The organism is Cellulomonas gilvus ATCC 13127 (assembly GCF_000218545.1).
Classification (GTDB): domain Bacteria; phylum Actinomycetota; class Actinomycetes; order Actinomycetales; family Cellulomonadaceae; genus Cellulomonas; species Cellulomonas gilvus.
Genome location: NC_015671.1, coordinates 1,822,609 through 1,877,646 on the forward strand (window position 1 = coordinate 1,822,609; position 55,038 = coordinate 1,877,646).

Here is a 55,038-nt window from a genome sequence, read left to right on the forward strand (position 1 = left end):
GGCGCGGTGCACGACCGCGTCGCGGCGCTCGCGGCGGGCCTCGACCTGCAGATGCCCGCGGCCGGCACGCGTCCCGACGACGAGGTGGTCGCGGCGGTCCGTGCGGGCACGCTCGACGAGGCCGTGCTCGACCAGGCGGTGCGGCGCGTGCTGCACCTCGTGGCGCGCGCGCTGCCCGCGCTCGGCTCGGGCGAGACGTTCGACGCCGAGGCGCATCACGCGCTCGCGCGCGAGGCGGCCGCCGCGGGCAGCGTCCTGCTGCGCAACGAGCCCGTCGAGGGCAGCCCGCTGCTGCCGCTGGACGGCACCGACGGCCTGCTGGTGGTCGGCGAGTTCGCGCGCACGCCGCGCTACCAGGGCGCCGGCTCGTCCCAGGTGCACCCGACACGCCTGGACGACGCGCTCACGGCGCTGCGCGCCGCGGCCGGAGCCGACGTCCCGTTCGAGGCGGGGTTCACGATCGAGGGCGGCCCCGAGGGCGACGACGACGCGCTGCTCGCGGCCGCGGTCGACGCCGCGCGGACCGCCCGGACCGTCGTGCTGTTCCTGGGCCTGCCGGCACCGGACGAGTCCGAGGGGTACGACCGTCCTCGGCTGGGGCTGCCCGACAACCAGGTCACCGCGCTGGCCGCGCTCGCCGCGGTCAACCCGCGGATCGTCGTGGTGCTGGCCAACGGCTCCGCGGTGGACCTGCCGTGGCGCGCGCACGCACCGGCGATCCTCGAGACGTGGCTCGGCGGCCAGGCGGGCGGCTCGGCGGTCGCGGACCTGCTCACCGGGGCCGTCTCGCCCTCGGGCCGCCTCACCGAGACGATCCCGCTGCGCCTGCAGGACACGCCCGCGTTCGGGAACTTCCCGGGCGAGGCCGGGCACGTCCGCTACGGCGAGGGCGTCCTGGTGGGCTACCGCTGGTACGACACGCGCGACCTCGACGTGGCCTACCCGTTCGGCCACGGCCTGACCTACACGTCGTTCGCGTACGACGACGTCGTCGCGCACGTGAACGGCGCGGGTCAGGACGTGACCGTCGACGTGCGCGTCACGGTCACCAACACCGGCACCCGCGCGGGGGCGGAGGTCGTGCAGGTCTACGTGCGCGACCCGCAGGCCTCGGTGCTGCGGCCTGTCCGGGAGCTCGCGGCGTTCACCAAGGTCGCGCTCGCGGCGGGAGAGCGGCGCGAGGTGGCGTTCACGCTCACGGCGCGTGACCTGGCGTACTGGCACCCCGGCCTGCGCCGCTGGGTGGTCGAGGGTGGCGAGTTCGTCGTCGAGGTCGGGGCGTCGTCGCGCGACGTCCGCGGCGAGGTGCACGTGGACGTCGTGGGCGAGCCCCTGTGGGGTGAGCTGACCGAGATGTCGACGATCGCGGAGTGGCTCGCGCACCCCGTGGGCGCGGCGCTCGCAGGCCCCTACCTGGCGTTGCCCGAGGGCGCGCCCGAGCCGGACGACAGCATGCAGGCGATGATCCAGCAGATGCCGATCAAGGTGCTGCTCGACTTCGGGTTCGCGCCGCTCACGCGCGAGGACCTGGACGCGCTCGTGGCCGCGGCCAACGCCTGACCCACCACCGACCGCGGTCGGGTGCCCGCCCCGTGGCACCCGGCCCCGGTCCGGGGCCACGGCCGAGCGACCCGCTCAGCCGACCATGAGTGAGGCGGAGAACGCCCGGACCGCGGCGGGCATGTCCACGCGCTCCGCCGGCGGCAGGCCCTCCTCGAGCAGCCACTGCACCTGCAACCCGTCCAGCACCGCGACCAGCTGGCGCGCCGCGGTGGCCGGGTCCACGTCGGGGCGCAGCACGCCGCGGTCCCGCAGCTGCTCGAAGTCACGGCGGACCGTGGCCAGCACCTCGGCGTACCGCCGCCGGAAGTAGGCGTGCGCGGGGTGGCCCGCGGACGTCGCCTCGGCCGAGAGCGACACGAACAGCTCGACGATGCCGGGCCGCGCGACGTTGCGCTCCACGACCCGCGCGAACGCCTCCCCGAGCGAGTGACCCGCGTCGAGGTCGGCCTGGAGCGCGATCGAGTCCACCTCGTCCCGACGCGCGAGCACGGCTTCCAGCAGCGCGGCCTTGCTGGGGAAGTGGTGCAGCAGACCCGGGTGCGAGATGCCGACGCGGGACGCGATCTCCCGCAACGACGCGGTCCGGTAGCCGACCTCGCCGAACAGCTGCACCGCCGCCTCGAGGATCTCCTCACGCGTGGCTCGCCCGCGCGCGTAGCCGGTGCTGGCGGGGGGCGCGGCGCTGGACATGGGCCCAGGATGGCACGCGGGAGACCCGTCCCGGGGGGACCTCGGCGTCGGCGTGGCCGGGACCTGGGAACTCGCGTCGAACGTGTGTTCGACGTACGATCGCCGGGTGGCAGCAGCACGACGTGAGGTGGCGAACCGGGAGGCCCCCGCGCAGATCCCCGTGCGCCCGCAGGGCGACTTCCCGGTGATCGTGCGCGTCGTGTGGGACGACGGCACCGAGGAGTGGCGGCCTGCGCGTGCGGTGCGCTGGACGGCCGAGCACGTCATGGTGGCGTGGCGCGACGTGCAGCAGGACCCGCGTTCGGAGCGGTACGAGTGGCTGCGCGCGGGTGACGTGGCGCGGTCCGTGAGCTGGTTCGTCGGACCGCCGCCGCGCACGGTGCCGGCCGTCAGTGCACGATCTTGAGGCCCACCACGCACGCCACGATGCCGAGCAGCAGCAGGATCCGCACGAGGCTCACCGGCTCGGCACCGGTGGCCATCGCCCACGCCACGGTGACGGTCGCGCCGATGCCGACCCACACCGCGTAGGCGGTCCCGAGCGGCAGCGTGCGCATCGCGTAGCCGAGCCCGGCCATGCTCGCGGCGAGCGCGACGACGAACACGACCGACGGACCGATGCGATGCAGCCCCTGCGAGCGTCCGAGCGCCGTGGCCCACACGGCCTCGAGGACACCGGACACGATGAGCACGACCCACGCCATGACGACTCCCGACGTGCCGTCTTGTCGCAGTCCGGGTACGGCACCCTCGTCCGGGAGCCCGGCCCCGGGCTCTGGTCCCAGGCTCTCACCGGAGCCGTGACGCGTCACGCGCGCGGCGGGTGAGGTGCCTCACCCGCGCTCAGCCCTGCCGGTCCAGCGTGGCGCGCCCGTGCACCGCGATGGTCACGGCCGCGGACTCGCCGAGCAGCGCACGCGCGGCCGGGGGCAACGGCACGCGTGAGCGCCACGCGCCGGGTGCGGGGTCGTCGTCGGCGAGCGCCTCGTCGCGCTCGGGGTCGGGCGCCCAGTCCCGGATCGCGCCGCCCAGCTCCGAGCCCCACCGCGCCCACGTGCGCCGCGTGCCGCCGTCCTCCTGGATGTCGACCACCAGCACGTCGGCCCAGTCCTCGGCCTGCTCCAGGTGGTCCAGGAACGACAGCAGACCGCCGCGGCTGCGCAGCGACATGAGCCGCAGCCGCAGCACGTGACGCATGGTCGGCGCACGCGTGCCCGTGCGCGGGTCCGGCGGGCGCGTCGCCGAGGACGACAAATACGTGCGGATCAGCGGCACCGGCGTCGCGGACGCGTCACGCCGGACGGGCCGCTCGACCTGGATCGGGCACAGGTGCGCCGTGCTCTGCTCGTGCAGCACCACGGGCAGGCCGCGGATCGACATCGCCACCTCGAGCTGCCACGCGGTGTCGTCGTCGGGCGTCCCGGGCAGCTCGACGTCCGTCAGGTCGGCGCGCACCTCCAGGTCGCCGAACAGGAAACGGCGGAGGTTCTGGTAGCCCTCCTCGGAGTTGACGATGCCGAACCGCCCCGAGTGGCTGCGGTGCACGTACGCCCGGGGTGCGCCACGCACGTACGCGTTGTCGATCTGCACCAGGCCGTCGCTGCGCGGTCCCACGGCACGCGCCGGCAGGCCCAGGCCCGAGGTGTAGTCGCCCGCGTTCGTGCCGACCAGGCAGAAGAACCGGTCGAGCGGGAAGCCGCCGGCGGGCAGCCGCTGCGCGTCGAACTCCTCGCGCACCGGCACGCGCGTGGGGGACAGGTACTCGCGCATGCGGCGCGGCCCGAAGATGTCGGCGCCCTGCACGCCCAGCAGGTCGCGTGCCTTCTCGAGCAGCCCGAACCCCACCGCGAACTCGATGCCGCCGTGCGGGGTGGCGTACGTGAAGACCCGGTCGACGAAGGCCGCAGCGGCGTCCAGCGTGCCACCGACCGCCTCGTCGTCGGGGATCACCCGCTGCAGCATCCCGCGCACCACCAGGCCGCCCATCGAGTGCGCCACCAGGAACACGCGCGGCGCCCCGGTCTGCCGGCGCACCGCCTGCACCAGGTCGAACAGGCTGGCCGACGCTCGTTCGATCGAGAACGCGTTCGGGTCGCGCGTGAGGTGCGGCGCGAACTCGTCGTAGAACCGGTGCACCCAGATGGTCGCCGCCGGCACGGTGCCCGGCTCCTGGCTGCGCAGGTACGCCTCCTGGTCGCCCCGCACCAGCAGCTGGTACCCGTGGTCGATCATCAGGCGCAGGAGCGGGCTCTCGAACTGGTGGAACGCGGGCCGGTCGGCACCGTCCACCCGGACCTGCACCGATCCCTCGTTGAAGCCGTAGAACGGGTCGTCGACCGCCTTGTCGATGCCCGACGGGCCTCCCGCGTACCCCCGGACGTAGACGACGGGCAGACGCCCGTCACCGTCGTAGGCCATCGCCGCCTCCTCGTCGGCCGCCGGGTGACGGCCCTACGCCGAAGGATGGCGGGACGAACCGGCAGATACCAGACCTGAGCAGGTGCGGGACCCGCGCCTACAGCACCTCGTCCCGCACGACGAGCACGGGGCAGGCCGCACGCGGCGCGACCCGTCGGCCGACCAGCCGGCCGCGCGTGCGCCGCCACCGGTGCGCGCCGACCACCAGCAGGCCCGCGGTCCGCGAGGCCGCCACGAGGCAGGGCACCGGGTCGCCGTCGGCCAGCAGCGTGCGGACCTCGAGGTCCGGATAGGTCTGCGCGAGGGCCGCGGCGACGTCGAGCGCGATGCTCCGGCCCTCGTCGTCCTCTCCCGGGCGGCACGCGTGCAGGACGTGCAGCGCACGCCCGAGCCGCCGCGCCTCGCGGGCGGCCAGCCCCGCGGCGAGCCACGAGCCGGGCGTGCCGTCGACGCCGACCACCACGGGGCCCTCGGGCGCGCGCACCCCGCCGCGGACGAGCGCCACGGGACACCGCGCACGCCAGGACAGGGCCGTGCCGATGGTCAGCACGGCCGCACCGTCGTGCCGTGTGCCCGCGACCAGGAGCTGGGCGTCCGCACTGAACCGCGTGAGCGTCGGCACGGTGGGCCCGTGCAGCAGCACACCCTCCACCCGCAGCCCGGGATGCGCCTCGGCGACCGCGGTGCACGCGGCGCGCAGCTCGCGCAGCAGCGACTCCTCGTCCACCGGGACCGCGGGGACGCCCGCCCACATCCACGGCCCCACCGGGGGCGAGACCACGTGCGCGACGACGAGCCGCGTCTCGCGGCGCACCGCGGCGCCGGCCGCCCACCGCAGCGTCGCAGTGCTGCGGTCGGTGCCGTCCACCGCGACGACCACGGGTCCGTCGATGCGCATCGTCCACCTCACCGGTTGGGCCTGCCACCATCATGCGCGGTGCGGACGCGCGGCAGGGCGCACCAAGGTCCCGGTCGGCAGCGTGTCAGGCGGTGACCGCGTGCACCGCACCGCCGGTCACCCGGACCAGCTCGTCGAAGGTCGTCGGGAAGACCGTGTGCGGCGTGCCACCCGCGGCCCACACGACCGTGAACTCCGCGAGCGTCTCGTCCACCACGGTCTCCACCGGGCTCGGGTGGCCGAGCGGGGCCACACCCCCGATCGCCATGCCCGTGCTCTCCCGGACCTGCTCGGGCGTCGCGCGCTCGATCGAGGAGCGCCCCAGCCGCCGGGCCAGCGCGGCGGTGTCGACCCGGTGCCGCCCGCTGGTCAGCACCAGCAGGGCCTGCCCGTCGCACCAGAACAGCAGGCTGTTGGCGATCTGCCCGACGTGGCAGCCGAGTGCGGTCGCCGCCTCCGCGGCCGTCCGGGCCGAGTCGGGCAGCAGCACCACCTCGCCGCGCACCCCCGCCTCCGCAAGGGCCTGGGCGACGACGCGCGAGCGCGGGGGCAGGTCGGAACCGGTCACGGCGCCATCCTGCCCCAGCCCCACCCGCTCACCCCACCCCCCGACGCCGAACTGGCAGTTATCCGCCAGCTCGGCCGGGGTGCGGCGCCGAGCTGGTAGATAACCGCCAGCTCGGCACGGTGGGGTGTCAGGGGCGGCGGCGGGGGCGTAGGTGGACGTTCGGCAGGTCCGGTGCGGGGATGCGCTCGTCACCGTGCCCGGGCACCACGCCGAACCGATCGGCGCTCGCGGGCGACTCCCAGTCGGCCCGCGCCCGCACGACCTCGGCGTGGTCGCGGCCCACGAAGTTCCACCACATGACCAGGTCGTGCTCGAACGGCTCGCCGCCGATCAGCAGGACGCGCGCGTCGTCGGCTGCCACGAGGTCCACCCCGTCGCGGCCGTCACCCAGGTGCACCAGCGGTCCGGGCCCGGCGAGCAGGCCGTCCACGCGCACCCGACCACCGAGCACCAGGACCGCGTGCTCGAACGACGGCTCGAGCGGCAGCCGCACCCGCGCACCGGCATCGAGCGCCACGTCGGCACCCACCAGGGGAGAGTGCACCACGGCGGGGGAGACGGCGCCGTCCACCTCACCCACCATCACGGTCGCCGCCACGCCCGGCGCTCGCCACACCGGCAGGTCGGTGACCTGCTGGAAGGCCGGCGGACCCGACGCCGCGCCGTCGGGCAGCGCGACCCACAGCTGCACCGCGTGCAGCGGCCCGGGACCGTCGACGGACAGCTCCGAGTGCGCGACGCCGCGCCCCGCGGTCATCAGGTTGAGCTGGCCGGGCTGCACGACCGTGTCGGACCCGAGGCTGTCCCGGTGCCGGATCCGCCCGACGACGGGCCACGTCACGGTCTGCAGGCCGATGTGCGGATGCGGCAGCACCCGCATGTCGACGACCTGCGGGCCGATCTCGTCGAGGAAGCACCACGCACCCACGGTCGGCAGCGCGCGCTGGGGGAGCGTGCGGCGCACCTGCATCCCGCGGATGCCGCCGAGCGGCACCTCGCGGGCCTCGTGGACCGTCATCACCGGGCCGGTCCGCCCGTGGACGGCGCACGGCTGCGGCGCGGGACGCTGCTCGAGGTTCGTCATGGACGCCACTGTCGCACCCGGCGCCGCGGACTCACATCCGTGGCGCACCGGACGTCTGCACACTGTGAGCGTGAAGGAGCCCTTCGAGCGCGTCGTGCAGCGGCACGGCGCCACGGTGCTGCGCGTGTGCCGCGCGGTGGTCGGCCCGCACGACGCGGACGACGCGTGGTCGGAGACGTTCCTGGCGGCCCTGCGCGCGTGGCCGGACCTGCCCGACGACGCCAACGTCGAGGCGTGGCTCGTGACGATCGCGCACCGCAAGGCGATCGACCAGGTGCGTGCGGCGTCACGCCGCGCGGTGCCGCTCGCGGAGCTGCCGGCCGCACCCGTGCCCGACGCGACCGAGGCGCGCGTGCGCGACCTGGACCTGTGGGCCGCGGTGGCCGTGCTCCCCGAGCGGCAGCGGCACGCGGTGGCGCTGCACCACCTCGGCGGGCTGGCCCACGCCGAGGTCGCGGCTCTGCTGGGCGGGACCGCGGCCGCCGCGCGGCGTGCGAGCGCCGACGGCATCGCCACGCTGCGCCGCACGTCGCCCCGCTGGGCGGCGGCCAGCGCGAGCCTGTCCGACGCACCGCCCGCACCACGGTCCGAAGGAGGACGAGCATGACCCCGAGCGACCGCACCGCGCACGTTCCCGACCCGCTCGCGGTGCCGACCGACGACCTGGCCCGCCTGCACGCACGCCTGGCCGCACGCGCGGCCGACGACGGCGTCCTCGACGTCGCGTACCGCACGGTGGACTCACCCGTCGGGCCCCTGCTGCTGGCCGTCACACCCGTGGGGCTGGTACGCGTCGCGTTCGCGGTGCAGGACCACGACGCGGTGCTCACGGACCTCGCGGCGCGCATCAGCCCGCGCGTGCTCGAGGCACCCGCGCGCCTCGACCAGGCCGCGCGCGAGCTCGACGAGTACTTCGCCGGGCACCGCCGCGCGTTCGACGTCCCGGTGGACCTGCGGCTGCTGCACGGCTTCCGCCGCACGGTCGTCGAGCACCTGGCGGCGCTCGGCTACGGCAGCACCGCGAGCTACGCGCAGGTGGCCGCTGCCGCCGGCAGCCCTCGCGCGGTGCGCGCGGTCGGCACCGCGTGCGCGCTCAACCCCGTGCCGGTGGTGCTCCCGTGCCACCGGGTGGTGCGCTCCGACGGCTCGCCGGGCCGGTACGCGGGCGGGGCCGCGGCCAAGGAGCTGCTGCTCGCCCAGGAACGTGCGCACCGCCGCGCGTAGCGTGGCCCCCATGTGCCGGAACATCACCACGCTGCGCGGACTCGAGCCCGCCGCGACCGACCAGGAGATCGAGGCGGCCGCGATCCAGTACGTCCGCAAGGTCACGGGTGTCACGCGCGTGAGCGACGCGACGCGCGAGGCGTTCGACGAGGCCGTGCGGGCCGTCGCCGCCGCGACCGTCCGCGTGCTGGCGGACCTGCCCGAGCGCCGCCAGCCGCCCAGCACCGTCCCGCCGTTGCGTCGCGAGGACGTGCAGGCGCGCATCGCCGCACGCGTGGCGGCACGCGAGGCGCACGAGCGCGCGCACGACGAGGGCCGCGCGCACACGCACGACGAGCACGGCGCCATGGTGACGGCGGACTGACGCCCGCGCGGCGCCGACCGCGGGTCCGGCAGGCGTCCGTCAGGCGCCGATCAGCTCGCCGCCGGCGGCCACGGCACGAGCCGCGGGATGCCGTCGGGCGCGACGGCCGACAGTGCCAGGAACCGTGCCTCCGCGCGGTGCAGCCGGATGTGCTCGTCGAGCGACCACGTCGGGCCGTTGGTGAGCACCATGCCGCACGCGCACTCGATCGTCACACGACCGTCCGCGTCCTGCTCCACCTGGCCCACCGTGGTGTGGTCCGTGAACGCCTGGACCTTGGCGCGTCGCATCTGCGCGCTCACCGCCTCGTCGGCGGTGCTGGGCTCGGGGGCGGGGTCGTGCGGTGCGGAGGTCACGCTGAATGATCGGCCGTGACTGCCTCGTCGACCAAGCGGTCCAGCTCGAAGGACTCGTCCCACGTGCCGCCGCCGAGGCTCGGCATCATCTCCCGCAGCGCGGGGCGCCAGGCCTCCACGCGGTCCGCGAAGCACCGCTCGAGCAGGTCGACCATCGTCGCCACGGCCGTCGAGGCGCCGGGGGAGGCGCCCAGCAGGCCCGCGATCGTCCCGTCGGCCGACGTGACCAGCTCGGTGCCGAACTCGAGCACCCCGCCGCCGCGCACCTTCTTGATGACCTGCACGCGCTGACCCGCGGTGATGAGCTCCCAGTCGCCCGGGCGCGCGGTGGGCATGAACTGGCGCAGCGTGCGGAACCGGTCCTGCGACGACGCCGTGACCTCACCGATGAGGTAGCGCAGCAGGTCCAGGTTGCGCAGGCCCACGGACAGCATCGGCACCAGGTTCCCGGGCCGGATCGAGCGCACGAGGTCCAACCACGAGCCGTGCTTGAGGAACTTCATGCTCCAACCCGCGTACGGGCCGAACATGAGCGCCGTCTGCCCCTCGACCACGCGCGTGTCGAGGTGCGGCACCGACATCGGGGGCGCCCCGATCTCCGCGCGGCCGTAGACCTTGGCGTGGTGCTCGCGCACCACCGCGGGGTTCGTCGTGCGCAGGAACTGCCCGCTGATCGGGAACCCGCCGTACCCCTTGGCCTCGGGGATGCCGGACTTCTGCAGCAGACCCAGTGCGCCGCCGCCCGCGCCGATGAACACGAACCGCGCATCCACGGTGCGGGCGCGGCGACGCCCGTTCCAGCGCCGGTCCCGCACCGTCAGGCGCCACGTGCCGTCGCGTCGCTGCCGCAGCCGCGTCACCTCCGACTCGAGGTGGAGCGTGGCGCCGTGGTCGACCGCGTCCTGCACCATCGCGCGCGTCAGCGCGCCGAAGTCGACGTCGGTGCCACCCGCGGCACGCGTGGCCGCGACCGGCTCCGCGGGGTCGCGGTCCGCCATGAGCAGCGGGGCCCACTGCGCGATCTGGTCCGGGTCGGTCGAGAACTCCAGGTCGGAGAACAGCGGGTGGGCGCGCAGCGCCTCGAACCGGCGGCGCAGGTAGTCCACGCCCTCCTCGCCCCGCACGAACGTCATGTGCGGGGTGGTGGAGACGAACTCGGTCCCGACGGGGAGCCGGCCCTGGCCGGCCAGATGGTGCCACAGCTCACGCGACAGCTCGAACTGCTCGTTGATCGTCACGGCCTTGGTGATGTCGATCGAGCCGTCGGGCCGCTGCGGCGTGTAGTTGAGCTCGCACAGGGCCGCGTGGCCCGTGCCCGCGTTGTTCCAGGGGTTGGAGCTCTCCTGCGCCACGCCGTCGCGGCGCTCGTGGATCTCGATGCGCCACGTGGGCTCGAGCGAGCGCAGCAGGCTCGCGAGCGTCGCGCTCATCACCCCGCCGCCGATCAGGACGACGTCGAGCGGCGCGTCGCGGCCGTCGTCGGTCGCGATGTCCCTGGGGTTCGGGTCCTGGGAAGGCACCGGTCGATCGTAGGTTGATGTCGAGATTGTCGACCGCAAGGGAAATGTGACCTTGGCGACATGTGATGTTCGTCTCGTGCCGGGCCTCGGTCGGCGGTTCGCGGCGGGGACGTGGTGCAGGCGTCACGTCCAGGGGGTAGAACGACACCATGACCCGCGACCGCGACCTCGTGTCCGACCCCTCCGCCGAACGCCTGGCCGACCGCACCCCCGACGCCGCGCTGCTCGCGGCGGCCGACGCCCGCTCGGGCGGCGACCCGGCCCGGGCTCCCCGGTCGCTCACGGCGGCCGAGCTGGTGCCCGACGACGAGCCGGTGGCCAGCAACGACGAGTGGGACGACCCCGCGCGCCTCTGACCGGTCCCGCCGCGCACGGAGCCGACCCCGGCCGTCCACGGCCGGGGTCGCCGTGCGTCAGGTCACGTCAGGCCAGATCAGGTCACGTCAGGTCGACGCCCGCGGCGTGCACGGCCCGCAGCAGCTCGTACCCGTCCTCGCCCTGCAGCACCGCGATCCCGTCGCGCAGCCCGTCGCGCGCCGCGCGGTTCTCCGCGCGCACGGCCTCGTGGGCGGGGGCGGGCAGGCCGTGCGCGAGCACGTGCTCCGCGAACGTGAGCTGGCGGATCAGCACCGCGCGCACGTGGTCGGGGTGCTCGGCGGCGATCGCCGCGTAGATCTGCGGGTCGTGCTGACCGTCGTCGCCCACCAGCACCCACCGGATGTGCGGGAAGTCCTCGATCAGGCGCCGCAGCTGACCGAGCTTGTGCTCACGCCCGCTGCGGAACCACCCCGTGTTCGTCGGGCCCCAGTCGGTCAGGAGCATGGGCCCGGCGGGGTAGCCGAACCGGCGCAGGAACCGCCCGATCGCGGGTGCGGCGTTCCACGCACCCGTGGACAGGTAGACCACGGGGACGCGCTCGTCGCCCGCCGCGAGACGCGCGTACAGCCCCGCCATGCCCGCGACGGGCTCGCGTGCGTTCTCGTGCCGGACGAGCGTGTTCCAGGCCGCGACGAACATGCGCGGCAGGCGCGTGACCAGCACGGTGTCGTCGATGTCGCTGACGATGCCGCCCCGCACCTCGGGATCGACGACGTGCACGGGAGCTACCGCGACCGCGCCCGAGGGAGCGCGCAGCTCGACGTCGTGCCAACCCGGAGCCAGGTCGCTGTCCAGGCGGACGTCGGCGTACCCGCCGCGGTCGGTGCGGATGCGGTGCACCCGCTCACCGACACGCACCTCGAGCTCGGCGCCCGCGACCTGCGCCGTGGCGAACGAGCGCCACCCGCGCAGCGCAGGCGCGGGACGTGCACCGGCCTGTGCGGCCGCACCGGCACCCGGCAGGTCGTCGTCGTGCACCTGCGGGGCCGCCAGCAGCGTCCGGGCGAACACCCGCACCCACCCGGGCCCGCCGTAGCCGGCGTACGGCTCGATGCGCAGCGTCCAGCCCCGCCGGCGCAGCACGGCGGCCACCCGCCGGTCGAACGCGTCCTCGAGCCGCGCCGCGGGGTGCATGCGCGCCGCGCGCTCGCTGGCCCCCGGACGTCCCGCACCCGGGCGGACCGTGCGCAGCACCTCGGCCGCGCGCCCCCGCACCGGGCCGTCGCCCGAGGGCGGAGGCCCGGACGTGGTGTCCGGGCCTCCGCCGCGTTCCGGGGCTGCGTTCACTCGGCCGCCGACGCCTTCTTCGCGGCGCTCTTCTCGGTGTGCGTCGACTGCGTGCTCAGCGAGCCGCCCGACGACTCGAGGTGCGCGCGCACGAACCAGTGGAACAGCTCGAGCTCGTGCAGATGGCCCACCAGCAGGTCGTTGGTGACCGTGTCGAGCTCCTCGACGTCCTCGGCCGCCTTCCGGTGGTCGGTGATCACGCCGACGTAGACGACGTCGAGCGCGCCCAGGTGCTCGGTGGTCAGCGCGCGGCCGATGCTGTAGTCGTCCCACGTGCGGTTCCGGACCAGCGCGCCCGGCGTCCCGACGGGGGCGACGCCGAGAGTCGCGATGCGCTCCGCGATCGCGTCGACCATGGCGCGGACGGCCTCCACCTGGGGGTCGATCATCTCGTGCACCGCGATGAAGTGCGGCCCGACGACGTTCCAGTGGATGTGCTTGAGGGTCAGCGCCAGGTCGTTGAGTGCGTCCAGCCGGGTCTGCAGGATCGCCGCGACCTTCGCACCGTCCTCGGGCGTGAGGGAGGGGACCGTGTACTTCGGGAGGTCCTTGCGCGCCATGCTGCTCAGCTCCTTGTGTCTCGTCGACTGCATCGCCGGTGCACCTCGTGCGCCGACGACGTCAACGCTGCCCCACACCACGCCCGGCCGCCAACGCAGCCGCACGTCCGGGGCTCATCCTGCCTGGTCGTCGAAGGGGTCACCGCGCGTGTCCAACCGCTGCACCACCTCGTCGGGCGTCAGCTGGCGCAGCCCGGGCTCGATCTCCTCCCACCACCGGGGCGCCGCGACGCGCGGTTCGGCGCGGCCCCGCAGCGAGTACGGCGTGATCGTCGTCTTGGCCGGGTGGTTCTGCGACCAGTCCAGCAGGACCTTGCCCGCACGCACGTCCTTGCGGATGACCGCGACGACGAGACCGGGGTGCGCGGCGGCGAGCTGCTGCGCGAGGTCGCGCGCGTACAGCCGGACCTGCGCCGCCGGGCGCCGCCGGGGCAGCGGCGCGTACAGCTGCATCCCCTTGCTCCCGGACGTGACCGGGACCGTCCGCGTCAGCCCGTCCTGGGCGAGCCGGTCGCGCACCAGGTGCGCGACGGCCACGCACTCGTCGAGGCCTGCGCCCACGCCGGGGTCCAGGTCGACCACCAGGCGGTCAGCACCGCGCACCGCACCGCGCCGCGAGACCGTCCACTGCGGCGTGTGGAGCTCGAGCGCGCCCGCGTTCGTCGCCCACACCAGGCCCGGGAGGTCGTCGAGGAACGGCAGGTCCAGCGTGGTGCCCTCGTCACCCTCGTCGTTGCCCGGCGCGGCAGGCAGCTCGCGGTGCCGCAGCCAGTCCGGCGCACCCTTGGGGACGTTCTTCTCGAAGAAGGGCGTGCCGTCCACCCCGCTCGGGAACCGGATGCGGGTCACGGGACGCTCGTGCAGCTGCGCGAGCAGCACGGGGCTGACGCGCACCACGTAGTCGATCAGCTCGGCCTTGGTGGTGCCCGTGGCCGGGTACAGCACCTTGTCCAGGTGCGACACGCGCACGGGCACGCCGCCGACGTCGAGCACCTGACGGTCGGGGCTCATCGTGCGTTCACTCCTGCTCCCACGGGTCGACGGTCGCATCGTCGCGCAGCCCGCGCACGACGGGCTGGCGCAGCCGCCCCTCGCGGCCACGGCCCAGGTAGCGCACGTCGACCACCAGCTCCGGGACGCACCAGTGCGAGCCGCGTGCGTCGACCGCGGGCACCGTGTCCGCGAACGGGCTCGTGTCCCGGGCCAGGCCGAGCGCGCTGGTGCGCAGGCGCGTCGCGAGAGGGCCGGACACGCCGCTGCCCGCGCGCCCCAGGAACCGCAGCGCACCGTCGCGGTCCGGCGCGCCCAGCAGCAGCGCGCCCAGCCGCCCGGACCCGCCCTGCTCGGGCCGCCAGCCCGCGACGTAGGCGGTCCGGGTCCGGCGGTGCGCCGCCTTGACCCAGTCGCCCGAGCGCGCCCCGGGCCGGTAGGGCGAGGCACGGCGCTTGGCGACGACACCCTCGAGGCCGTGCGCGCGCGTCACGTCCCACAGGCCGTCGCCGTCGTCGTGCACCGGGGACAGCAGCACGTGCTCGGGCAGGTCGAGCGCCTCGAGCAGCCGGCGACGCTCGTCGTAGGGGCGCTCGACGACGTCGGCACCCGCGACGCGCAGCACGTCGAACACCATGAACGTGACCGGCCGCACGCGCGCGAGCTCGGCGGCACGGCGCGGGTCGCGCACGTGCATGCGGTCGGCGATCGCCGCGAACGACGGCACGCCGCCCTCGAGCGCGACCACCTCGCCGTCCAGCAGCACGTCCGGCAGGTGCGCGAGGCCCGCGAGCTCGGGGTACGCGGGCGTCACAGGGCGTCCCGTGCGGCTGAGCAGACGCACCAGCCCGCCCTCGACCTCCGCGAGCACCCGGACCCCGTCCCACTTCACCTCGAACGCCCACGCGGCACCGCGTGGCAGCACGCCCGAGGGCGCAGGGGTGGCGAGCATGGGCTGCACGGGTCCATCCTGCCCACAAGCAGGTCGCACGGCAGGTCACGGGCCGTGCACGCAGCGCGCCCCCGGTGGGCCGCGGCGCACCGACGCACCACCGAGGAGAGGCACATGCGGGCGATCTGGAAGGGCGCGGTCGCGTTCGGCCTCGTCAACGTGCCCGTACGGCTGTACGCCGCGACGGGTGAGCACGAGGTCACGCTGCACCAGGTGCACGCGGCGGACGGCGGGCGCATCCGCTACCGCAAGGTCTGCAGCGTGGACGGCGAGCCCGTGACCATGGACGAGATCGCCAAGGGCTACGAGACCGCGGACGGCGAGCTGGTGGTCCTCACCGACGACGACTTCAAGCGCCTGCCGCTGGCCACCGAGCGCGAGATCGAGGTGCTCGAGTTCGTGCCGGCCGAGCAGGTCGACCCGATCCTGCTGGGCAAGACGTACTACCTCGAGCCGGACAAGACCGCCGCCAAGCCGTACGCGCTGCTGCGCGGTGCGCTCGAGGACGCCGACCGGATGGCGGTGGTCAAGGTCGCGCTGCGCCAGCGCGAGTCCATGGCCGTGCTGCGCGTCCGCGGCAAGGTGATCTGCCTGCAGACGCTCCTGTGGCCCGACGAGGTGCGCGCGGCCGACTTCCCGATCCTCGACGCCGACGTCACCGTCAAGCCCGCCGAGCTCGCCATGGCCAGCTCCCTGGTCGACTCGCTCGCGGCCGACTTCGACCCCTCGCAGTTCGAGGACAGGTACGACGCCGCGCTGACCGAGCTCATCGAGGCCAAGGTCTCCTCGGGTGACACGCAGTCGCTCCCGCAGCCGCCCACGCAGGACGGCGGGGGCGGGGGAGGCGAGGTCGTCGACCTGCTCGCCGCGCTGCAGCGCAGCGTCGAGAAGGCGCGCACCTCACGCGGCGCGAGCGCGCCCGAGCCCGCACCCGCCGCCAAGAAGCCCGCGTCCCGCAAGAAGGCGGCAGCGGCCTCCGACGACGACGCGCCCAAGCCGACCCGCGCCAAGAAGGCCAAGGCCAAGGCGTCGTGACCGCCGCGGAGCGGCGCGACGACGCCGTCGCGGCCCTGCGGCGCATCGCGTTCCTGCTCGAACGGGCCCAGGCCACGTCCTACCGCAGCGAGGCGTTCCGCACCGCCGCGAACGTCGTCGAGCAGCAGGAGCCCGCGCGGGTCGCCGCACTCGTGGCGGCGGGCGGTCTCACCGAGCTCACGGGTGTCGGCGCCCGCACCGCCGGGGTCGTCGAGCTCGTGTGGCGCGGGCGCGACGTGCCGTACCTCGTCGAGCTCGAGACGACCCTCGCGCAGCAGACGGCCGCCGACGCCGCACAGACCACCGCCGCGGCCCGGGCGCTGCGGGACGCGCTGCGCGGCGACCTGCACGCGCACACCGACGCGAGCGACGGCGGCACACCCGTGCAGGAGATGCTGCTCGCAGCGATCGAGATCGGGCACGAGTACCTGGCGGTCACCGACCACTCGCCGCGGCTCACCGTCGCGCACGGCCTGTCGCCGGCCCGGCTGCGGGCGCAGGTCGAGCAGCTGACCGCGCTCGGCCAGGCGGTCGCACCGTTCCGCGTGCTCACCGGGATCGAGGTCGACATCCTGGCCGACGGCACGCTCGACCAGGAGCCCGCGCTGCTGGACCGGCTCGACGTCGTGGTCGCGTCGGTCCACTCCCAGCTGCGCATGGACCGCGCCGCGATGACCCGCCGGATGCTCACCGCGATCCGTGACCCGCGCACGGACGTCCTGGGGCACTGCACCGGCCGGCGCGTCCTGGGCAAGCAGCGCCCGCAGAGCGAGTTCGACGCCGAGGCTGTGTTCGCGGCGTGCGCCGAGCACGGCGTGGCGGTCGAGATCAACTGCCGTCCGGACCGGCTGGACCCGCCCGACGACCTGCTCGCGCTCGCGGCGGACGCAGGGTGCGACTTCGCGATCGACACCGACGCGCACGCACCAGGACAGCTCGACTGGCAGGCCGAGGGATGCCGCCGAGCCGCCCGGCACGGCATCGACGCGGACCGCGTGATCAACGCGTGGCCCGTCGAACGGCTCCTGGGACGCACGCGTGGGTGATGTTCGCGCGTGACGAACACCGCACGTCACCGCCCCCGAGGTGCACACGCGGCGGGCTCCGCGGGGTTAGGGTCGCGCGTGCGGCTCGCTGGTCCGGGGTCGCGCACGAACCAGACAGGAGCACCAGTGAGCCTCAACCGCACCGAGTTCGTCCAGGCCGTCGCCGCGCAGGCCGGTCTGTCCGCCGCCGACACCGACAAGGCGCTGCGCGCCTTCCAGGACGTCCTGGTCGAGCAGCTCGCCGCCGGCGAGACCGTGACGATCCCCGGATTCCTCGCGGTGGGACGTGCCGAGCGCGCCGCGCGCACCGGCATCAACCCCCAGACCGGCGAGAAGCTCGAGATCCCGGCCGGCTACCGCGTCAAGCTGACCGCGGGCAGCACGCTCAAGCGCGCCGTCCAGGGCTGATCCGCCCGACGTCCACCGAGGGCCCGGACCGCCGCCACGCGCGGTGTCCGGGCCCTCGGCGCGTCACCGGTCGCGGTCGCTCCGTGCGCGCAGGACGTGCGGCACCAACCACCAGCACGCGGCGAGCACGACGAGCGAGCCCGCTCCGACGACGAGCCCCGCCGTCCGGTCGAGCACGACGTCGAACACGAACGACGCGCTCCCGGCGAGCGTCAGCCCCAGCACCGTGAGCCCCAGGCGCGCCAGCACGTTGCCGGCATCCACCAGCTCGGGCTTCATGCGCTTGCGGAACAGGACGCGGTGCAGGGCCACGGGGGCCACGATCAAGGCCGTGGCGAGGACCGCCAGGAGCACCAGGACCAGGTAGAGGTCGCGCTGGTAGGCGTCCAGGTCGCCGAACCGCTGCTGGAACGGGATGGTCAGCAGGAAGCCGGTGAGGATCTGCGCGCCGGTCTGCGTGACCCGCAGCTCCTGCAGCAGCTCGTCCCAGTTGCGGTCCATCCGCTCGGTGTACGTCTCGCGCCGGTCGTCGTCGGCGCTCTCGTCGTGCTCGGGCACGGGTCCTCCTTCGGCTCGCCAGGATCATCGCCCACCGCACGCGGGCACGCGCGACGAGCGCAGGCCGTCAGGCCGCCGCGAGCGGGGGAGACTGGTGCCGTGATCCCGCTCCACGACACCGCGCACCGCGACTTCGCCTCCGACAACTACGCGGGGGCGCACCCCGAGGTCCTCGCGGCTCTCGCTGCGGCCAACGGCGGCCACCAGACCGCCTACGGCGGCGACGCGTGGACCGAGCGGCTGCAGGAGGTGGTGCGCGGTCACCTGGGCGAGCGCGCGCTGACGTTCCCGGTGTTCAACGGCACCGGCGCGAACGTGCTGAGCCTGCAGTCCGTGCTCCCGCCGTGGGGTGCCGTGATCTGCTCGTCGGACGCGCACATCCACACCGACGAGAACGGCGCCCCCGAGCGGGTCGCGGGCATCAAGCTGCTGCCCGTCCCGACGCCGGACGGCAAGCTGACCCCGGAGCTCGTCGACCGCGAGGCCTGGGGGTTCGGCGACGAGCACCGCGCGCAGCCCGGCGTCGTGTCGCTGACCGAGTCCACCGAGGTCGGCACGGTGTACACACCGGCCGAGATCCGCGCGATCGCCGACCACGCGCACGCGCTCGGCCTGCGCGTCCACATGGACGGTGCGCGCATCGCCAACGCCGCGGCGTCGCTGGGCGTCCCGCTCCGGGCGCTGACGACCGACGCGGGGGTCGACGTCCTGTCGCTCGGCGGGACCAAGAACGGCCTGCTGTTCGCCGAGGCGGTCGTCGTGCTCGACCCCGACGCCGCGCCCGGCCTGCCGTACCTGCGGAAGATGGACATGCAGCTCGCGTCGAAGATGCGCTTCCTGTCCGCGCAGCTCGTCGCGCTCCTCGACGGCGACCTGTGGCTCCGCTCGGCCACGCATGCGAACGCGATGGCCGCGCGGCTGGCCGACGGGCTGCGAGCCGCGGGGGTCGAGCTGCTGCACCCGCCGCAGGCGAACGGGGTCTTCGCCCGGCTCACGCCCGAGGTCGCCGCGGACCTGCGCACGCGCTGGCGGTTCTACGACTGGGCGCACGGCACCGTGCGGCTCATGTGCGCGTTCGACACCACGCCGCAGGACGTCGACGACCTGCTCGTCGCCACGCGTGAGGCGCTCGCCGCGCACCGCTGACGTGGTCGGCGCCGGTGGCGGGGGGCTGGTCCGCCCGCCACCGGCGCCCGTCTGTGCCGCCGTCAGGCGACGGTGCAGGCCGTGCCGTCGAGCGTGTACGCGCCCGGCGCCGCGGTGGACCCGCCGTGCGTGCCGTTGAAGCCCACGGCGACGGACGCACCCGGTGCGAGCGTCGCGTTCCACGCCACCGGGGTGGCCGTCACGCGCGATCCCGTCTGGGACCAGGTCGCGCTCCAGCCCTGGCCCAGCTGCTGTCCGGCGGGCAGGTCGAACGCGAGCGTCCAGCCCGTCAGCGCCGTCGTGCCCGTGTTGGTGAGCGTGAGGTTCACGGACATCCCCGTGCTCCACGCGCTGCCCTGGTAGGTCACGCGGCATGCGCCGGCGGGCGGTGTGGTGGGCGTCGGCGTACCCGTGGGCGTGGTCGTCGGGGTGGATGTCGGCGTGGACGTCGGGGTCGGCGTGGCAGTCGGCGTGGGGGTCGGGGGCGTCGTCGGCCCGCCGGTCAGCTCGCCGAGCGACTTGCCGGTCGTGCTGCCCGGGCCGCCCAGCCGGACCTGGTGGTCGAGGCTGACGAACTTGCCCCCGTCCTGCCACAGCGCGGGCTTGAGCATCGCGAGCTTGGCGGCGTCCCACGTCGCCCAGTCGTCGAGCAGGAGCCCGCCGGTGTCACCCGAGTTGGGGTTGAGCACCCAGAACGTGTGCGCGATCCGGTTCTCGATCATGGTGTCGCGCAGCGCGATCATCCAGCGGTCCTGCCGCTCGTCCTGACCCAGCCGCCCGCCCCACTCGCCGACCAGCAGCGGCGCGATGCCCTCCTTGTGGATGTACAGCCAGTTCGGGTCCCACACGTCGGCCGTGAGCGTGTCCTTGGTGAACGGCTTGGTGAACCACGGCTGCTCGAACACGAGCGGCCCGTAGTCGTGCGGCGAGTACACCAGCTGGTCCTGGTGCGCCCCGAGGTCGACGGGGTGGTCCCGCACCCCCCGCAGGTTGCCGCCCCACCACGTGTTGTGGAACTGCTTGGTGTTGGTCGACGTCCAGGGCACGCCGTCCATCGGGTAGGTCTCGACGCCCTCGCACAGGATGAGCACGTGCGGGTTGATCGCCAGGATCCGGCGGCCCGCCACCTGGCACGTGTTCTTGAAGTTGTCCTGGTCGGTGCTCGAGTCCCACTTGGCGCGCGGCGACGAGTTCGCGGTCCCGTGGGGCTCGTTCTTGATGTCCATCGCGACGATGGTGTCGTTGGTCTTGTACCGGTCGGTGACCCACTCCCACGCGGAGTAGAAGTCCTCGACGGTGATGGTGCCCTTCCACCACACCGGCTGCACGTGTCCCGCGTTGTCCGCCTCGGCGCTGTGCACGTCGAGCATGACCTTGAGGCCGTACTTCTCCGCGTACGCCAGGAACTGGTCGAACACCTGCAACGTGGTCTTGCCCTCGAGGTCCGGGTTCGCCCACGTGTTGACGCCCGACGAGACCTTCGCCTGACCGTTCTTCCACTCGAGCAGCAGCTGCGTGGAGATGGGGACGCGCACGATGTTCATGCCGTTCTCGGCGATCTGGCGCGTGACGTCCTCGAGCTTGGCGGACCACAGGCCGTGGAACACGCGCTCGGTCGCGTTGAAGCCGAACCAGTTGACGCCGGTCAGCCACACGGGCGTGCCGGCCTCGTCGACGATCGTGCTGCCCTGGACGTGCAGCCAGTCGCTGGCCGGTGCGCCCTGGGCGGGAGCGGCGGCGACCGCGAGCGGGGTGGCGATGGCGGCCGCGGCGGCGAGCGCGCCGAGCGCGCGGCGTGCGCGGACGCCGTGGGGAGGGTGTGGTGCGGACACGGTGCTCCTCGTTGGTGCTGGGCCGCGGTGCGGCGGGGACGCCGCGGGCGGCCGTGCCGGAGCACGACCGCCCGCGGTCGAGGTCACGCGACGGTGCAGGAGGCCCCGTTGAGCGTGAAGGAGGTCGGGGCCGTGTTGGTCCCGGAGTGCGACGCGTTGAAGCCGATGTCGGTCGACGCGCCGGGCGCGAGCGTGCCGTTCCACGGCGCGTTCGTGGCCGTCACCGCGGAGCCGGACTGCGACCAGGTCGCACTCCAACCCTGCGAGATCTGCTGACCGCTCGGGAACGTGAACTTCAGCGTCCAGCCGCTGATCGCCGACGACCCGGTGTTGGTCACCTTGACGTTGGCCGACAGGCCCGTGTTCCACCCGCTGGCCTGGTAGGTCACCTTGCAGGAGGCACCCGGCTCGGTCGTCGGGGTCGGGGTCACGATCACGTCGGTCTGCGTGCGGGCGTTGACCGCGGCCGACGAGGCCGAGACGTTGCCCGCGACGTCCTTGGCGCGCACCGTGAACGAGTACGCCGTGTCGGGCGACAGGCCCGTCGCGGTGAAGCTCGTCGTGGTGGGCGAGCCGATCAGCGTGGTGCCGCGGTACACGTCGTACCCCGCCACGCCCGAGCCGCCCGCGTTGTCCGTCGAGGCGTTCCACGACAGCGCGATGCTCGTCGTCGTGGTGGTGCCGGCGGCCAGGCCGGTCGGCACCGACGGGGCGACCGTGTCGGTCGGGGTCGTGCCGGGCAGCGTCGTGGCCGACGCCGCGCTCGACGCGGCGGACACGTTGCCCGCGACGTCCTTGGCGCGCACCGTGAACGAGTACGCCGTGTCGGGCGACAGGCCCGTGGCGGTGAAGCTCGTCGTGGTGGGCGAGCCGATCAGCGTGGTGCCGCGGTACACGTCGTACCCCGCCACGCCCGAGCCGCCCGCGTTGTCCGTGGACGCGGTCCACGACAGCGCGACGCTCGAGCTCGTGACCGCACCGACCGTCAGGCCCGCGGGCACCGACGGGGCGACGGTGTCGACCGGGGGAGGCGTGGTGCCACCGTTGATCACGGGGTAGGCGTTCTTGACCAGCGTGACGAACTGGTCCTCGAACCACTGGCCCGCGAGCGGGGCGTTCGGCGTCGCGCCCGTGAGCTGGTTGGACAGCTTGGGCGAGACGAACGTCGGGTCGCACATGCGGTCGAACCGCTTGCCCTGGTCGTTCGGGATGTCGGTGGACGCACCGTCGGACTCGCCCGGGGGCTTGATCCAGACGAACGCGTCGAGGTGCGACGCGGCGTAACCGGACGGCGACGCCTTCGGCAGTTCACCGATGCCCGCACCCAGCGGGTTGCACCACGCGCCACGGTGCACGCGCCGGTCCACGCGGGACTCGTTCACGTACGTGTTGAGATCGGTGCTGGTCGAGACGGCCGTGGGCCGGTTCGGGCCGCCCCAGCCGTTGCGCGACGTGTCGATGAGCATGCCGAGCGTCGTCGGGAAGCCCTCGGCCACCAGGAGACGGTGCATGTGCGCCGCGAAGTCGACCTCGTCGAAGTCGAAGTTCCACTCGTAGAAGCTGCTCGAGCGGATGGGGTTGCCACCGCCCAACGTCTTGGTCGGGTCGGGCAGGAACGGCTCCTCGAGCGGCGTGGTGTTCGCGACGTCGGAGACGAAGCCGTCGATCGAGGCGAAGCCCGCCTGCGTGGAGCGCGCGACCTCGGCGAAGGTCTTGGCGGCGGGGCCTGCGTTGGAGTCCCAGCCGAGCCAGCCGGAGTGGCCGATGTCGATGTAGTTGTAGACGTTGCCCACGGCGTGCAGCTTGTCCAGCGCGTACTTGACGCCCGCGCGGTAGTACGGCGCCGCCTGCTGGCACTCGGGCTGGCTCATGTTGGTCGTGAGGTTCGGCAGCGAGTCGGGCTCGATGGTCGCGGCGATGCGTAGGTCGGCGTACTTCGAGTCCGAGAGCAGCGCGGCGATCGGGTCGATGTACTCGCTCTGGTAGCGCGCGAGCCCGGCATCCGTGGCGGGCAGCTCACCGTTCGAGGCCAGCGCGTAGCAGTCGCGGCCGGGCAGGTCGTAGATGACCAGGTTGAAGACCAGCGGGACACCGGCGGCCTGCTGCTGCGCGACGGCGTTGTCCAGGTGGAACTTCAGGCCCTTGCCGTCGGCGTTGCCCGTGATCGCGCTGATGCGGTCCATCCAGACCGCGGTCGGCTGCTGCGAGACGGTCATCATCTTGGCGGCGAGCGACGCGTCGCTCTGACGCGCGGCCGACGCCTTGACGGCCGCCGACCAGGTCGGGTTCACGTACTGGACGGCACCCGCGTACGGGTTGTCGACGCGCGTGGCGGCCTGCGCGCCGGTGGAGAGCGCGGCGGCCAGCGGGATGGCTGCGAGGGTGGCTGTCGCGGCGGCGGCGACGGCGCGACGCCGGCGGGCGCCGGCGTGGGGTCCGTGTCGGGACACGTGGGTCCTCCGAGGGATCGAGCGGCACGCCCGCGACGACGCTGTGCGGGCGAGGGCCGCCCCGGGATGTCGTCGGCGACCACGGCCCACCCGACCATGCACGCGATCCCGGGGGCAGCGGGCGAATCGATTAGGGCCCGCACGCCCGTCCCGGGACCGGTGCCGTCAGCGTGCGTGCGGTGCGGTGGAACCGCGCACCGCGAGCGCGCCCACCCGCAGCGGGACCCGCACGGGTGCGTCCTCCGGACCGCCGTCGAGCGCCCCACAGACCGCCTCGGCGAGCGCGGTCCCGAGGTCCGGGCCCAACGCGGGCAGGCTCGTCACGGCCGGCGTCGCGAGCCGGCAGAGCACGCTGTCGGCCCCCGCCACCACCGACAGGTCCCAGGGCAGCACCAGGCCGGTCCGGCGCGCGACGTCGAGCGCGGCGAGCGCGGCGACGTCGGTCTCCAGGACGATCGCGGTCGGGGGCGCGTCGGCCGTCAGCAGGCGTCGCGCTGCGGCCGCGGCGCCCTCGGGAGTCCCGTCGGTCGTCGCGACCTCGAACTGCGCCCCACCTGCGGCCAGACCGAGCCGCAGGGCGTGCTCGTACGCCTGCGACCGCACCCAGTCCGCGGGGCCCGTGACGGCCGCGACGCGCGTGTGGCCGAGGTCCACCAGGTAGCGCGCGACCCGGCCGTACGCCTCGGCGTCGTCGACCTCGACCGCCGCCAGGTGCGGTGCCACGTCCGGCGGTCCCACCACCACCGCGCGCAGCCGCGCCGCCTGGACCGCGGCGAGGCGACGGTCGTCGACCCGCACGTTGGGCACGACGACGGCCTCGCACCGCCGTTCGGCACCCCAGCGCAGGTACAGCTCGGCCGCCTCGGCGTCGTCCTCGACCACGCGCAGGTCCACCGAGAGGCCCCGCTGCGACAGCGCGCGCTGCAGCGTCGCGACCACGTCGAGCACCGGAGCGCCGTGCAACGTCTCGCCGGCGACGAGCGCGAGACCCACCGCCTGCGCGCCCGCACGCATCGACCGGGCGGCGGGGTTGGGGCGCCAGCCGAGCTCGTCGGCGACGCGCAGGACACGTTCCCGGGTCGCGCCCGACACACCACGCCGGTCGTTCAGCGCGTAGGACACGACGGCTGTCGAGACCCCCGCCGCCCGTGCCACGTCGGCGATCGTCGGTCGTCGGCCCGCGCTGGGGGCTGCCTGAGTTGCCACGATCGCCTATTCTTTCGCCCGATGCGTCCGGAACGCATCATCTCGGCTCCGACGACGTGGACGAGGTGGCAGGGGTGACAGGTGGGGGGCCTGGGCGGCACAGCCCGATTCCCGGACCGGCACGACGAACGGTCGGGGTGCTGGCACCGGTGGTGGGGGGGTTCTACTTCGGCGCGGTGATCGCGGGCGTCGCCCGCGCGTGTCGCGCCGGCGGGCACCGTGTGGTCGCGGTGCAGACGTACCCGGCGGGCCTCGACCGGGACCGGGCGGCGGAGCCCGACGACGTCCCGGTCGCGCTGCGCGCGGTCGACGGTCTCGTCGTGCTGAGCGCGGCGCTGCCCGCCGAGCGGCTGGCGCGCATCGAGGCGAGCGGCCTGCCGACCGTCCTGGTCAGCGAGGAGGTGCCGTCGCGCAGCGTGCCGGTGGTGCTCCCGGACAACGCCTCGGGCGTGCGGGCGTCCGTCGAGCACCTGATCGCGCACGGGCACCGCGCGATCGGCTTCGTCGGCTCGCTCACGCAGCGGGACATGCGCGAGCGGTTCACGGCCTACCGCGACACGCTCGCGGCGCACGGCCTCGAGCCCGAGGGTGCGTGGTTCTTCGAGGCCACGGACAACAACGAGGCCGGCGGCCAGGCCGCGGCCAAGCGCCTGCTCGCGGCCGGCCTGCCGACCACCGCCGTCGTGGTCGCGACCGACCGCAACGCCGCCGGGCTGATCGCCGGCCTGCGGCACGCGGGCCTGTCGGTGCCGCGTGACCAGGCGGTCGTCGCGTTCGACCACGCCGACTTCGGGGCGCGCCTCACGCCGCGACTGACCACGGTCGACGCGCACTTCGACCGCGTCGGCGAGGCCGCCGTGCGGCTGCTGCTCGCCCGTCTGCGCGGCGAGATCGTGCCGGTGGGGGAGCACCGCACGGCGACGTCGCTGGTGGTGCGCGAGTCGTGCGGCTGCACGCCGCTGAGCAGGCTCGACGCGACCGAGGTGGACTGGCGCGACGACCTGCTGGCCCTCGCCCGCACCGCCTTCGCCGGCAGCCGGGGCATCGTCCCCGCGCAGCACGACGTGCGCTCGCACCGTGACCCGCGCGGCGAGGTGCGCGGCGAGCGGTACGCACCGCCGTCGCACGCCGAGCGGCACGCGGACCGGCACGCCGACCGTCGGCCCGAGCGGCACGAGCGCCGCAGCCCGCAGGAGCTGTGGTGCCAGGCCGTCGTCGAGCCCCTCGTCGCGTCGGTGACCGGCACGGCGCCCGACGACGCCCAGATGCAGCGTCTGTCGGACCTCACCACAGCCCTCCAGCCGTACCCCGACGCGCTCGAGCTGCTGGTGGCCGCGGTGCACCGCGCCCGCGAGTCCCTGCTCCTCCAGGCGTCCACCGCGCACGCTGACGCGGTCGACCGCGCCGTGACCTCCGTGATCCTCGCGCTCACCCGCGGCTGCACCGCGGCGCTCCTCGCGCGAGCCGGACGGCTCGAGGGCACCGTCGAGCACCAGTACGAGGTCGCGATGGACCTGCTGCGCGACGTCACGGACCCGCAGACCCTCGAGTGGCTGCCACGCGGGCTGCGGGGGCGCGCTTGCCTCGCCCTGTGGGTCGACGGCCGCCCGGGTGGCGACCTCGAGATCGTGGGCGTGCGCGACGCGACGGGCGCGTTGACCCGGCTCGTCGGGACCCGGACCGTGGCGGCGGAGTTCCCGCCGCCCAGCATGCTGCGGGGCGGCACGCTGGCCGAGGCGACCTTCGTCGTCCCCGTCACGTGCGGCCGCTCGGACTGGGGCCTGCTGGCCGTCGAGGGCCCCGTGGAAGCCCGTTCGACGACCGCTCGCGACCGCTTCAACCACTGGGCCGCGCTCCTGGCGGTCGCGCTCGACCAGCAGGACCTGCTCTCGTCGCTGCACGAGCAGCGGCTCCAGCTCGAGCAGTCGGCCGCGCGCGAGCGTGCGCTCGCGGACGCCGTCCGGGTGAGCGAAGAGCACTACGCGCTCGCGTCGATGGCGGCCGACGACGGGACGTGGGACTGGGACGTGTCTGCCGGGACCGTCTACTACTCGCCGCGCTGGAAGCGCACGCTCGGGTACGACGAGGACGCCGTCGGCTCGTCACCCACCGAGTGGCTCGAGCGCGTCCACCCCGCGGACCGTGACGAGGTCTCCACCGCCATCGCAGGCGCGCTGGCAGGTTCCGACCCGACGCTCGAGCTGCAGCACCGGGTGCGCAACGCGACGGGGGAGTACCGCTGGCTGCTGTGCCGCGCGATGACCGTGCTCGACGACGCCGGGTGCCCCGCGCGCCTCGTCGGGACGATCGTGGACGTGACCGACCGCAAGCACGCCGAGCTCTCGCAGCAGCGGGATGCGCTGCGCGACGCCGAGACGGGGCTGGCCACGCGTCTGCTCTTCCTCGACCGGCTCGGGGCAGCCGTCGTGCGGGCCCATCGCATCGAGGACTACGACTGCGCGCTCGTGGTGGTGCGGATCCCCGCGACAGGTCCGCAGGCGGCCGGTCCGCGCGGCTCGACCGTGCATGCCGAGTCGCTCCGCGAGATCGCCGAACGCCTGCGGTCGGCCGTGCGTGCGGGCGACACGGCCGCACGCAGCGCGGATGACGAGATCGCGCTGCTGCTCGAGGACACCGGTCCGGCCGGCGTGCCGCCGCGGGTGCGACGCGTCATCGAGGACCTGCACGCCGAGCTGGGCGACCGGGTGCGGGTCGGCGTGGTCGCGAGCGTGCGCGGGTGCGCCGATCCCGGCGCGGTGCTGCGCGAGGCCGACATCGCGGTCGCCCGGGCGGCGGCGCGCACCCCGGCTCGCACCGGGCCGCGCTGAGACGGCCGCACGTGCGGCGGAGGGCCGCCCGGCCGTCGGTCACCGACGGTCGAACGGCCCTCCGGGACGTGCGGTCAGGCGCGGCCGCGCGGACCGTGCGCCGACCCGTGGCTCGGACCGTGCCCGGGCCCGTGACCCGGACGGCTCGCGCCGTGCCCGGGCCGCGGCCCGCTGTCGACCCGGATGCGCAGCGGACGCCCCGCGACGCGTGCGCGCGACAGGCGGTCGACGACGTCCGGCGTGAGGCCGCCGGGGATGTCCACGAGAGAGAAGCTGCCGAAGATGTCGATCTTGCCGACGTCGGCGCCGGTCAGCCCGCCCTCGCCCGTGAGGGCGCCGACGAGCGCGCCGGGCTGCAGCCCGTCACGGTGTCCGACGGCCACGCGCCAGCGGGGCGGGCCGCCCGCGATGTGGGTGCTGGGCCGGCGACGTTCACGCGGGTCGCCGTGGCCGTCGCGCTCGCGGCCGGCACGCTCGCCGCGCTCCGCGCCGAGCGTGGCACGCGACAGCGCGTCGTCCAGGTCGTCCGCGGTGCGGGCGTCGGGGCCCTCGTCGCCCACGGCCAGTGCGAGCACGGTCGCGAGCAGGTCCCGCGCGTCGAGCTCGGGGCTCGCCGCGAGGTGCTGGGACACGGCCTCGCGGTACACGTCCAGGCGGCCGGCCTGCTTGCGCAGCTCGACGCGCTCGAGGAGGGCGCGCACGCGGTGCGCGGAGACCTCCGCGGGCGAGGGGATCGGCACCTGCTCGAGCTGGGTCCGGATGGTGCGCTCGATGGTGCGCAGCCGCGACTGCTCGGCGGGCGTCACGAACGTGAGCGCGATGCCCTCGCGCCCGGCGCGGCCCGTGCGGCCGATGCGGTGCACGTACGTCTCGGGCTCACGCGGGACGTCGAAGTTCACGACGAGGCCGATGCGCTCGACGTCGAGGCCACGCGCGGCGACGTCGGTCGCGACGAGCACGTCGAGCGCGCCGCCCCGCAGCCGGTCGACGATCTTCTCGCGGTCACCCTGCGCGACGTCGCCGGAGATGAACGCGGCGGACACGCCGCGCTCGACCAGCGCGCTGCCCAGCTCCTCGGCCGCGCCGCGCGTCCGCACGAACACGATCGCGGCGTCGGCCTCGCGCACGGCGAGCACGCGGGCGAGCGCGCCGGCCTTGTGGCGGTGCGGCACCACGGCGTAGGTCTGGCGGACCGTGGTCACGGTCGACGACTGGCGCGCGACGGTCACCTCGACCGGGTGCACCAGGTGCTGCTCGGCCACGCGGCGGATCGCGGGGGGCATCGTGGCGGAGAACAGCGCCACCTGACGCCCCGCGGGCACGCGCTGCAGGACCTTGTCGACGTCCTCGGCGAAGCCCATGCGGAGCATCTCGTCGGCCTCGTCGAGCACCAGGAACCGCACCTGGTCCAGCACCAGGGAGCCGCGCTCGAGGTGGTCGATCACGCGGCCGGGCGTGCCGACGACGACCTGCGCACCGCGCTGCAGCGCACGCTGCTGGGGGAGGAACGGCGCGCCGCCGTAGACGGGGAGCACACCGAGGCCGGGCATGTGCTGCGCGAACGTGGAGATCGCCTCGGCGACCTGCATCGCCAGCTCACGCGTCGGCGTCAGGACGATGGCCTGGACCGCCCGGACCTCGGGGTCGACCGCCGCGAGCAGCGGCAGGCCGAACGCGGCGGTCTTGCCCGTCCCGGTCTGCGCGACGCCGACGATGTCGCGGCCGGACAGCAGGGCCGGGATGGCGCGCGCCTGGATGGCCGATGGCGTGACGAAGCCGAGGGAGGCGACGGCGCGGTGCAGCGCGTCGGGCAGGCCCAGCTCGTCGAACGTGAGTTCGGCGGTGGGGTCGGAGGCGTGCGAGGGCGCGGGGGAGCCCGAGGGCATGGTCATGTGGTGCCGTTCCGTTCGAGGGAGGACTGAACCGACACCGGACTGGTATTCGGCTGTCGCAGCCCCGAACACCTGGGCATCCGATGATGCCTCTCGCACGGCACGCCCGACGACCCCGGTTCAGGGGTGGGGCGGCTCTCAGGGGGACGCGACGAACTCCGCGATCGGACGAGAGCCTACCGGCCGGACCGGCCGGACGGCAGAGGTGCCCGTGGTGAGTTCGCGCACACGCCTCAGCGCAGCCCGATCGCCGGACCCTCGACCGCGGGGCACGCGTCCATGACCACGTCGAGGCCTGCCGCGTGCGCGCGGCGCGCCGCGTCGTGGTCCACGACGCCCAGCTGCAGCCACACGGCGCGCGCACCCCGCGCGACGGCCTCGTCGACGACCGCTCCCGCGAGCGTCGAGTTGACGAACACGTCGACCACGTCCACGTCGCCCGGCACGTCCGCGAGCGACGCGTAGCCCCGCGCGCCGTGCACCTCCTGCGCGAGGGGGTGCACGGGCACGATCGTGTGCCCGATGCGCTGCAGGTACGCCGCGACCCCGTACGCCGCCCGTGACGTGTTGGTGGACAGGCCCACGACCGCCCAGCGCGCCGGGGTCCGTAGGAGGCGCTCGATGACCGCCGGGTCGTGGGTGTCCATGCGTGCAGCGTGTCATGCCGACCCCGTGCGTGCAGCAGCCCGCATAGGATCGCCCCCGGCACGACGACAGGAGGCGCGCACGCGTGGCAGAGCAGGTGCGGCATCAGGACCAGGGACGCGACCTGCGGCCCAGCACGCGTGTGCTGACCTGGCCCAACCTGATCAGCGCGGTGCGGCTGCTCCTGGTCCCGGTGTTCGGCGTGCTCATCGCCTCCGGCCAGGACGGCTGGGCCGTCGTGGTGCTGGCCGTCTCGGGAGCGAGCGACTGGCTCGACGGAGTGCTCGCGCGCCGCCTCGGCCAGGTGACGCGGCTGGGACAGCTGTTGGACCCCGCCGCGGACCGCCTGTTCATCGCCGTCACGCTCGTCGGACTCGTGTGGCGAGGCGTCGTCCCGCTGTGGCTGCTCGTCGTGATCCTGGCGCGTGAGGTCGTGCTCGGCGTCATGCTGCTGGCGCTCGGACGGCGTGGGTACCCGCCGCCCGCGGTGCACCTGGCGGGCAAGGCCGGCACGTTCGCGCTGCTGTACGCGTTCCCGCTGCTGCTCCTCGCGTCCTGGGACTCGTGGCTGGGCACGGTGGCCGAGGTCGTCGGCTGGGCCTTCGCGCTGTGGGGCGTCGGCCTGTACTGGCTGGCCGGGGCGCTGTACCTGGTGCAGGCGCGCGCGCTGCTGCGCGAGGCCCGGACGTGACGGCCCGCCCGCCCGGTCCGCAGGACGCGGAACCCCTGCCCGGACCGGCCGCGCATGCCGAACCGGCTCCGGTCCCCGCGGCGGGCCGCCGCCCGGACGCGTCCATGACCCTGCTCACCGAGGTCGACCGCAGCCCTCTGGACCCGGGGTACGCACTGGTGGCGCACCGCCGCGCGACGGGCGAGAAGGGCCGGCGCAGCCCCGCGCGCGCGGCCGTCCTGCTGGTCACGGCCGCCGTGCTCGGCATCGGTGTGACCGCCGCCGCACAGACGCTCCTGCAGCCCGCGGCCAGCGCGCAGCAGGCACGTGACGTGCTCGAGAGCAGCATCGTCGAGCGCAACGACGCGGTCGCGGCGCTGCAGCAGGACGTCGAGGAGCTCTCGGCACAGATCGCCGCGCTGCAGTCCCGGCTCGTCGGCGACGCGGACGGCCCGCTGCGCGCCGAGGTCGAGGCCGGCGCGGTGCAGGCCGGCCAGCTCCCGGTCTCCGGCCCGGGGCTGGTCGTCCGGCTGAGCGATGCGCCCGCGGCGGTCGTCGACGACCCCGAGGACCCGGCACGCGTGCAGGACCTCGACCTCCAGGTCGTGGTGAACGGGCTGTGGGCCGCGGGCGCCGAGGCCATCGCGATCAACGACCAGCGCATCGGGCCGACGACGGCCATCCGGTCGGCGGGCAGTGCTGTGCTCGTCGACCTGGTACCCCTCACGAACCCGTACCGCGTCGAGGTCGTCGGGAACGCCCCCGCGCTGCAGACCGCGCTCACGCAGGGCGACGTCGGCGAGCTGCTCGGCGCGCTGCGGGCCACGTACGGCATCGGGGTCGACGTCTCCGCGCAGGACTCCGTGAGCCTGCCGGGCGCGGGCCAGGCGACGCTGCGGTACGCCGAGGTGCCCGACGGCGCGCTGCCGGAGCCGCTGGTCAGCCCGACGGCGCGCGCGACCACCGACCCCGGCACGCTCCGGGAGCAGTCGGTTTCGCCCTCGCCTCCCGCTGTGGCAGCCTCGACGCCGGACGCGCCGGGCGCCGGTGCGGATGACGAGGGGAGCGGGTCGTGATCGCGGTCTTCGGGCTGGTCGTCGGTGTGGTCGCCGGGCTGGTCCTCCAGCCGACGGTGCCGGCCGAGCTGCAGCCCTACCTGCCGATCGCGGTGGTCGCCGCGCTCGATGCGATCTTCGGCGGCGTGCGCGCCATGCTCGACGGCATCTTCGACGACCGCGTCTTCCTGACCTCGTTCCTGTCCAACGTGATCGTCGCCGGGCTCATCGTGTTCCTGGGCGACCAGCTGGGTGTGGGCAGCCAGCTGTCGACGGCCGTCGTCGTGGTCCTCGGCATCCGGATCTTCTCCAACGCCGCGGCGATCCGTCGGCACCTGTTCAAGGCCTGACGTGGACGAGCGCCCGCCGACCGTGCCGCCGCAGGACCCGCACGTGCCCGAGCCCGACGAGGGTGGCGAGACCGCGTTCGCCGCGTGGCCTCAGGACGAGATCGCGCCCACGGACCCCGACGAGCCCGACGAGCCCGCGACCGCACCGGACGAGCCCACCGACCCCGCGCGCGTGGCCCACGACACCGCTCGGGACGACGACGTCGCACCCGAGCGCACGCCGGACGAGGGCGACGAGGCCCGCGAGGCGGCGACGCCGTCGGACGAGGCGGCGTGGGCGCGTGCCGACGCGGCGGTGCGGGAGAGCGCGCTGCGCCCGGTGGGGGACGACGCCACGGTCCTCGGCACCGATCAACCGGACGCACCCGCTCACGAACCCGCGGTCGCGGCAGCGCCGACCGCCATGGACGCCGCACCCAACGGCTGGCTGGTCCTCGCGCGTGCGTTGCGGCCTCGCGCCAACCGTGCGCAGCTGTTCGCGGCGGTCCTGTGCGCGCTGCTCGGGTTCGCGCTCGTGGTCCAGGTCCGCCAGAACGACGAGAGCGCGCTGTCGGGCCTGCGGCAGTCCGAGCTCGTCCGGATCCTCGACGAGACGACCGACCGGGGTGACCAGCTCCGGCAGGAGGTCGTCGAGCTGCGGGGCCAGCGCGACGAGCTGCTGTCCGGCTCGGACCGCCAGGAGGCGGCCCTGGACTCGCTGCGTCGCAGCGCGATCACGCAGGGCATCCTGTCCGGGCGCCTGCCGGCGCAGGGCCCCGGGGTCCGGGTCACGCTGCTCGACCCTCAGGGCGACCTGCAGCCGGTCACCATGCTGAACATGCTCGAGGAGCTGCGGAACGCGGGCGCCGAGGCGATCCAGCTCAACGACCGGCGCGTGACCGCCAGCTCGGCGTTCACGGGCACGCGCGGGGCCATCGAGCTGGACGGCGTGCCGCTCGAGGCACCGTTCACGTGGCTCGCGATCGGGGACCCGGACACGCTGTCCATCGCGCTGCAGATCCCGGGCGGTGCCATGGCGACCGTGCGCGGCACCGGCGCGTCGGGCGAGGTCGAGGAGCTCGACGAGGTCCAGGTCAGCGCTGTGCGGGAGCTCGAGGACCCGCAGTACGCGACGCCCGTCGCCCCGGACGGCGAGTGAGCCCCACGTCCCGGCGCACGGCGAGGCCGGAAGCAGGTCGGTGGCTGCGTTCGGGCGCGACGTTGCATAGGGTGGTCCGCACGACGACGTCGGCTCGACGTCGAACCGTGTCGGTCAGCACGGCGCGCACGCCCAGGGAGGTCACATGACGGACGACGACCGGACCAGCCACGTGCCGGGTCCCGAGACCACCGTCAACTTCGGCAGCCTCGCGCCGGTCGACATCGAGCAGGGCGCGCCCGTGGGCCTCACGCCCGACGAGTCGAGCGCGGTGCACGCGCTGCCGCCCACGTCCGCGCTCCTGGTGATGCAGCGCGGACCGAGCGCGGGGGCTCGCTTCCTGCTCGACGCGGAGCGCACGGTGGCGGGCCGCTCGACGCAGGCGGACATCTTCCTCGACGACGTGACGGTGTCCCGCAAGCACGCCGAGTTCGTGCGCGAGGGCGGCCACTTCGTCGTGCGGGACATCGGCTCGCTCAACGGCACGTACGTCAACCGCCAGCGGATCGACCAGGCCGCGCTCCGTGCGGGCGACGAGGTGCAGATCGGCAAGTACCGCCTGACGTTCCACCCGAGCCCGCACCGCGAGCCCGAGGCATGACGAGCACCGCCGAGCCGCACGCATGAGCGGCTCCACCAGCGGGCGCGCCCGACGCCTGCCGCAGGCGGTGCCCGAGCCGCAGGTCGACTCCGCGCAGCAGGACGGCGGGGAGCTCGAGCCGTGGCCGCGGGGCATCTCCCGGCGCGCCTCGATGCGCATCTCCGACGTCCTCGCGGCGCTGCGGATCGAGTTCCCGGCGGTCACGCCCTCCAAGCTCCGGTTCCTGGAGGAGCAGGGGCTGGTCGAGCCGGTGCGGACGCCCGCGGGCTACCGCCAGTACTCGCCGGCCGACATCGAGCGGCTCCGCTTCGTGCTGCGGCAGCAGCGCGACCGCTACATGCCGCTCAAGGTCATCGGCGAACGCCTCGCAGCGCTGGACGCCGGTCTCGAGGAGGAGACGCCGGCGCGAGCGCGGCTGGCCGCGCGCGACGGCGTGGTGCAGCGCCAGGCGGACCGCTGGGGGGCGGACGCGCTCGCGCAGGACGCGGGCGTGGCGCCTGAGCTCGTGGCCGAGCTCGTCGCGGCCGGGGTGCTCACGCCCCGCCCGGGTGGCACGTTCGACCCGTGGGCGCGCGAGGTCGTGGTCACCGCGGCCGAGCTCGCGCAGCACGGGATCGACGTCCGCCACCTGCGTCAGTTCCGCGCCGCGGCCGAGCGTCAGGCGGACCTCGTGGACCAGGTGACCAGCCCGCTGCGCAGCCAGCGCAGCGCGACCGCCCGTGCGCACGCCGGGCAGCTCTCGGCCGAGCTCGGTGAGGTCTGCGCCCGCCTGCACACCGCCCTGGTCCGCGCAGCGGTCGCCGACCTCACGCCCTGACCGGTCGCCGGGCCGGCGCGAGCCGGCGCCCGGACGGACGCCGCACCCGGGGGTCCACGGACCGCGCGCCCGGGGCCGCAGGGTCGTAGCGTGGAGTCGTGTCGCAGGAGCCCGATCTGGTCGTGGTCGAGGTGATCGGCGTGCGTCAGCACCCGGTCGCCGAGGAGATCGTCGTGCTGCTCCTGGACCCCGAGTCCGACCTGGTGGTGCCGATCATGATCGGCCCGCACGAGGCGGGGGCGATCGCGGTGGCCCAGTCGGGTTCCGCGCCTCCCCGGCCGATGACGCACGACCTGCTGCGGGACCTGCTGATCGCCGCGGGGGAGCAGGTGCGGCGCGCGGTGATCACGCGTCTGGAGGACGGCGTCTTCTACGCCGAGCTCACGCTCGGCAACGGCGCGCGGGTCGACTCGCGTGCGTCGGACGCGATCGCGGTGGCGCTACGGTTCGGTGTCCCGGTGCTGTGCTCGGCCGAGGTGGTGGCCGTCGCGGGCGTCGAGGTCCAGCGCATCGACCCCGACGCCGCGGACGACGCGGGTGACGACGACGTCGAGCAGTTCCGGGCGTTCCTCGAGCAGGTCACGCCCGAGGACTTCGAGACGGGGGAGGAGCCGGGGCCGAGCCGCGGACCGTGACCCACGCCACAGAACCTTCAGGTTGAGGTTCAAGGTGAGACACGCCGACCGCGACACGCGCCGCACGTCGTTGCGTCGGCACCCCCGGGTGCCTAGCGTGGCCCCCAGGCGCAGCGCGCGAATGCGCGACCTGCTGCGCGACCTGCAGGACGAGTGGAGGAAGCGTGGCCAACGAGAACGCGGAGGACGTCACGGGCGTCCCGCAACGCGCGCAGGGCCTCCTGTTCGACGACGACCTGCCTGACCTCGACGACGCGACGGGCTACCGCGGGCCGACCGCGTGCCGCGCCGCGGGCATCACGTACCGCCAGCTCGACTACTGGGCCCGCACGGGCCTGGTCGAGCCGACCGTCCGGCCCGCGACGGGGTCCGGGACGCAGCGCCTGTACTCGTTCCGCGACATCCTGGTGCTGAAGGTCGTGAAGCGTCTGCTCGACACCGGGGTCTCGCTGCAGCAGATCCGGGCCGCGGTGGGCCACCTGCGCGAGCGCGGCGTGGACGACCTCGCCCAGATCACCCTCATGTCCGACGGCGCCTCGGTGTACGAGTGCACGTCGGCCGACGAGGTCATCGACCTGGTCCAGGGCGGTCAGGGCGTGTTCGGCATCGCGGTCGGTCGCGTGTGGCGCGAGGTCGAGGGCACGCTCGCCGAGCTGCCGACCGAGCGTGCGGACGACGACGCCGCCCACGCGGCCGAGCACCCGCAGGACGAGCTCGCGCGACGCCGTCAGGCGCGCACGGCGGGCTGAACCACGACGCACGACGAAGGCCGCCGATCCGCGAGGTCCGGCGGCCTTCGTCGTCCGAGGTGCGTGGTCAGCGGCGGGGTGCGCGCAGCGCGCGGTCCAGCAGCGCGTCGAAGACCTCGGACAGCTCGGTCGCGGCGGCCCCGGGCCACGCGTGCACGGGCTGGGCCGCGCCCTGGGCCTGCTGCAACGCGGCGCGCTCGGGAACCTGCGGCGTGAGCATCAGCGGCCCGTACAGCGACCGGAGCTCGTCCAGGCGGAACGCCTGCTCCAGGGAACGGGCCCGGACCCGGTTCACGACGATGCCCAGCGGCTGCAGGTTGGGCGCCGGGCCGCGTCGCAGCTCGTCGATGGTGCGCATCGCGCGTCCCACGGCCATCACGGCGAACAGCCCCGGTTCGGTGACCACCACGGCGCGGTCGCACGCGGTCAGGCCGATCCGGGTCAGCGATCCGAGCGACGGCGGGCAGTCGACCAGCACCAGGTCGTACCCCGTCAGGCCCGTCAGGGCGTACCTCAGGCGGCCGAGCTCGTGGTCGTCCAGGCGGTCGTGCCGCACGTTGCGCTCGGAGCCGGGCAGCACGTCCAGGCCCGCATCGGCCCATGTGCTCGCAAGCGTGGCCGCACGCACCGCGGCCTCGCCCGGGTCGTCGAGCACCGTGGCGACGTCGACGCCCTCGGGCTGCACGCCCAGCGACATCGTCGAGTCACCCTGCGGGTCCATGTCGACGACGAGCGTGCGCAGCCCACGCTCGAGCGCGGCGGACGCCAGACCGAGCGTCACGGACGTCTTGCCGACGCCACCCTTCAGACTGCACACCCCGAGCACCAGCACCGGGTCACCGTATCGGGTGCACCGCGTCGACGAAGAACCGCCGGCGCGAGGCGCGGGACGTGCCGCGCAGCGCGTGCGCCCAGGTCAGCACCGTCACAGACTGGTCCCGAGCCCGCACCCCGCGGGCCCGACGCCCGGTGAAGGAGCGCCATGACCGAGACCGACCCCCGCCACGAGGACGCGACGCCCCTCGGCAGCACCGACGAGGTCCCGCTGCTCGAGTTCGACGAGACCATCCCGCCGCGCCCCGAGGAGGACGTGGCCGACGTCGCGCGCGCGACGCCCGATCCGCTCGGGCACGGCGCGTGAGCAGGGACGTCCGTCGCATCTAGGGCATCCTGTACCGGTGCAGATCTCCCAGGCGACCGAGGACGACTGGGCAGCCGTGTCCACCATCCGGCTCCGTGCCCTCCGCGAGGACCCCGATGCGTTCGGCTCGACGCTCGAGCGCGAGGAGCGGTTCAAGGAGAAGCACTGGCGCATGCGCATGCGTACCGTGCCGACCTGGCTCGCGTTCGACGAGGCGGGCGAGCCCCGCGGCATCATCTCGATGCTGCAGGAGCCCGGGTCGCCGAAGGACGACCGGCACGTGGTCGGGCTGTGGGTGGCGCCCGAGTCACGCCGTCAGGGCCTGGCGTGGGCACTGCTCGACGCGATCCGGCACGCCGCGATCGCCGACGGTGCGCGCACCGTGTCGCTGTGGCTGGTGGACGGCAACCACGCGGCCGGCGACCTGTACGTGCGCGCCGGGTTCACGCGCACCGGCGAGCGCATGGCGACACCGCGAGACGCGGACGTCATCGAGGAGCGGTACGTCCTGGAGCTCCCGCGCCCCGCATAACGGGCCGTCTGCCTGAGCGGCGCCCTTGCGCGCAGCACGGGGTGTGCTGACATGCTGGCCCGATGGAACGCGTTCTGGGCATCGGCGGCTACTTCTTGCGTGCGGACGACCCGGCGGCGCTGACCGCGTGGTATCGGGAGTGCCTCGGCCTGGACGCCGAGGCGCAGGAGCTCTGGCGTCAGGACGCCGGCGTCACGGTGTTCGCGACGTTCGAGCCGCAGTCGGACTACTTCGGCTCCCCGGACCAGCGCGTGATGCTGAACTTCCGCGTGCGGGACCTGGACGCGATGCTCGCGCAGCTGCGTGAGCGCGGGGCGGACGTCGCGCCAGAGGTCCAGGACATGGAGGGCGTCGGGCGGTTCGGGTGGGTCACCGATCCCGAGGGCAACCGCATCGAGCTCTGGCAGCCCGCCTGACGCAGCCCACGTCAGCGCGACGCGTGGGCCAGGCGCTGGGCGCCGGGTCCGCTCAGCCGCGCGGCGGCCGCCCCGCGCCCCGCCATCGCGAGGACCAGGTCGAGCGTGGTGCCGGTGACCTCCGGCCCGTCACCCGCACGGAAGTCGCTGTCGGTCGCGACGAGGCGCAGCCCCCGCGCGGCGCGGCGCGAGTTGACCGCGAAGTCCTTGCGCACGTACCCCTCGGCCACCGCGACCACGGACTCGGCGGCCGGCGCGGTGGCGATCCCGAGCGGCTCACGGACGTCCTGCGCGTGCACCACGACCTCACCGAGCCAGGCCCAGAGGTCACCTGTCGCCGCGATGCGGGAGGGCACGACCGACCGGAACCTCTCGAGCGTCTCGCCGGGCGCCGTCCCGCGGTGCTCGGCCAGGCGGCGCTCGTTGTGCACCGCCGCATCGAAGCGGGCCGCGGCGATGCTCCTGAGCCAGGCCCACCGGGCGGTGCTCGCGGCCGCCGTCAGGTGCGCGACGACGTCCTGGACGGTCCAGCGGTCGCACGCGGACGGAGCCGCCCACTGCTCGGGCGTCAGGGCCGCGAGATCGTCGGCCAACCGCGCGCGTTCGGCGGCGATCGCGTTCCAGTACTGCTCAGTCGTCCAGGACGGCATCACGGGCTCCTTCGTCGTCGGCACTTCGGAAACAGTAGTGCACACTTCCGATGCGCGACCACGGGGTACATTCAGCCGGTGGGCACGCGACGCACGTACGGCTCGTACAACGACGGCTGCGCGACCGCGCACGCCCTCGACCTGATCGGCGAACGCTGGACCATGATCGTCGTGCGTGAGCTGCTGCTGGGCCCCAAGAGGTTCGCGCACCTGCAGCAGGACGTGCAGGGCATCGGGCCGTCGGTCCTGGCGCAACGACTCCAGCACCTCGAGTCCGAGGGCATCGCGGAGCGCCGCCACCTGCCGGCCCCTGCCGACGTCGACGTGTACGCGCTCACCGAGCGCGGGCTGCGGCTCGAGGCCGTGAACACCGCCCTCGCGACGTGGGCGGCCGACTCGCCCGGTCTGCTGTGGGACGCGGACATGAGCCCGGACACTCTCGTCCTGGCGATGCGTGCGCACGCGCGTCCGCGCGTCGACCGGGCGGACCCGACCGTCGTCGCGCTCCACCTGGTGGACTCACGCCGCGAGGGCGCCGCGCCCGTCGCGTACACCGCCACGATGACCGACGAGCGCACGACCGTGGTCCGGGACGCCGCGGGACCCGCAGCGCCGCACGCCGTGCTGCGGGCGACGACGCGCGCGCTCAAGCGCGTGATCATCGGCGGAGCGGCGCTCGAGCCGTCGCCCGACCTGCAGGTCGAGGGGGAGCGCGGGGCGGTCGACGCGCTGGTGAGGGCCACGGCGCTGCACGCGTGACCGGAGACGTCACCCGCGTGCGGGCGGCGCGTCCTCCCGGTCGTGCGGACGCCGTTCGTCGGCGGGGGCTCGCGGCGGGGCGATCGACGTCCACAGCGGCCCCGTGACGAACCAGATCAGCAGCACCACCGAGGCGCGCCCGCCCCACCCGAGCAGCACCGCCCGCTGCTGCTCGGCGGCCTCGTCCGACCCGTCCGCGATCAGGAGCAGGACGCCGAGGATCGCGACCGCCACGGTCCACGCGAGCAGCACGCGACCCCAGAGCGCCCACTCGTGCCGGACCTTCGCGGACCCGTACCTCGGGGGCCTCGGAGGGGGCGGGCCTCCCGCGAACCGGTGCGCGACCCAGGCATCGACCGCATGCACGGTGCGCCTGCCGAACGCGACCGTGAAGCCGAGGTAGAGCGCGGCGAGGCCGTGGGTCCACGACGCCTCGGACCCGCGCAGCAGGTCCCCGACGGTCGCGGCCAGCAGCACGACCTCGAGCAGCGGCTCGCACAGCAGGAGGACCGTCGACGTGCGGCGCAGGTGCAGCGCGTACCGGGCCACGACCGCCGCGAGCAGGAACACCCAGAAGGCGACCTCGCACGCGACGACCAGGGCAGCGACGGGGTTGTCGCGGATGGCGTCCATGACCCCGAGCGTGCGACGCGGCCCACGGTGCGGTCGTCGGCCGTCCCGACGATCCTGCGCGCCGCGGTCCTCCCTTCGGACGAGGCCACGCCGACGGTGCTGTGCTGGGATGGGCGCCGTGACCGCCTCGACCGCCGTGCTGCGCCGGCTCCGGCCCTCCGGCGGGCTCGGCGACCGCGGCACGGCCGCGCTCTACCTGGTGGTCGGGCTGGTCCTCGTGGGCACGGGGGTGCACGGGCCGGGCGGACCCGTCGGCGGGCCGGCGCGCACCTGGGTCCACATCGGGCTCCTGGTGCTGGCCTGCACCGCCCTGGTCCTCAAGCGCCGTGCGCCGATGGTGGTGCTGGGCGTCGTCACCGCGCTCGCGCTCGCGAGCGGGACGGTCGGCGGCAGCCTCGGGCTGCTGCTCGTCTTCTTCGACGCGCTGTACACCGCGGCGCTCCTGGTCGGTCGGCGGGCGCGCGCGGTCCTCACGTCGCTCGTCGTGGCGGTCGGGGTCGCGGCGCCGACCGCCACGCTGGTCGCCGGTCAGTCCGCGTCGCAGGTGGTCGGGGCGACGCTCCAGGTGGTCGCGCTGCTGGTCACGCCGCTGTGGTGGGCGTCGGACGTGCGGACACGCACCGAGCTGGCCGATGTGGAGTCCCGCCGTGCGGACCTGGAGCGTGAGCAGGCCGCGCTCGCGCGGGTGCACGCGGCCGACGCCGTGCGGATCGCCGAGCTGGACCGCGCGGCGGCCGTGCGCGAGGAGCGCGCCGCGATGGCGCGCGACCTGCACGACGTCGTCGCGGGCCGGTTGTCGGCGATCGCGATCCACGCCGAGGCCGCGCTGGCCGGGACACCGGACGCCACACGGGACAGGACCGCGCTCGCGGCCGTGCGGGAGCAGGCCGTCGCGTCGCTCGACGAGATGCGTTCGATGATCCTGGTCCTGCGCGGCGCGCCGGGCGCGACCGGTCCGACGACCGCGCCGGCCGGCCTCGACCGCCTCGACGAGCTGCTCGCCGCCGCCCGCGCGGCCGGCACCGACGTGCGCGCCCGGGTCGACGTGGACCGTCGTCCGCTGCCCGCGGCCGTCGACCACGCCGCCTACCGGATCGTCCAGGAGGCGCTCGCCAACGCCGCGTCGCACGGCGCCGGCGGGCCGGTCGCCCTCGAGGTCGCCGAACGGGACGCACGCCTCGAGATCGTCGTGACGAGTGCGCTGGCCCGTGCCGACGAGGCGGCCACCGGTCCCGCGCCGCGGCCCGGGCTCGCGCCGTCGCTCGGCACCGCCACCGGCCTGGTCACCATGACCGAGCGCGCCCGGTCGCTGGGCGGCACGCTCGACGCTGGCGCCGACGGACCGACCTGGCGTGTGCGTGCGGTCCTTCCCGTGGCCCTCCCGGCGGACCACGTGGGGGACCGCGCGCCGGGTGCTGCACCTCTCGACACCTTGGAGGCCTCGTGACCACACCCGTGCGCGTGCTGCTCGCCGACGACCACGGCGCGATCCGGACTGGGTTGCGGCTGATGCTCGAGCAGGCCGGGGACGTCGTCGTCGTGGGGGAAGCCGCCGACGGGGCCGCGGCCGTGCGCAACGCCCGCGCGCTGCGGCCTGACGTCGTGCTCATGGACATCCGGATGCCCGGCACCGACGGGATCACCGCGACGCGGCAGATCGTGGACGAGGGACTGGCGGACGTCGTCGCCCTCACCACGTTCGACCTGGACGAGTACCTGTTCGGGGTGCTCCAGGCGGGGGCCGTGGGCTTCCTGCTCAAGTCCGTGGGTGCGCACGAGCTCGTCGAGGCGGTGCGCCGGGTGGCCGCGGGCGACGGGATCCTGGCGCCCGAGGTCACGCGACGTCTCATCGCGGGCGCGGTCGCCGGGACGGCGGCCACCGGACGCACCACCGCGGCGACCGGGGCCCCCGACGACACCGCCCCGGGGTTCGCCGAGCTCACCGCGCGCGAACGGGAGGTGCTGGCCCTGCTGGGCGAGGGGATGTCGAACCGCCGGATCGCGGCGGCGCTGGTGATCTCCGAGACCACCGCGAAGACCCACGTCAGCCGGGTGCTCACCAAGCTCGGGTGCCGCAGCAGGCTGGAGGCGGCCGCCCTGGCGCACCGGTCAGGGCTGGTCGGCTGACCGCGACTGTCCGCGCCGCCACCGTCCGCACGGGCGCGGACGTCGGTCAGCGCCGCTCGATCGCGTCGAGGTCCCGGACGGCATACCGGTGGTGCTCCCACTCCTCCTCGAGGATCGTGTGCAGGCAGGACAGGGTGGTCTCGGGATGCTCCGGGCTCCACGGGTTGGCGCGGACGGTCTCCAGCTCCTCGGCGCTGACCTGCGCCAGGAAGTCCCGGACCAGCGCGACGTGCTCGGCGCGCGAGGCGAGCACCTCGTCGTATGTGGGGTCGGGCCGCGAGAACACGGACATGTCGTTGCCGTCGGCCTCGTACTCCACGTTCGGCTGACCGATCGGGTCGTACGGCTGCTCGACCCCGAGGACGGCGCGTCGCAGCCACACGTCGGTGGCCATCACCAGGTGCCGCAGCGTCTGCGCGAACGTCCACTCACCGTCGACCGAGACGTCCGGCGTCCCGGCCGGCATCGCCGCGACGCGGTCGAGCGTGCTGCTCCACGTCCGCTCGAGCGCGGCCCACGCCTCACGCAGCGCCTCCGGCTCGGCGACGCGCCGCAGCTCGCGCCCGGGGAAGCGCCGGTCCAGCTCGGCGTCGACGTAGGCCACCACGTCCACCCCGTTGACCAGGAACGGTGCGCTCAGCCACGGGGCGTCCAGGTCGGCGCCCTGCAGCTCGACGCCCCGCATGACGGCCCCGGACAGGTCGGCACGCACGAAGCGTGCCCCGGACAGGTCCGCGTCCACGAACCGTGCTCCACGCAGGTCCTCGGACCCGTCGAACGTCCTCATGCCCCCACCGTCCTCGGCCCGCGGCCGCCGCGCGTCTCGCCGTCGCGGCCACTGTGGTGAACCGCCCGCGGGGACGTCAAGGCCCGGCGCCGACCCGCGCGGTGCGCCGACGGGTGGACGTGCCGACCCGCCGCGTCCGACCGCGGGCGGATGACTGCCTCCCGCGCACACGGCACCGTGATCCGGTGCCCTTCACCCTCGCCCATCCCGCCGCCGTGCTCCCTCTCGCGCGCGGACCGCTGGTGCCCGCCGCCCTGGTCGCGGGCGCGATGAGCCCGGACGTCCCGTACTTCGTGCGGCTGCCCCGGTCGGCGGACGCCTGGTACGAGCCGTTCGTCAACGCGACGACCACGCACGCGTGGCCGGGCGCGCTCACCGTGGCGGTCCCGAGCGCGGCCGTGCTCCTGGCGGTCTGGTGGTTCGTGCGTCTCCCGCTGAGGGCTCTCGCCGGCACTGCCAGCCGCGCGCCCGAGCGGAACCGCACCCTGCGCGCCGCCACATGGACGCTCGCCTCCCTGGCCGTCGGTGTCGCGACGCACGTCGCCTGGGACGCGGTCACCCACGGCGACGGTGCGGCGGTGCAGCACATCGCCTGGCTGCGGGAGCCGCTGCTCGGCGACATGCCGGCCGCCCGCGTCCTGCAGCACGCCAGCACGGTCCTCGGCCTCGTGGCGCTCGCGGTGTGGGCCGGGCGCCGGGTCGCCGCGTGGCGCGCGGCGGGTGGGCGTCTGCCCGTCGACCGGGTGCGCGCCGCGGTCGTCTCCGCACTCGTCGTCGTGGGGCTCGCGGGGGCGCTCGTGGGCGCCGGGTCGGCCGACGCCGGCGCCGAGGTGGCGCTCTCGTCGGCGGCGACCCGCGGCGGTGCCGCGTTCGTCGTCGCAGGACTCGCTGCCGCCGCCGCGTGGTGGGCGCTCCGCCTGCGGCCCGTGGCCGAGCCGCGTGCCGACGAGCGGACGGCTGCGACGGGGACACCCTCCACGCCCGCACCGTGACGGCCGGCGAGGGGGAGCGGCGCGGATCGGGCAGGCTGGGCCTGTGCCCGCACCGACGCTGCCCCCGGACCTGCACGCCGTCGTGTTCGACGTGGGGGAGACCCTCGTCGACGAGTCCCGGGCGTGGGCGGACCTCGCCCGCGCCGCCGGGACCACCCCGTTCACCCTGATGGCCGCGATCGGCGCGACGATCAGCCAGGGTCGCGATCACCGGGACGCGTGGCGGCTGCTCGGCCGGACACCACCTGCGTCGGCACCCGACATCCGCGCGGACGACCTGTACGACGACGCTCTCGGCTGCCTGGCGGCGGTGCGGGACGCGGGCCTGGTCGTCGGCGTGGCGGGGAACCAGCCCGCGGGCGCCGAGGAGGCGCTCCGTTCGGCCGGGGTGCACGTCGACTTCGTCGCGACGTCAGCGACGTGGGGCGTCGCCAAGCCGTCCGCGGCGTTCTTCGAGCGCGTCGCAGCGGCCTGCCACGTCCCCGCGCACCAGGTGCTCTACGTCGGCGACCGGCTCGACAACGACGTCCGGGCGGCACGCGCGGTCGGGATGCGCACCGCGTGGCTGCGCCGTGGGCCGTGGGCGCACGTCCAGCCTCGTCGGGCCGAGGACCACGCCGACCTCGAGCTCACCAGCCTCGACCTTCTCGCCCGGCTGGTCCGGGACGGCGGTCGCCGGTAGCGGCCTGGTGAGCGGCCGGCGGGACACGTCCCAGCACACCGTTACCGCCCGGGAGCTCGACGCGGTGCAGCTCGACGGGGACCGCCGCCAGCCCTGGCTCACCGGCCCCGTCCTGGACGCCGTCGCGGTTCCGGTCGAGCCAGACCACGCCCGTGATGCGCTGGTTGCCGACCGGCGTCGGCGGGACGACCACGGGCGGCGGAGTCGTCGGCGACGGGGTGGGGGTCGGAGAGGGCGAGGGAGACGGATGCGCGCTGGCGGGGGAGGCCCGATCGGACACGGAGCGTCACGCGTCGCGGGCCCTCAGCGTGAGGTGCGCAGCGAGCGTGGTCCAGATCGTGAACAACGCCATCACGGCGAGCCCGCCCGAGCCGGTCAGGGCTCCGGTGCCGGCGGTCGTGTACGAGGCCTGTCCGGCGGTGGTGGGCCAGTAGGTCCCGGCAAGGTGTCCCACGATGCCGGGAAGCCCGGGCGCGAGCGCTGGCACGAGCAGCGCCACGGTCACGACGATCGCCAGCGCACCGGAGGACGAGCGCGTCATGGCCCCGAGCGCGACGCCCAGGACAGCGGTGAGCACCAGGTAGCCGGCCGCGCACAGGATGGCCCGCACGCTGCCCGCGTCGGCCAGGTCCGCCGTCGGCAGGCCCGCGGCACCGAGAGCCGCCTGGCTCGCGCCGAAGCTGCACGCCACGGTGACCAGCGCGGTCGCGAGGGCGACGAGCGCGGTGACAGCCAGCTTCGTGGCCAGCAGGACCGACCGCCGGGGCGTGATCGTCAGGCTCGTGACGATCTGACCGGTCGCGTACTCGCTGGTGAACGTCTGGGCTCCCAGTGTCGCGACGAGGATCTGGCCGACGAGGATGCCCTTGAAGCTGATGCCCGTCGGGTCGAAGTCCGCGGGCAGGTCTGCCTGCCAGTCCGCCATGAGTCCGCTGATGCCGAGCAGGCTGACCACGACCGTGACCAGGACGGTGCCGGCCGCCAGGAGCCAGGTGGTGCGGACGCTGCGGGCCTTGATCCACTCGGAGGCGAGGAGGTCCATGTCAGGCGGCCTTCTTCTGAGTCGATGTCATGGTGAGGAAGACGTCCTCGAGCGAGCCCCGGACGGAGCTCAGCTCGGACAGCTCGATGCCGGCACCGGCGGCGATGCGACCGACGCGGTCCGACGTGGTTCCCCGGACGTCGAGCCCATCTGCGCTCGCCGCGTCGGGCACCGCGTCCACGCCCGCGCGGGCGAGCGCCTTAAGGAGGCCGCGCCGGTCCGGTGTGCGCGCGCGGATCTGCACGGTGGTGCGATCGACGATGAACGCTGTCAGGGGCTGGTCGGCCAGGAGCCGCCCGTGGTGCACGACGACGAGCTGGTCGGCGGTCAGCTCCATCTCACCCATGAGGTGGCTGGAGAACAGGACGGTGCGACCCTCCGCCGCCAGGTCGCGCATGAGCGAGCGTGCCCACCGGATCCCCTCGGGGTCGAGGCCGTTCAGCGGCTCGTCGAAGATCACGACCGACGGGTCGCCGATCAGCGCGGTGGCGATCCCCAGCCGCTGCTTCATCCCGAGGGAGAAATCGCCGGCCCGCCGGCCTCCGACGTCACCCAGGCCGACGAGCTCGAGAGGCTCAGCCACCCGGGAGCGCGCGACGCCACCGGCGCGCGCGACCGCCGCGAGGTGGTCCGCGGCCGTGCGCCGGGGGTGGACCGCACGGGCGTCGAGCATCGCGCCGACGACGCGCACCGGGTGCGGCGTCTCGGCGAGCCGCAGCCCACCGACCGTCGCCGCCCCGCTCGTCGGCCTGTCCAGCCCGAGAAACATGCGCAATGTCGTGGACTTGCCCGCCCCGTTGGGGCCGAGGAAGCCGGTGACGACGCCCGGGCGGACCGTGAACGACAAGCCGTCGACGGCAGTGACGCGCCCGTACCGCTTGACCAGGGAGTGGGCCTGCAACAACACCGGGTTCGAGGAGTGCACGATCGATACACTACACCGTGTCGTGTAGTGATGGACCGGTCGGTGTAGCGTCACCGACGAACTCGGAGGAGAGCGATGGCGACAGGTGGAGGCAGGACCGTGCGACAGGGGCAGGCGCCCAAGCGCGCGGCCATCCTGGCGGCGGCGAAGGAGCTGTTCGTGCGGACAGGCGTGGAGCGCACCAGCATGGACGCGGTCGCCGCGCTCGCCGGGGTGTCGAAGCGGACGGTCTACGACTACTACGGGGACAAGCGAGGTCTCCTGCTCGGCGTCGTGGAGGACGCAGGGGAGAGGGCGCTGGCAACGCTGCGCGAGCTGGTCGACGAGCACCTCAACCCGGCAGACATCCGCGAGCCCGCCGATCTCGAGCGGGCCCTGACCGAGCTGGCCGCCGCCCTCGGCCGAACTCTGCTGCTCTCGTCGGACTACCTCGCCGCCGTCAGGCTGATCAACGAGAACGAGGCGCTGCTGCCGGAGCTCGAGGACCATCCGCTCGACGAGGCCCACGCGCGCGTCCTCAGCGATCGCATCAGCCACTTCGCCCGCGTCGGCCTGCTCGACGCCGACGATCCCGGCCTCGCAGCGGCCCACTTCCACGCCCTGACCGCGTTGCGCGTGCTCAACGAGCCGCCCCGCCGACGCACCGAGGCAGCGCACGTCCGCCAGATCATGACCGACGGCGCACGCGCCTTCGTCCGCGCCTACGGCGCGCAGGGCCCAGCGGAGTGACCGCGCGCCGGGGGGAGCGGCACCGACGCCCGCGCCCTCCGGACCGGTGCGCCCCGGGAGACCGAGCACATCGCCAAGCACGGGCGACCCGCCCTACTGGCACCTCTGCGTATCAAGATCGGGCGTACTCCCGCACGCCTCCAGGGCGCTACAAGGGGACAGGCCGATCGACCACGCTCTTCATGACGAGGGTCGAGTTGAGGCGCTGGACACCGGGCAGCGTGGAGATCTGCTCGTCGTAGAGCTCCTGGAACGCCGCGAGGTCGGCGGCGACGACCTGCAGCAGGTAGTCCGGGTCGCCGAAGAGCCGCTGGGCGCGCACGACACCGGGGATCACAGCGACGGCGTCCTCGAACGCCGACACGGTGGCCCGGTCGGCTGCCTGCATGGTGACGAGCACCAACGCCTCGAAGGTCAGCCCGACCGCGATCGGATCGACGACGGCGCGGTACCCGCTGACGACGCCGGTGCGCTCGAGGGCGCGTAGTCGGCGGTGGCACGGGGACACGGTCAGCCCGACCCGCTCGGCAAGCTCCGTGATGCTGAGGCGACCGTCCCGCTGCAGCACGGCAAGGATCTCGCGGTCGAGGGCGTCCATGTGACACATCTTGCCCGTACGAGTGATGTCACGGGCAGAAGGGGACAGCACTTCCTCACCGATGGTCTCTAGCGTTGCGCCTCTCACGATACGAAGACGGAGGTGCAGGGTGGAGATCACGGAGGTCGGTGCATTCTGGGTGACCGCTCTCGCGTTCATCCTGACTCCGGGCGCAGACTGGGCGTACATGATCACCGCTGGCCTGAGCGGGCGCGTCGCGCCGGCGAACGCGGGCCTGCTGCTGGGGCACCTGGCGTACGTCGTCGCCGTCGCGGCAGGGCTGGGCGCACTCGCCACGCGCTACCCGGCCGCGCTGAGCGTCATCACGGTCGTCGGGGCCGCCTACCTGGCGTGGCTCGGTCTCGGCGTCCTGCGACACCCCGCCGGCGCGGGCACGCCCACTTGGACCGAGGCCGGGAGCGCGGGGGAGTGGGCCGCGCGCGGGTTCGGGGTCAGCGCCCTGAACCCGAAGGTCCCGGTGCTGCTGCTGGCGCTGCTCCCGCAGTTCACCCATGTCGACGGGTCGTGGCCGGTGGGGACGCAGCTCGCCATGCTCGGCCTGCTGCACCTGGCGACCTGCGCCTTCGTCTACACCGCGGTGGGATCCGGGGCGCGCCGGGTGCTGGCCGCCCGGCCGACGTCCGCGACCCTGGTCTCACGAGTCGCCGGGTCGCTCATGATCGTCCTGGGCGCTGCTCTGCTGGTCGAGCAGACACTGAGCCTCACCCGATGACCGCCGCGCCAGCGACCACGACCACGACCACGACCACGACCACGACCACGACCACGACCACGAGGAGCAAAGCATGAGCACGTCCGCCGCACGGCAGATCCGGGACCTCGTCTACGACACCCTCGCCGACGAGGGTCGGGCACCCTCGGTCGCCGAGCTCGCGCGCCTGACCGGACTCAACCGGGCTGCTGTGCAGAACCTCCTGGATGAGCTGGCGCAGGCGCACACCCTCGTCCCGACCACCGACGGTGACGCCATCCGCATGGCCCACCCGTTCTCCGCCGCCCCGATGGCCTTCGTCGTGACCCCCGCCGACGGGCGCGACGACCGCAGGTGGTGGGGCGGTTGCGCCTGGGACTCCTTCGGCATCAGCGCAGCACTCCACCTCGACGTGCGGATCGACACCGCCTGCCCGTGGTGCGGTTCCCACGTCAGCTACACCTCGGGCCCGACGACACCGCCTCCAGGCGACCTCGCTGTGCGGTTCCCCCGGCCCGCCGCTGAGTGGTGGAACGACGTCGTGGGGACCTGCACCATGATCCGGACCTTCTGCTCCCGCGAGCACGCCGAGCAGTGGACCGCAGCACACGACCCCGGCGCCGGCTACATCGCCTCTGCGACGACCGTCTGGGAACTCGCCGGACCCTGGTACGGCGACCGGCTCACGCCGGACTTCCAGCCGCACGACCGGGCGACGAATCAAGCCATCCTCGAGCGGGTTGGGCTCACCGGCCCGTTTTGGCGCCTCCCCTGAGCGCGATGATAGGTAGCCGACCGTCGACTACGAAACCGAGACCCACCCAGCATGGGAGCGGCGCCGAAGCTCGAACTTCACAGGTGCAAGAGCGTTGGGTCCGCGTAGTACATCGGCGCTGGGCACGGCGATACGCAGACAACCGTTTGACATAATGTGCATTATCGGCGTCCGCCCGCGCGTGCAGGAGCTCGCACTCGGGTCGAGATGGGACCTGGCCTCCGGTGTGCAACCACGCGAACACCGGGTGCCAGGCTCGGCGCTGACGGTCCGGCGCTGCTCGGGCACGTTGCCGGGGCGTAGGCCACGACTTCCACACTAGGCCAGACGGCCCGCGGACAGGACTAGCTGTTGTGGCTCATGAGGTTGGTGACGCGGCTGGGGGTGTGAGGGAGGGGTAGGCCCCGGCGGCAGGATGGAAGTGCGACCAACCAACTGCTGCGCGAAGGACCTACCCCTCGATGAGCCACGCTAACGCCCCGTTCACCCCCGAAGGGCGGCTGCGGCTCGTGCGCCGCTGCGCCCACCGACCGATCGCTCACGTCGCTGCCGAGGCGGGCATCTCTCGGCAGTGCCTGTCGAAGTGGAAGGCCCGGTTCGACGAGTTGGGCGAGGTCGGGCTGGCCGACCGGGCGAGTGTCCCTCACGCGTCCCCGACCCAGCTCGAGCCCGACCTGGTCGCGTTGATCGAGACGTGGCGCCGGGAGCACAAGTGGTCGGCCCGGGCGATCCACCTCGAGCTGGTCCGCCGCGGGCACCAGGTCTCGGTCGCGACCGTCGGGCGGTGGCTGGTCCGCCTGGGCATCAGCCGGCGCCGCGACATCGACCCCGACGGGTCGATGAACCGCACCGCGGGCCGCATCACCGCCCGCTACCCCGGTCACATGGTCCATCTGGACGTCAAGAAGGTCGGGCGCATCCCCGATGGCGGCGGCTGGCGCGCTCACGGGCGCGGCTCAGCGGCGGACAAGGCCGCCCAGCGGGCCAAGACCAAGGGCGCCCGCGCCGGCTACGTCTACCTGCACTCCGCCGTCGACGGCTTCTCCCGACTGGCCTACACCGAGCACCTGCCCGACGAGAAGGCAGCGACCACGATCGGGTTCTTCTGCCGGGCACGGGCGTTCTTCGCCGCCCACGGCATCAACCGGCTGGTCCGGGTGGTCACCGACAACGGCGCGAACTACACCGCCAAGGCGTTCACCCGGACGGTGACCGCGTTCGCCTCGCGTCACCAGCGGATCCGTCCGCACACTCCCCGGCACAACGGCAAGGTCGAGAGATACAACCGGATCCTGGCCGAGGAACTCCTCTACGCCCGCATCTGGACCTCCGAGGCCGAGCGGGCCGCAGCGATCAAGATCTGGAACGTCCACTACAACTACCATCGCTGCCACACCGCCGCCGGCAACCAGCCCCCGGCCTCACGCCTCCACGCAGGCGTCACCAACCTCATGAGCCGGAACAACTAGCCAGGGTTGCCGGCACGATGATCAGCATGACAACCGAGGAAGAACTCCTGGCCGGCGTGGACACGATCGATGTCCCCCGCACCCCAGGCTTTTGAGCGTCCTCGGCGACATCGAGTTCCACCCCTGGCAGTGCATCGCCGAACTCATCGACAACGCGTTCGACGACTTCCTGCGGCAACCGTCTGACCAGCGCCCGGACCAGCCGAGCGTCTGGGTCTCTCTGCCGGGCCGGGGAAGCACCCCGCGCGACGCCGAGGTATGGGTCCGGGACAACGGTCGAGGTATGACCCTTCCTCAGCTGCGCAGCGCACTGCGCGCTGGGTGGTCCAGCAACGACCGGTTCGGCCACCTCGGGAGATTCCTGACGCCGAACGAGCCCACGGCGGGCGCACAACCAGGCAGGATGGACTGCCGCCGTCGATCCCTACCGCTTCTACACAGGACCAACGCCATGACCTCATTCGACCCGACAAGACTCCCCGAGAGGACTCTGAGCAAGTCCATTGAGGGCCCCGACGGCCAGGCCGCGGTCAAGATCGAAGCGCTGCCGATCACGAGTGGCCAGAGAATCACTCTCACCTTCGAGACCGTGGGTCCTCGCTGGCGGCAAGGTGTTTTTCTCGCTACCGCCGGCCAGCTTGTCGCAACAGGAACATCGAGCTCATCGCTTGTTCTCTGGAGTGACTCCGCGCCAGCCCGATCAGTGATCGACGTAGCTGATACGGATGGCCGCCTGGTGCTCTACAACATCTGGGACTCAGGCCGCGGCCGCGGTCCATTCGAGTCTCAGAGCGCAACCTCCGGAATGTTCGTCGAGACGCTCGCGGATCGCTCGCATCGCTATTCCTGCACGGACATTGGAGTCGAGCCTGACTTCAGCCGACTGATCTTCAGGGTATCGATCGAGTGATCTTGCTTCGGCGTGTCATCGCCTGCTTCCTCACGCTCGTCGCGGTGCTCTTCGGCACCGCGGCGGCGGGAGGGGGCTGCTGCACGAGCAGGTGACAGCTGGACTCAGGCGGCGAGTGCGACTCGAGGGGAGTGCGCCGACTCGCGTCGAGCGAGGATGACGCGCGAAGAGTCATTATCGGCGTTACGCCGAAGGGTCGCCGTGTGGTCGTCGCGCGGGTGTCAGTCGCGGGCCTGGATCAGTCCCGGGGCCGCGCGTCGGTGGTGCCCGCGTCACGTGCCGACCGGAGCCAGCGCGCCAGCAGTGACGCGAGCTCGTGCAGCTCGGCGTCGGTCAGCCCGCTCGTGAGCGCGTCGTCGACCCGCAGGACGTGGCCCGCGCCGCGCTCGACGACCGCGTGGCCGGCGGGCGTCAAGGCCACCTCGACCTGACGGCCCTCGATGGTCCGCCGCTCGACGAACCCGTCGGCCTCGGCGCGTGCGACGCGCTGCGAGATGGCACCGGCGCTCACCAGGCACCGGCGGGCCAGCTGACGCGTCGTGAGGACGTACGGATGACCGGTACGGGGCCGCGCTCGAAGATGACCGCTACTGCCTGCAGGAGCCGAGCCACTACTAGCGGGACGGCGAGATGCCGGCGGCGCTAGTAGACGAGCTCAATCGAGGATTAGCACGCGCCTTCAAGCGCACGCCCGAGCGCTGGATCTCGCTGCTCGGCCGCGACGCGGTCGCCCTCGCGCTTCCGATCTAGGTGCTCACTTCCCAGGCGACTGCGCCGCCGCCGGTCCTTGCTCCGCCTCGAGCGCCGGGATCGCAGCCCGGCTGTACCGAATCTTGCCCGGTCGAGCGATGACACCGGACGCCACGCGCCCGCGCGAGGCTGGCACCGACGTCGAACCCCCCGTCAGCCGCCAGGTTGTCCTGGCCCCTGCGAACCACGCGGGCGGCGCCGGTCACGGACGCGGTAGGCCGTTGGGCGCGGACGGACGCCGGCGACGACCAGTCACCGATGTCGGCCGTAGAGATCGGGCGGCACGTTGGGGGCTGAACTCCGTGATCCGCGCCAGACTTCACCCGCGGATTGCGATGAGCGGGGGACTCGGATGCAAGAGCCTTAAGCGAGACGACACAGACTGGACGCGGGTCTGAGTCGAGATGGCGTTGGCGATCAGCACGGGATACGGAGTATTGACGGGACGAATCAGAGTCACCGCGGTTCGGCGTGGGTGGCGTGCGCTCGGCGGTCGCTCCCGGCCCGGCGGCTGACTGGGCCAGCGGCTCCTCCAAGCCGCGGCACCCATAGGGCGTAAATCCGCAGGTCAGAGAAATGCGCAGAGTACTTCGCGACACAAGGACGGTTATCGGCGATGGCGCGACGCGGCAAACTAGTCAGCTGGTGTCGAGTGCTCTTCCTTTCGCATGTGCGCGGCCTAGGGCGCGGGTCATTGGGAGGACGCGCTGTTCTCGGCTTCAATCATGTCGTCGATGGACACGTACGGAATCACCCGACGCACCTTGACAAGCCCGGGCGCCGGGGAATCATCGACAGATGGCCGCCTCACCACCATTTCGGCAGCGTCTTGTGGCGTACGCCGCCGGGGGTCTCGTTGTGCTAGTCGCCGTGTTCGTGCAGCTGCTTGCGGTTCAGACGCCCGCCAGCGCCGACTTCAACGAACCTTGCGCCTACGGGACTGCGCAGACTCCGTGCGCCGCCAACAATCGCAGCCACTGGTACTACTACGACGGGATAGGCCCGCTCTGGAGGGCGTCGATAGAGGACTCGCGGACTGGGTCTTATGCGCTTCTCGATGGCTGGACGACGCGGGTCACGACCGACCATGACTTGTCTGACGTGCACTTCTTCTACGACGACCTCCCTGGGACGGTTGTCGGACAGAATGCGTGCGTGTCGATTCTCCCGAACGACCACTGCGCCCATTCGCATATTCGGATTGATACGGATTTCTGGGCGACTCTGGGACTTTCCGGAGTGGATAGGCAGGCCCTCGCCTGCCATGAGACTGGCCACTCGGTCGGGCTGACACATGGCGAGGCCGCGGAATGGAACCTCCTGGGATGCATGCCGCAGGACTACCCGAAACCCTCAGCGTTCCTTGGCGCGCACAATGTCTGGCATCTGGAGACTGATAATGCATACTGGTGATCGAGACCGGCGCGTTCCCCTCCGATTTGTGGCGATCACTCTCGCCGTTTCGGGAGGTCTGTTGGCTTCGTGCGCGCGGGGAGGTGGTGACGAGCCGGTCGCCCCGGTCGCTGCAGCCCGAAGCTCTGAGGCATCGCAGGTGGAGGGCCCGGCTCTCGGCACGGCTCCGACCGACGTGCTGCGCGTGGATCTCGAGTACGCGATCGGCTTTCGGACCCTCGAAGACATCCCCGAGCACGCTGCCGCGGCGGTGGTCGGCACGGTCACCTCCGAGCAGCGACGCGAAACTCCGCAGGGCGCGCATGACGACGACGCCACCGTCCGTGTGCTCACGATAGAGACGCAGACGCAGGTCGCCGGCAGTGACGTGCCGGACACCTTCCAGATGGAGACGCTGGGCTGGACGAGTCTGGGCGGCGCGGCCGAGATGCCCGAGGCCCCGTTCGAGTACCCGCGCCTCGAGGTGGGTGACCGGTTGCTGCTGTTCGTCGTGCCCACGGGCACAGGGATGCTCGACTACCTCAACGACTCGTCCGTATACGCCATCGAGGCCGGCCGGCTCTTGAGAACGGACCGCAGGGACGCCGTGTCCTCGGCACTCGAAGGGCTGACGGAGGAGAGGGCCGTCGAGCTGGTCCGCGATCTGTTCGACCGGGACTGAGCAGGTCCGTTAACTCGAAGCCGACGTGTGTGCACAGCGGGCCGTCGTGCGGATCTCGGGGGACGCGGAAGCGGCCTGGCGACAGGGGCTGCTCCAGCGTTAGCCCGGCGGCTGACTGGGGACTGGTGTCGCCGTTCGAGGGGAGAAACTCGTGCCGCAGCGCGCACTCGCAACTCCTCAGAGCCCGGACCTGCCTGACCATCTAGTGCACATGACCACCCGCGTAGGGAAGGTAGCCCCAGAGCTCAATCCAGCCATCGCCCAGCAGAGCCCGGTCGTACGCCTGGCCTCAATCCTGTGGACCGGGTGGCTTGCCTACGGATACCCGCTCGACGGCGGGGTCATGCAGAGCGCTTGCTTCACGCAGACCACGCCGTCCGCCCTGGGTGCACTGCTGTCCGGCCCGGTCCGGCGCTACTCGG

The 55,038-nt window shown here is 73.8% G+C and carries 60 protein-coding genes, 1 pseudogene and 1 riboswitch (2 of these 62 cut by a window edge); of the genes and pseudogenes, 35 read left to right on the top strand and 26 right to left on the bottom strand.

Annotated elements, in window-relative coordinates; translation table 11 throughout:
• On the top strand, positions 1-1,560 hold the 3' portion of the coding sequence (locus CELGI_RS08440) for an aryl-beta-d-glycosidase (protein WP_013883703.1). Its footprint begins 699 nt before the window's first position; 1,560 of the gene's 2,259 nt are visible here — the last part of the coding sequence; the start codon falls outside the window, past its left edge; the stop codon is at positions 1,558-1,560.
• Between the two features lie 75 nt (positions 1,561-1,635).
• Here the strand turns inward: CELGI_RS08440 and CELGI_RS08445 are convergent, their stop codons facing one another.
• A complete protein-coding gene (locus tag CELGI_RS08445) occupies positions 1,636-2,253 on the bottom strand; it encodes a TetR/AcrR family transcriptional regulator (RefSeq protein WP_013883704.1) in 618 nt (205 codons plus the stop codon).
• A gap of 106 nt (positions 2,254-2,359) precedes the next feature.
• On the opposite strand from CELGI_RS08445, the gene CELGI_RS08450 reads away from it, so the two are divergent.
• The gene (locus CELGI_RS08450) at positions 2,360-2,659 is read left to right on the top strand and encodes a hypothetical protein (RefSeq protein WP_245528075.1); all 300 of its coding nucleotides are present in this window, start codon (positions 2,360-2,362) and stop codon (positions 2,657-2,659) included.
• On the opposite strand, the gene CELGI_RS08455 is transcribed toward CELGI_RS08450, so the two are convergent.
• The 5 genes from CELGI_RS08455 to CELGI_RS08475 all read right to left on the bottom strand — a co-directional run bounded on the left by CELGI_RS08455 (position 2,643) and on the right by CELGI_RS08475 (position 7,221).
• Positions 2,643-2,957, bottom strand: coding sequence for a DMT family transporter (locus tag CELGI_RS08455; protein WP_013883706.1), 315 nt, complete (start codon positions 2,955-2,957; stop codon positions 2,643-2,645). The genes CELGI_RS08450 and CELGI_RS08455 overlap by 17 nt on opposite strands.
• 10 nt (positions 2,958-2,967) lie before the next feature.
• A riboswitch (guanidine-III (ykkC-III) riboswitch) is annotated at positions 2,968-3,032 on the bottom strand.
• 64 nt (positions 3,033-3,096) lie between these two features.
• Positions 3,097-4,671 carry an esterase/lipase family protein gene (locus tag CELGI_RS08460; RefSeq protein WP_013883707.1) on the bottom strand — a complete coding sequence of 525 codons (1,575 nt, stop codon included), beginning with the start codon at positions 4,669-4,671 and terminating at the stop codon, positions 3,097-3,099.
• Positions 4,672-4,768: 97 nt separating this feature from the next.
• The gene (locus tag CELGI_RS08465; RefSeq protein WP_013883708.1) at positions 4,769-5,569 is read right to left on the bottom strand and encodes a universal stress protein; all 801 of its coding nucleotides are present in this window, start codon (positions 5,567-5,569) and stop codon (positions 4,769-4,771) included.
• Between the two features lie 85 nt (positions 5,570-5,654).
• Positions 5,655-6,137: a YbaK/EbsC family protein gene (locus CELGI_RS08470; RefSeq protein WP_013883709.1), complete on the bottom strand. Its 483-nt coding sequence runs from the start codon at positions 6,135-6,137 to the stop codon at positions 5,655-5,657.
• Between the two features lie 127 nt (positions 6,138-6,264).
• Complete coding sequence (locus CELGI_RS08475) at positions 6,265-7,221, bottom strand: pirin family protein (RefSeq protein ID WP_013883710.1); 957 nt, start codon at positions 7,219-7,221, stop codon at positions 6,265-6,267.
• Between the two features lie 70 nt (positions 7,222-7,291).
• Between CELGI_RS08475 and CELGI_RS08480 the strand changes: the two genes are divergently transcribed.
• Genes CELGI_RS08480 through CELGI_RS08490 form a run of 3 tightly spaced genes read left to right on the top strand, consistent with a single transcriptional unit; the run spans position 7,292 to position 8,809 of the window.
• The gene (locus CELGI_RS08480; RefSeq protein WP_041574158.1) at positions 7,292-7,828 is read left to right on the top strand and encodes an RNA polymerase sigma factor; all 537 of its coding nucleotides are present in this window, start codon (positions 7,292-7,294) and stop codon (positions 7,826-7,828) included.
• Positions 7,825-8,445 carry a methylated-DNA--[protein]-cysteine S-methyltransferase gene (locus tag CELGI_RS08485; RefSeq protein ID WP_013883712.1) on the top strand — a complete coding sequence of 207 codons (621 nt, stop codon included), beginning with the start codon at positions 7,825-7,827 and terminating at the stop codon, positions 8,443-8,445. The genes CELGI_RS08480 and CELGI_RS08485 overlap by 4 nt, the downstream gene beginning before the upstream one ends.
• 10 nt (positions 8,446-8,455) lie before the next feature.
• Positions 8,456-8,809, top strand: coding sequence for a DUF2277 domain-containing protein (locus tag CELGI_RS08490; protein ID WP_013883713.1), 354 nt, complete (start codon positions 8,456-8,458; stop codon positions 8,807-8,809).
• A gap of 50 nt (positions 8,810-8,859) precedes the next feature.
• On the opposite strand, the gene CELGI_RS08495 is transcribed toward CELGI_RS08490, so the two are convergent.
• Positions 8,860-9,165, bottom strand: a complete 306-nt coding sequence (locus CELGI_RS08495) for a hypothetical protein (RefSeq protein ID WP_013883714.1) — start codon at positions 9,163-9,165, stop codon at positions 8,860-8,862.
• Complete coding sequence (gene mqo, locus CELGI_RS08500; protein WP_013883715.1) at positions 9,162-10,685, bottom strand: malate dehydrogenase (quinone); 1,524 nt, start codon at positions 10,683-10,685, stop codon at positions 9,162-9,164. The genes CELGI_RS08495 and mqo overlap by 4 nt, the downstream gene beginning before the upstream one ends.
• A 149-nt stretch (positions 10,686-10,834) precedes the next feature.
• On the opposite strand from mqo, the gene CELGI_RS08505 reads away from it, so the two are divergent.
• The gene (locus CELGI_RS08505; protein ID WP_013883716.1) at positions 10,835-11,041 is read left to right on the top strand and encodes a hypothetical protein; all 207 of its coding nucleotides are present in this window, start codon (positions 10,835-10,837) and stop codon (positions 11,039-11,041) included.
• 82 nt (positions 11,042-11,123) lie between these two features.
• On the opposite strand, the gene CELGI_RS08510 is transcribed toward CELGI_RS08505, so the two are convergent.
• The 4 genes from CELGI_RS08510 to ligD (CELGI_RS08525) all read right to left on the bottom strand — a co-directional run bounded on the left by CELGI_RS08510 (position 11,124) and on the right by ligD (CELGI_RS08525) (position 14,852).
• Entirely contained in the window at positions 11,124-12,350 is a 1,227-nt protein-coding gene (locus tag CELGI_RS08510; protein WP_013883717.1) for an App1 family protein, read from the bottom strand.
• Positions 12,347-12,910: a Dps family protein gene (locus tag CELGI_RS08515; RefSeq protein ID WP_013883718.1), complete on the bottom strand. Its 564-nt coding sequence runs from the start codon at positions 12,908-12,910 to the stop codon at positions 12,347-12,349. The genes CELGI_RS08510 and CELGI_RS08515 overlap by 4 nt, the downstream gene beginning before the upstream one ends.
• Positions 12,911-13,024: 114 nt before the next feature.
• The gene (gene ligD, locus CELGI_RS08520; RefSeq protein ID WP_013883719.1) at positions 13,025-13,921 is read right to left on the bottom strand and encodes a non-homologous end-joining DNA ligase; all 897 of its coding nucleotides are present in this window, start codon (positions 13,919-13,921) and stop codon (positions 13,025-13,027) included.
• A 7-nt stretch (positions 13,922-13,928) separates the two neighbouring features.
• Entirely contained in the window at positions 13,929-14,852 is a 924-nt protein-coding gene (gene ligD / locus CELGI_RS08525) for a non-homologous end-joining DNA ligase (protein WP_321572181.1), read from the bottom strand.
• Positions 14,853-14,966: 114 nt separating this feature from the next.
• On the opposite strand from ligD (CELGI_RS08525), the gene ku reads away from it, so the two are divergent.
• The 3 genes from ku (at position 14,967) to CELGI_RS08540 (ending at position 17,341) form a co-directional block, all read left to right on the top strand.
• Positions 14,967-15,887, top strand: a complete 921-nt coding sequence (gene ku, locus CELGI_RS08530) for a non-homologous end joining protein Ku (protein WP_013883721.1) — start codon at positions 14,967-14,969, stop codon at positions 15,885-15,887.
• Positions 15,884-16,933, top strand: coding sequence for a PHP domain-containing protein (locus CELGI_RS08535; RefSeq protein WP_013883722.1), 1,050 nt, complete (start codon positions 15,884-15,886; stop codon positions 16,931-16,933). The genes ku and CELGI_RS08535 overlap by 4 nt, the downstream gene beginning before the upstream one ends.
• Positions 16,934-17,059: 126 nt before the next feature.
• Positions 17,060-17,341 (top strand): HU family DNA-binding protein, encoded by a 282-nt coding sequence (locus CELGI_RS08540; RefSeq protein WP_013883723.1) that lies wholly within the window; start codon positions 17,060-17,062, stop codon positions 17,339-17,341.
• Positions 17,342-17,404: 63 nt separating this feature from the next.
• Here the strand turns inward: CELGI_RS08540 and CELGI_RS08545 are convergent, their stop codons facing one another.
• Positions 17,405-17,899, bottom strand: a complete 495-nt coding sequence (locus tag CELGI_RS08545) for a DUF6328 family protein (protein ID WP_013883724.1) — start codon at positions 17,897-17,899, stop codon at positions 17,405-17,407.
• A gap of 99 nt (positions 17,900-17,998) precedes the next feature.
• Between CELGI_RS08545 and CELGI_RS08550 the strand changes: the two genes are divergently transcribed.
• Entirely contained in the window at positions 17,999-19,045 is a 1,047-nt protein-coding gene (locus CELGI_RS08550) for a threonine aldolase family protein (protein ID WP_013883725.1), read from the top strand.
• Positions 19,046-19,107: 62 nt separating this feature from the next.
• Here the strand turns inward: CELGI_RS08550 and CELGI_RS08555 are convergent, their stop codons facing one another.
• From CELGI_RS08555 to CELGI_RS08565, 3 genes are all read right to left on the bottom strand, one after another.
• Positions 19,108-20,877 (bottom strand): cellulase family glycosylhydrolase, encoded by a 1,770-nt coding sequence (locus tag CELGI_RS08555; RefSeq protein WP_013883726.1) that lies wholly within the window; start codon positions 20,875-20,877, stop codon positions 19,108-19,110.
• A gap of 83 nt (positions 20,878-20,960) precedes the next feature.
• Positions 20,961-23,327, bottom strand: coding sequence for a glycoside hydrolase family 6 protein (locus tag CELGI_RS08560; RefSeq protein WP_013883727.1), 2,367 nt, complete (start codon positions 23,325-23,327; stop codon positions 20,961-20,963).
• A gap of 165 nt (positions 23,328-23,492) precedes the next feature.
• Complete coding sequence (locus CELGI_RS08565) at positions 23,493-24,482, bottom strand: LacI family DNA-binding transcriptional regulator (protein ID WP_245528076.1); 990 nt, start codon at positions 24,480-24,482, stop codon at positions 23,493-23,495.
• A gap of 188 nt (positions 24,483-24,670) precedes the next feature.
• Here CELGI_RS08565 and CELGI_RS08570 point away from each other — a divergent pair, with 188 nt between their 5' ends.
• Positions 24,671-27,361, top strand: coding sequence for a substrate-binding domain-containing protein (locus CELGI_RS08570; protein ID WP_013883729.1), 2,691 nt, complete (start codon positions 24,671-24,673; stop codon positions 27,359-27,361).
• Positions 27,362-27,435: 74 nt separating this feature from the next.
• Here CELGI_RS08570 and CELGI_RS08575 read toward each other — a convergent pair whose 3' ends face one another.
• On the bottom strand, positions 27,436-29,253 hold the full coding sequence (locus CELGI_RS08575; RefSeq protein ID WP_013883730.1) for a DEAD/DEAH box helicase: 1,818 nt from the start codon (positions 29,251-29,253) through the stop codon (positions 27,436-27,438).
• A gap of 233 nt (positions 29,254-29,486) precedes the next feature.
• The gene (locus tag CELGI_RS08580) at positions 29,487-29,900 is read right to left on the bottom strand and encodes a CoA-binding protein (protein ID WP_013883731.1); all 414 of its coding nucleotides are present in this window, start codon (positions 29,898-29,900) and stop codon (positions 29,487-29,489) included.
• 83 nt (positions 29,901-29,983) lie between these two features.
• On the opposite strand from CELGI_RS08580, the gene CELGI_RS08585 reads away from it, so the two are divergent.
• The 8 genes from CELGI_RS08585 (at position 29,984) to CELGI_RS08620 (ending at position 35,913) form a co-directional block, all read left to right on the top strand.
• Complete coding sequence (locus tag CELGI_RS08585; RefSeq protein WP_013883732.1) at positions 29,984-30,589, top strand: CDP-alcohol phosphatidyltransferase family protein; 606 nt, start codon at positions 29,984-29,986, stop codon at positions 30,587-30,589.
• A 104-nt stretch (positions 30,590-30,693) separates the two neighbouring features.
• Entirely contained in the window at positions 30,694-31,644 is a 951-nt protein-coding gene (locus tag CELGI_RS08590) for a DUF881 domain-containing protein (RefSeq protein WP_013883733.1), read from the top strand.
• Entirely contained in the window at positions 31,641-31,973 is a 333-nt protein-coding gene (locus CELGI_RS08595) for a small basic family protein (RefSeq protein ID WP_013883734.1), read from the top strand. Before CELGI_RS08590 ends, CELGI_RS08595 begins: the two co-directional genes overlap by 4 nt.
• Before the next feature lies 1 nt (position 31,974).
• Positions 31,975-33,111 (top strand): DUF881 domain-containing protein, encoded by a 1,137-nt coding sequence (locus CELGI_RS16480; RefSeq protein WP_013883735.1) that lies wholly within the window; start codon positions 31,975-31,977, stop codon positions 33,109-33,111.
• A gap of 145 nt (positions 33,112-33,256) precedes the next feature.
• Positions 33,257-33,712 carry an FHA domain-containing protein gene (locus CELGI_RS08605; protein WP_013883736.1) on the top strand — a complete coding sequence of 152 codons (456 nt, stop codon included), beginning with the start codon at positions 33,257-33,259 and terminating at the stop codon, positions 33,710-33,712.
• A 22-nt stretch (positions 33,713-33,734) separates the two neighbouring features.
• The gene (gene ftsR, locus CELGI_RS08610; protein ID WP_013883737.1) at positions 33,735-34,529 is read left to right on the top strand and encodes a transcriptional regulator FtsR; all 795 of its coding nucleotides are present in this window, start codon (positions 33,735-33,737) and stop codon (positions 34,527-34,529) included.
• 98 nt (positions 34,530-34,627) lie between these two features.
• Complete coding sequence (locus tag CELGI_RS08615) at positions 34,628-35,164, top strand: bifunctional nuclease family protein (protein ID WP_013883738.1); 537 nt, start codon at positions 34,628-34,630, stop codon at positions 35,162-35,164.
• Between the two features lie 164 nt (positions 35,165-35,328).
• Positions 35,329-35,913 carry a MerR family transcriptional regulator gene (locus tag CELGI_RS08620; protein ID WP_013883739.1) on the top strand — a complete coding sequence of 195 codons (585 nt, stop codon included), beginning with the start codon at positions 35,329-35,331 and terminating at the stop codon, positions 35,911-35,913.
• Between the two features lie 67 nt (positions 35,914-35,980).
• On the opposite strand, the gene CELGI_RS08625 is transcribed toward CELGI_RS08620, so the two are convergent.
• Complete coding sequence (locus tag CELGI_RS08625; protein ID WP_013883740.1) at positions 35,981-36,745, bottom strand: ParA family protein; 765 nt, start codon at positions 36,743-36,745, stop codon at positions 35,981-35,983.
• 150 nt (positions 36,746-36,895) lie between these two features.
• Between CELGI_RS08625 and CELGI_RS17355 the strand changes: the two genes are divergently transcribed.
• From CELGI_RS17355 to CELGI_RS08635, 3 genes are all read left to right on the top strand, one after another.
• Complete coding sequence (locus CELGI_RS17355; protein WP_013883741.1) at positions 36,896-37,054, top strand: hypothetical protein; 159 nt, start codon at positions 36,896-36,898, stop codon at positions 37,052-37,054.
• Positions 37,055-37,091: 37 nt separating this feature from the next.
• Complete coding sequence (locus tag CELGI_RS08630) at positions 37,092-37,586, top strand: GNAT family N-acetyltransferase (protein WP_013883742.1); 495 nt, start codon at positions 37,092-37,094, stop codon at positions 37,584-37,586.
• Positions 37,587-37,648: 62 nt separating this feature from the next.
• Positions 37,649-38,002, top strand: coding sequence for a VOC family protein (locus CELGI_RS08635; RefSeq protein WP_013883743.1), 354 nt, complete (start codon positions 37,649-37,651; stop codon positions 38,000-38,002).
• A gap of 11 nt (positions 38,003-38,013) precedes the next feature.
• Here CELGI_RS08635 and CELGI_RS08640 read toward each other — a convergent pair whose 3' ends face one another.
• Complete coding sequence (locus tag CELGI_RS08640; RefSeq protein WP_013883744.1) at positions 38,014-38,652, bottom strand: maleylpyruvate isomerase family mycothiol-dependent enzyme; 639 nt, start codon at positions 38,650-38,652, stop codon at positions 38,014-38,016.
• A 78-nt stretch (positions 38,653-38,730) separates the two neighbouring features.
• Between CELGI_RS08640 and CELGI_RS08645 the strand changes: the two genes are divergently transcribed.
• The gene (locus CELGI_RS08645; protein ID WP_013883745.1) at positions 38,731-39,411 is read left to right on the top strand and encodes a winged helix-turn-helix transcriptional regulator; all 681 of its coding nucleotides are present in this window, start codon (positions 38,731-38,733) and stop codon (positions 39,409-39,411) included.
• 9 nt (positions 39,412-39,420) lie between these two features.
• Here CELGI_RS08645 and CELGI_RS08650 read toward each other — a convergent pair whose 3' ends face one another.
• The gene (locus tag CELGI_RS08650; RefSeq protein WP_013883746.1) at positions 39,421-40,044 is read right to left on the bottom strand and encodes a hypothetical protein; all 624 of its coding nucleotides are present in this window, start codon (positions 40,042-40,044) and stop codon (positions 39,421-39,423) included.
• A 118-nt stretch (positions 40,045-40,162) separates the two neighbouring features.
• On the opposite strand from CELGI_RS08650, the gene CELGI_RS08655 reads away from it, so the two are divergent.
• Together CELGI_RS08655 and CELGI_RS08660 are read left to right on the top strand one after the other, a co-directional pair.
• Positions 40,163-41,491 carry a sensor histidine kinase gene (locus CELGI_RS08655; protein ID WP_150104698.1) on the top strand — a complete coding sequence of 443 codons (1,329 nt, stop codon included), beginning with the start codon at positions 40,163-40,165 and terminating at the stop codon, positions 41,489-41,491.
• The gene (locus CELGI_RS08660; RefSeq protein WP_013883748.1) at positions 41,488-42,171 is read left to right on the top strand and encodes a response regulator; all 684 of its coding nucleotides are present in this window, start codon (positions 41,488-41,490) and stop codon (positions 42,169-42,171) included. The genes CELGI_RS08655 and CELGI_RS08660 overlap by 4 nt, the downstream gene beginning before the upstream one ends.
• 46 nt (positions 42,172-42,217) lie before the next feature.
• On the opposite strand, the gene CELGI_RS08665 is transcribed toward CELGI_RS08660, so the two are convergent.
• The gene (locus CELGI_RS08665) at positions 42,218-42,958 is read right to left on the bottom strand and encodes a DinB family protein (RefSeq protein WP_013883749.1); all 741 of its coding nucleotides are present in this window, start codon (positions 42,956-42,958) and stop codon (positions 42,218-42,220) included.
• Between the two features lie 185 nt (positions 42,959-43,143).
• Between CELGI_RS08665 and CELGI_RS08670 the strand changes: the two genes are divergently transcribed.
• Positions 43,144-43,950 carry a DUF4184 family protein gene (locus tag CELGI_RS08670; protein WP_013883750.1) on the top strand — a complete coding sequence of 269 codons (807 nt, stop codon included), beginning with the start codon at positions 43,144-43,146 and terminating at the stop codon, positions 43,948-43,950.
• Between the two features lie 43 nt (positions 43,951-43,993).
• Positions 43,994-44,632, top strand: coding sequence for an HAD family hydrolase (locus tag CELGI_RS08675; protein ID WP_013883751.1), 639 nt, complete (start codon positions 43,994-43,996; stop codon positions 44,630-44,632).
• A gap of 286 nt (positions 44,633-44,918) precedes the next feature.
• Here CELGI_RS08675 and CELGI_RS08680 read toward each other — a convergent pair whose 3' ends face one another.
• Both CELGI_RS08680 and CELGI_RS08685 read right to left on the bottom strand, forming a co-directional pair.
• Positions 44,919-45,674: an ABC transporter permease gene (locus CELGI_RS08680; protein ID WP_013883752.1), complete on the bottom strand. Its 756-nt coding sequence runs from the start codon at positions 45,672-45,674 to the stop codon at positions 44,919-44,921.
• Between the two features lies 1 nt (position 45,675).
• Positions 45,676-46,599 (bottom strand): ABC transporter ATP-binding protein, encoded by a 924-nt coding sequence (locus tag CELGI_RS08685; protein ID WP_013883753.1) that lies wholly within the window; start codon positions 46,597-46,599, stop codon positions 45,676-45,678.
• Positions 46,600-46,674: 75 nt separating this feature from the next.
• Here CELGI_RS08685 and CELGI_RS08690 point away from each other — a divergent pair, with 75 nt between their 5' ends.
• The gene (locus CELGI_RS08690; RefSeq protein ID WP_013883754.1) at positions 46,675-47,328 is read left to right on the top strand and encodes a TetR/AcrR family transcriptional regulator; all 654 of its coding nucleotides are present in this window, start codon (positions 46,675-46,677) and stop codon (positions 47,326-47,328) included.
• Between the two features lie 148 nt (positions 47,329-47,476).
• Here CELGI_RS08690 and CELGI_RS08695 read toward each other — a convergent pair whose 3' ends face one another.
• The gene (locus CELGI_RS08695; RefSeq protein WP_013883755.1) at positions 47,477-47,926 is read right to left on the bottom strand and encodes an Lrp/AsnC family transcriptional regulator; all 450 of its coding nucleotides are present in this window, start codon (positions 47,924-47,926) and stop codon (positions 47,477-47,479) included.
• Positions 47,927-48,035: 109 nt separating this feature from the next.
• Between CELGI_RS08695 and CELGI_RS08700 the strand changes: the two genes are divergently transcribed.
• The 4 genes from CELGI_RS08700 to CELGI_RS08715 all read left to right on the top strand — a co-directional run bounded on the left by CELGI_RS08700 (position 48,036) and on the right by CELGI_RS08715 (position 51,792).
• On the top strand, positions 48,036-48,659 hold the full coding sequence (locus tag CELGI_RS08700; RefSeq protein WP_013883756.1) for a LysE family translocator: 624 nt from the start codon (positions 48,036-48,038) through the stop codon (positions 48,657-48,659).
• Between the two features lie 73 nt (positions 48,660-48,732).
• Positions 48,733-49,413: an alkylmercury lyase family protein gene (gene merB / locus CELGI_RS08705; RefSeq protein WP_013883757.1), complete on the top strand. Its 681-nt coding sequence runs from the start codon at positions 48,733-48,735 to the stop codon at positions 49,411-49,413.
• Positions 49,414-49,874: 461 nt separating this feature from the next.
• A complete protein-coding gene (locus CELGI_RS08710) occupies positions 49,875-50,882 on the top strand; it encodes an IS481 family transposase (RefSeq protein ID WP_013883758.1) in 1,008 nt (335 codons plus the stop codon).
• Positions 50,883-50,973: 91 nt separating this feature from the next.
• Complete coding sequence (locus CELGI_RS08715; protein WP_041574159.1) at positions 50,974-51,792, top strand: ATP-binding protein; 819 nt, start codon at positions 50,974-50,976, stop codon at positions 51,790-51,792.
• 238 nt (positions 51,793-52,030) lie between these two features.
• Here CELGI_RS08715 and CELGI_RS08720 read toward each other — a convergent pair.
• Positions 52,031-52,333 (bottom strand): annotated as a pseudogene (locus CELGI_RS08720) (MarR family winged helix-turn-helix transcriptional regulator); the annotation flags it as partial.
• A gap of 1,079 nt (positions 52,334-53,412) precedes the next feature.
• On the opposite strand from CELGI_RS08720, the gene CELGI_RS08725 reads away from it, so the two are divergent.
• The 3 genes from CELGI_RS08725 to CELGI_RS08735 form a co-directional block, all read left to right on the top strand.
• Positions 53,413-53,955, top strand: coding sequence for a hypothetical protein (locus tag CELGI_RS08725; protein WP_150104699.1), 543 nt, complete (start codon positions 53,413-53,415; stop codon positions 53,953-53,955).
• 184 nt (positions 53,956-54,139) lie between these two features.
• A complete protein-coding gene (locus CELGI_RS08730) occupies positions 54,140-54,616 on the top strand; it encodes a hypothetical protein (protein ID WP_150104700.1) in 477 nt (158 codons plus the stop codon).
• 211 nt (positions 54,617-54,827) lie between these two features.
• A protein-coding gene (locus tag CELGI_RS08735; protein WP_150104701.1) for a hypothetical protein crosses the window boundary here: on the top strand, positions 54,828-55,038 show its 5' portion. The gene runs 482 nt beyond the window's last position; 211 of the gene's 693 nt are visible here — the first part of the coding sequence; its start codon is at positions 54,828-54,830; the stop codon falls past the right edge of the window.

What these genes read in the sequence shown, in the direction of transcription:
- CELGI_RS08445 (WP_013883704.1), bottom strand. Translation starts at nt 2,253, where the DNA reads ATGTCCAGCGCCGCGCCCCCCGCCAGCACCGGCTACGCGCGCGGGCGA.
- CELGI_RS08455 (WP_013883706.1), bottom strand. Translation starts at nt 2,957, where the DNA reads ATGGCGTGGGTCGTGCTCATCGTGTCCGGTGTCCTCGAGGCCGTGTGG.
- CELGI_RS08460 (WP_013883707.1), bottom strand. Translation starts at nt 4,671, where the DNA reads ATGGCCTACGACGGTGACGGGCGTCTGCCCGTCGTCTACGTCCGGGGG.
- CELGI_RS08465 (WP_013883708.1), bottom strand. Translation starts at nt 5,569, where the DNA reads ATGCGCATCGACGGACCCGTGGTCGTCGCGGTGGACGGCACCGACCGC.
- CELGI_RS08475 (WP_013883710.1), bottom strand. Translation starts at nt 7,221, where the DNA reads ATGACGAACCTCGAGCAGCGTCCCGCGCCGCAGCCGTGCGCCGTCCAC.
- CELGI_RS08485 (WP_013883712.1), top strand. Translation starts at nt 7,825, where the DNA reads ATGACCCCGAGCGACCGCACCGCGCACGTTCCCGACCCGCTCGCGGTG.
- CELGI_RS08490 (WP_013883713.1), top strand. Translation starts at nt 8,456, where the DNA reads ATGTGCCGGAACATCACCACGCTGCGCGGACTCGAGCCCGCCGCGACC.
- CELGI_RS08505 (WP_013883716.1), top strand. Translation starts at nt 10,835, where the DNA reads ATGACCCGCGACCGCGACCTCGTGTCCGACCCCTCCGCCGAACGCCTG.
- CELGI_RS08515 (WP_013883718.1), bottom strand. Translation starts at nt 12,910, where the DNA reads ATGGCGCGCAAGGACCTCCCGAAGTACACGGTCCCCTCCCTCACGCCC.
- ligD (WP_013883719.1), bottom strand. Translation starts at nt 13,921, where the DNA reads ATGAGCCCCGACCGTCAGGTGCTCGACGTCGGCGGCGTGCCCGTGCGC.
- ligD (WP_321572181.1), bottom strand. Translation starts at nt 14,852, where the DNA reads ATGCTCGCCACCCCTGCGCCCTCGGGCGTGCTGCCACGCGGTGCCGCG.
- ku (WP_013883721.1), top strand. Translation starts at nt 14,967, where the DNA reads ATGCGGGCGATCTGGAAGGGCGCGGTCGCGTTCGGCCTCGTCAACGTG.
- CELGI_RS08575 (WP_013883730.1), bottom strand. Translation starts at nt 29,253, where the DNA reads ATGACCATGCCCTCGGGCTCCCCCGCGCCCTCGCACGCCTCCGACCCC.
- CELGI_RS08580 (WP_013883731.1), bottom strand. Translation starts at nt 29,900, where the DNA reads ATGGACACCCACGACCCGGCGGTCATCGAGCGCCTCCTACGGACCCCG.
- CELGI_RS08590 (WP_013883733.1), top strand. Translation starts at nt 30,694, where the DNA reads ATGACCCTGCTCACCGAGGTCGACCGCAGCCCTCTGGACCCGGGGTAC.
- CELGI_RS08605 (WP_013883736.1), top strand. Translation starts at nt 33,257, where the DNA reads ATGACGGACGACGACCGGACCAGCCACGTGCCGGGTCCCGAGACCACC.
- ftsR (WP_013883737.1), top strand. Translation starts at nt 33,735, where the DNA reads ATGAGCGGCTCCACCAGCGGGCGCGCCCGACGCCTGCCGCAGGCGGTG.
- CELGI_RS17355 (WP_013883741.1), top strand. Translation starts at nt 36,896, where the DNA reads ATGACCGAGACCGACCCCCGCCACGAGGACGCGACGCCCCTCGGCAGC.
- CELGI_RS08635 (WP_013883743.1), top strand. Translation starts at nt 37,649, where the DNA reads ATGGAACGCGTTCTGGGCATCGGCGGCTACTTCTTGCGTGCGGACGAC.
- CELGI_RS08640 (WP_013883744.1), bottom strand. Translation starts at nt 38,652, where the DNA reads ATGCCGTCCTGGACGACTGAGCAGTACTGGAACGCGATCGCCGCCGAA.
- CELGI_RS08650 (WP_013883746.1), bottom strand. Translation starts at nt 40,044, where the DNA reads ATGGACGCCATCCGCGACAACCCCGTCGCTGCCCTGGTCGTCGCGTGC.
- CELGI_RS08665 (WP_013883749.1), bottom strand. Translation starts at nt 42,958, where the DNA reads ATGAGGACGTTCGACGGGTCCGAGGACCTGCGTGGAGCACGGTTCGTG.
- CELGI_RS08680 (WP_013883752.1), bottom strand. Translation starts at nt 45,674, where the DNA reads ATGGACCTCCTCGCCTCCGAGTGGATCAAGGCCCGCAGCGTCCGCACC.
- CELGI_RS08690 (WP_013883754.1), top strand. Translation starts at nt 46,675, where the DNA reads ATGGCGACAGGTGGAGGCAGGACCGTGCGACAGGGGCAGGCGCCCAAG.
- CELGI_RS08695 (WP_013883755.1), bottom strand. Translation starts at nt 47,926, where the DNA reads ATGGACGCCCTCGACCGCGAGATCCTTGCCGTGCTGCAGCGGGACGGT.
- merB (WP_013883757.1), top strand. Translation starts at nt 48,733, where the DNA reads ATGAGCACGTCCGCCGCACGGCAGATCCGGGACCTCGTCTACGACACC.
- CELGI_RS08710 (WP_013883758.1), top strand. Translation starts at nt 49,875, where the DNA reads ATGAGCCACGCTAACGCCCCGTTCACCCCCGAAGGGCGGCTGCGGCTC.